General features: G+C 44.8%; 31 protein-coding genes and 1 pseudogene. 25 read left to right on the top strand and 7 right to left on the bottom strand.

Annotated features, from left to right (window positions below; translation table 11 throughout):
• The 8 genes and pseudogenes from QT979_RS12840 to QT979_RS12805 form a co-directional block, all read left to right on the top strand.
• Positions 1–163, top strand: a pseudogene (locus tag QT979_RS12840) (IS5/IS1182 family transposase); the annotation flags it as partial.
• A 56-nt stretch (positions 164–219) separates the two neighbouring features.
• A complete protein-coding gene (locus QT979_RS12835; RefSeq protein ID WP_333310339.1) occupies positions 220–705 on the top strand; it encodes a GNAT family N-acetyltransferase in 486 nt (161 codons plus the stop codon).
• 251 nt (positions 706–956) lie between these two features.
• Positions 957–1,163, top strand: a complete 207-nt coding sequence (locus QT979_RS12830; protein WP_333310335.1) for a glycogen debranching protein — start codon at positions 957–959, stop codon at positions 1,161–1,163.
• Positions 1,164–1,537: 374 nt separating this feature from the next.
• Positions 1,538–2,533, top strand: a complete 996-nt coding sequence (locus tag QT979_RS12825) for an AEC family transporter (RefSeq protein WP_333310333.1) — start codon at positions 1,538–1,540, stop codon at positions 2,531–2,533.
• Positions 2,534–2,731: 198 nt separating this feature from the next.
• Entirely contained in the window at positions 2,732–3,106 is a 375-nt protein-coding gene (locus QT979_RS12820) for a DUF433 domain-containing protein (protein ID WP_333310331.1), read from the top strand.
• 121 nt (positions 3,107–3,227) lie between these two features.
• The gene (locus QT979_RS12815; protein WP_015178899.1) at positions 3,228–3,473 is read left to right on the top strand and encodes a type II toxin-antitoxin system HicB family antitoxin; all 246 of its coding nucleotides are present in this window, start codon (positions 3,228–3,230) and stop codon (positions 3,471–3,473) included.
• Complete coding sequence (locus QT979_RS12810; protein WP_333217051.1) at positions 3,473–3,691, top strand: type II toxin-antitoxin system HicA family toxin; 219 nt, start codon at positions 3,473–3,475, stop codon at positions 3,689–3,691. Before QT979_RS12815 ends, QT979_RS12810 begins: the two co-directional genes overlap by 1 nt.
• 413 nt (positions 3,692–4,104) lie before the next feature.
• Positions 4,105–4,695, top strand: coding sequence for a calcium-binding protein (locus QT979_RS12805; protein WP_333310337.1), 591 nt, complete (start codon positions 4,105–4,107; stop codon positions 4,693–4,695).
• Between the two features lie 544 nt (positions 4,696–5,239).
• On the opposite strand, the gene QT979_RS12800 is transcribed toward QT979_RS12805, so the two are convergent.
• Entirely contained in the window at positions 5,240–5,818 is a 579-nt protein-coding gene (locus QT979_RS12800; protein WP_333211602.1) for a Uma2 family endonuclease, read from the bottom strand.
• A gap of 113 nt (positions 5,819–5,931) precedes the next feature.
• Between QT979_RS12800 and QT979_RS12795 the strand changes: the two genes are divergently transcribed.
• The 3 genes from QT979_RS12795 to QT979_RS12785 all read left to right on the top strand — a co-directional run bounded on the left by QT979_RS12795 (position 5,932) and on the right by QT979_RS12785 (position 8,111).
• A complete protein-coding gene (locus QT979_RS12795; protein ID WP_333310329.1) occupies positions 5,932–6,771 on the top strand; it encodes a Uma2 family endonuclease in 840 nt (279 codons plus the stop codon).
• A 76-nt stretch (positions 6,772–6,847) separates the two neighbouring features.
• Positions 6,848–7,261, top strand: a complete 414-nt coding sequence (locus tag QT979_RS12790; RefSeq protein WP_190657739.1) for a nuclear transport factor 2 family protein — start codon at positions 6,848–6,850, stop codon at positions 7,259–7,261.
• Between the two features lie 361 nt (positions 7,262–7,622).
• Entirely contained in the window at positions 7,623–8,111 is a 489-nt protein-coding gene (locus QT979_RS12785) for a hypothetical protein (protein WP_333310327.1), read from the top strand.
• A 123-nt stretch (positions 8,112–8,234) separates the two neighbouring features.
• Here the strand turns inward: QT979_RS12785 and QT979_RS12780 are convergent, their stop codons facing one another.
• From QT979_RS12780 to QT979_RS12770, 3 genes are all read right to left on the bottom strand, one after another.
• On the bottom strand, positions 8,235–8,903 hold the full coding sequence (locus QT979_RS12780) for a 2OG-Fe dioxygenase family protein (protein WP_333211596.1): 669 nt from the start codon (positions 8,901–8,903) through the stop codon (positions 8,235–8,237).
• 187 nt (positions 8,904–9,090) lie between these two features.
• Positions 9,091–9,855, bottom strand: coding sequence for an aldolase/citrate lyase family protein (locus QT979_RS12775; RefSeq protein ID WP_333310325.1), 765 nt, complete (start codon positions 9,853–9,855; stop codon positions 9,091–9,093).
• A 92-nt stretch (positions 9,856–9,947) separates the two neighbouring features.
• A complete protein-coding gene (locus QT979_RS12770; protein WP_333310323.1) occupies positions 9,948–10,469 on the bottom strand; it encodes a hypothetical protein in 522 nt (173 codons plus the stop codon).
• Between the two features lie 152 nt (positions 10,470–10,621).
• On the opposite strand from QT979_RS12770, the gene QT979_RS12765 reads away from it, so the two are divergent.
• From QT979_RS12765 to QT979_RS12720, 10 genes are all read left to right on the top strand, one after another.
• Positions 10,622–12,694, top strand: coding sequence for an FAD-dependent oxidoreductase (locus QT979_RS12765; protein ID WP_333310321.1), 2,073 nt, complete (start codon positions 10,622–10,624; stop codon positions 12,692–12,694).
• A gap of 292 nt (positions 12,695–12,986) precedes the next feature.
• Positions 12,987–18,803, top strand: a complete 5,817-nt coding sequence (locus QT979_RS12760) for a HAMP domain-containing protein (RefSeq protein WP_333310319.1) — start codon at positions 12,987–12,989, stop codon at positions 18,801–18,803.
• A 167-nt stretch (positions 18,804–18,970) separates the two neighbouring features.
• Positions 18,971–19,798: a protein-glutamate O-methyltransferase CheR gene (locus QT979_RS12755; protein WP_333211586.1), complete on the top strand. Its 828-nt coding sequence runs from the start codon at positions 18,971–18,973 to the stop codon at positions 19,796–19,798.
• A complete protein-coding gene (locus QT979_RS12750; protein WP_333211584.1) occupies positions 19,752–20,477 on the top strand; it encodes a chemotaxis protein CheB in 726 nt (241 codons plus the stop codon). The genes QT979_RS12755 and QT979_RS12750 overlap by 47 nt, the downstream gene beginning before the upstream one ends.
• Before the next feature lie 7 nt (positions 20,478–20,484).
• Positions 20,485–22,554 (top strand): response regulator, encoded by a 2,070-nt coding sequence (locus tag QT979_RS12745; RefSeq protein WP_333211582.1) that lies wholly within the window; start codon positions 20,485–20,487, stop codon positions 22,552–22,554.
• Between the two features lie 435 nt (positions 22,555–22,989).
• A complete protein-coding gene (gene map, locus QT979_RS12740; RefSeq protein WP_333211580.1) occupies positions 22,990–23,817 on the top strand; it encodes a type I methionyl aminopeptidase in 828 nt (275 codons plus the stop codon).
• 175 nt (positions 23,818–23,992) lie between these two features.
• Positions 23,993–24,685 (top strand): response regulator transcription factor, encoded by a 693-nt coding sequence (locus tag QT979_RS12735; protein ID WP_333080704.1) that lies wholly within the window; start codon positions 23,993–23,995, stop codon positions 24,683–24,685.
• A gap of 979 nt (positions 24,686–25,664) precedes the next feature.
• A complete protein-coding gene (locus QT979_RS12730; protein WP_333211576.1) occupies positions 25,665–26,024 on the top strand; it encodes a hypothetical protein in 360 nt (119 codons plus the stop codon).
• Between the two features lie 519 nt (positions 26,025–26,543).
• Positions 26,544–31,727, top strand: coding sequence for an nSTAND1 domain-containing NTPase (locus QT979_RS12725; RefSeq protein ID WP_333310317.1), 5,184 nt, complete (start codon positions 26,544–26,546; stop codon positions 31,725–31,727).
• A 356-nt stretch (positions 31,728–32,083) separates the two neighbouring features.
• Positions 32,084–34,360, top strand: coding sequence for an FdhF/YdeP family oxidoreductase (locus tag QT979_RS12720; RefSeq protein WP_333310315.1), 2,277 nt, complete (start codon positions 32,084–32,086; stop codon positions 34,358–34,360).
• Positions 34,361–34,518: 158 nt separating this feature from the next.
• Here QT979_RS12720 and QT979_RS12715 read toward each other — a convergent pair whose 3' ends face one another.
• A complete protein-coding gene (locus QT979_RS12715) occupies positions 34,519–35,751 on the bottom strand; it encodes a glycosyltransferase family 2 protein (protein WP_333310313.1) in 1,233 nt (410 codons plus the stop codon).
• 505 nt (positions 35,752–36,256) lie between these two features.
• Here QT979_RS12715 and QT979_RS12710 point away from each other — a divergent pair.
• A complete protein-coding gene (locus QT979_RS12710) occupies positions 36,257–36,703 on the top strand; it encodes a hypothetical protein (RefSeq protein WP_333211569.1) in 447 nt (148 codons plus the stop codon).
• Positions 36,697–39,198: a protein kinase domain-containing protein gene (locus QT979_RS12705; RefSeq protein WP_333310311.1), complete on the top strand. Its 2,502-nt coding sequence runs from the start codon at positions 36,697–36,699 to the stop codon at positions 39,196–39,198. Before QT979_RS12710 ends, QT979_RS12705 begins: the two co-directional genes overlap by 7 nt.
• A 250-nt stretch (positions 39,199–39,448) precedes the next feature.
• Here QT979_RS12705 and QT979_RS12700 read toward each other — a convergent pair whose 3' ends face one another.
• Positions 39,449–40,861: a hypothetical protein gene (locus QT979_RS12700; RefSeq protein WP_333310309.1), complete on the bottom strand. Its 1,413-nt coding sequence runs from the start codon at positions 40,859–40,861 to the stop codon at positions 39,449–39,451.
• Positions 40,862–40,937: 76 nt separating this feature from the next.
• On the opposite strand from QT979_RS12700, the gene QT979_RS12695 reads away from it, so the two are divergent.
• Positions 40,938–41,963, top strand: coding sequence for a hypothetical protein (locus QT979_RS12695; protein WP_333211562.1), 1,026 nt, complete (start codon positions 40,938–40,940; stop codon positions 41,961–41,963).
• Between the two features lie 153 nt (positions 41,964–42,116).
• Here QT979_RS12695 and QT979_RS12690 read toward each other — a convergent pair whose 3' ends face one another.
• A complete protein-coding gene (locus QT979_RS12690; protein WP_190735279.1) occupies positions 42,117–42,440 on the bottom strand; it encodes a TMEM14 family protein in 324 nt (107 codons plus the stop codon).
• Between the two features lie 125 nt (positions 42,441–42,565).
• On the opposite strand from QT979_RS12690, the gene QT979_RS12685 reads away from it, so the two are divergent.
• The gene (locus QT979_RS12685) at positions 42,566–43,870 is read left to right on the top strand and encodes an ATP-binding protein (RefSeq protein WP_333310307.1); all 1,305 of its coding nucleotides are present in this window, start codon (positions 42,566–42,568) and stop codon (positions 43,868–43,870) included.
• Positions 43,871–44,078 lie beyond the last annotated feature (208 nt).

Genomic DNA, 44,078 nt, shown 5'->3' with positions numbered 1-44,078 from the left:
AATTACTTTTTTGGTAATGAACCTTGCTACCTGGTGGCGCCGGGTTTTTTGTGTGTTTTTATGTCTATTTGGAAAAACAACACCTGTTTTTGCGTGGAAGATAATCTACAATTATAATTGGGATGAATCGATACAGAAAAAACTTATATTTAACTCGGCTTGAAGATATCGATCGCTCTTATTCTTGATGTGCGATCGATTATTCAGCAAGCCCTATTTATGTCTTCTGAGGTAATTTTGCGTCCAGCTACCCGCGCCGACGTGCCGGTGCTGTTTGATTTGATTAAAGCTTTAGCTGAGTACGAAAAATTATCTCATGCCGTTACTGGCAATGCGGTTGATTTGGAGCATCATTTGTTTGGCGATCGACCTTTTGCTGAAGCGATTTTAGCCGAGTGCGAAGGTCAAGTTGTGGGCTGGGCGCTGTTTTTTTACAATTATTCTACTTTTTTGACTCAGCCGGGAATTTATTTGGAAGATTTGTTTGTGATCCCTGAGTTTCGAGGGCGGGGAATTGGCAAGTCTTTGATAGTTTATTTAGCGCAGTTGACGGTTGAAAGGGGCTGCGGGCGTTTGGAATGGAGCGTTTTGGATTGGAATGAATTGGCGATCGGATTTTACAAGGGTATCGGTGCTGATGTGATGCCCGACTGGCGGATTTGCCGGGTTGCGGGCGAGTCTTTGGCAAATTTGGCATCGAAGTAATTCAGGCGTGTGGAACAGGCATCTTGCCTGTGTGTGGAACAAGCATCTTGCCTGTGTGTGGAACAAGCATCTTGCCTGTGTGTGGAACAGGCATCCTGCCTGTGTGTGGAACAGGCAAGATGCCTGTGTGTGGCACGCATCTTGCCTGTTAACCTAAAATGCCGCACTAGGGTTAATTAATACCTACCTACTTAATTGACAAAAATATAGGAAAATTTAGATAATAGTTAAGTTAATTGGGAGAGTAGATCGTGATTATTTGGGTAAACGAGCAAATCGATCCGTCGGGCATTCTTTATTCTTGTATTGCTTGTTGCGATGAGACTCAAGCGAAGGATTGCCACGAATCTTTTGAGAAGAATTTGACGACCGAGCAAAAACAGCAGGGCTGGGTTGCTACCTTGCGGACTGTTAGTTCTTGGGATGAGGTGCCTGTTAATGCTTTGAAATTGAATTAATGAGTGCAAGTCATTAGCAGCTTTAGTCTCGCCGTATTTCCGTTAGAGCGAAACGGCAGGAAAACGTGGGACATCTGTTCGTCCAAGGCAAGATAGATCGATCGCACATTTCTCCAATTAAAAAAGGTTTTGTGAATCTGAAGGCAAAAAGCTGCAAGCATTTGGGGCGGCCAGTCTGAGGATTTTGCCCTGGAAGGTGCGGGAATTTGGGCGGAAATTTTCGGGCTGGCACTGCTGCGAACACGCTAGGACGAAAAAGCGTGCAAGTGCGATCCTCTTCGAGGGCTCCGCTAACGACAATTCGCATTTCTTAAACGGATTTTAGCATTACTATTAATAGATAGAGGCATTTCCAATTGTCTAGTTAAATTTTTATGATTGAAACCTTATTTCACGCTTATACGCCCCTAGTTATCTGGACGGGCTTAGGACTGCTGCTGTTTCGGTACATCCCAGTTGATTTTCCCAAGCTGCTGAGCCACTTTCTTTTCTGGATTGGGATACCGCTGCAAATTCTAGTTTTAGCCCGTCAAAGCGATTTTTCGGGTGCTGTGGGATTCACGCCGGCGATCGCCATATTCGTGTTATTTCTGAGTACGAGTTTTGCTTGGCTGACTTGGGTATTATTGCGTAGGCTGAGTGCGGCCCACATCCAAAAGCCCTATTTTCAGGGCAAAAATTCTCTGGTAAATTTATTTTTATTAAATTTTAATTCCCTGAAGCGATCGAGCCAAGGCAGTTTTCTCCTAGCTGCGATGTTAGGGAATACGGGCTTTGTTGGATTAGCAATCACCCCGTCTATCATCAGCAGCGATAACAACAACTGGGCTGTATTGTACAGCGTCACTAACAATGTTATTGGAACTTATTGTTTCGGTGTATTTATTGCTAGCTATTTTGGGAACTCCGAGCAAAAAAATCACTGGTGGACTCAGATCCGGGACGTGCTGACAGTTCCCGCTCTGTGGGCATTTTTAATTGGTTTTTATACTAGAAACATTCCCCTGCCCGAAACAGTGGAATCGGGATTGCAGACTGCTGTTTGGGTGGTAATTGCCAGTGCTTTGCTGCTGGTTGGCATCCGGCTGAGGTCTATTAAGAAATGGGAAAGTTTTGAACTGGCGTTAATCCCGTCGCTGTTAAAAGTGGTAATTGTGCCGGTGCTAATCGGATTGGGTGCTAGTTATTTCGGATTGAGTGGCGATCCGAGGTTCGTGTTGGTGTTGATGTCGGGAACGCCCACAGCTCTTTCCGTGCTGATTTTAGCAGAAGTATACGAGCTCGATCGCGATTTGTTAGCTAGCAGCATCGCCATCACTTCTGTCGGTTTGCTGTTGATGCTTCCGCTGTGGTTAGCTGGGTTTAGTTGAAGTTGGGCGATCGTGTGGGGGTTCAGAAACCTGGTTTCTTTCCAAAATTTCGGTGGGAATTCCAAGATGATCGCAGAAACCCGGTTTGTTGGATTTGGATCGCGTTACTAAAACAGGAAATAAACCCAACACTAATGATTATTGCCAGACTTTTGAGAGTTGGTATAATATAGAAATCACTTCAAGGAGGTTATAGGTATGATAACCATATCCGACGAACAAACAGCTATTATCCGTACCGAAAGAGGACTGTCGATCGCAGGTACGCGCATCACCATCTACGACATCATGGACTATGTGACGGCTCAATATCCACCTAAGTTTATCAGGGGATTGTTTGACCTTACAGAGGAACAAATTAATGCGGCTTTAGCTTATATTGAGGCAAATCGCTCTGATGTTGAAGCTGAGTATCAAATAGTGCTTAAGGAAGCTGAGGAACTTCGGCTGTACTATGAAGAAAAAAATCGCGATCTGATTGCCAGAATTGCGGCACAACCACCAAGACCAGGAACGGAAGCTGCTTGGGAAAAGCTTCGAGCCGCGAAGGCAAAGCGTGAGGCAAAAGCGTGATTTTTTTGATAGATCATAATCTCAATGGACACGCCCTAATTTTGTTTGGCTCTATTGCTAATCAAGGTTGGCTTGATATCATCCCAATTCGTTTTATCACCTTAAAGGAGATTGCTTTAATATGTTAACTAAATACATCCAAGCTGCCATGAAGCAAGCTAAGTATGAAATTTTCCCTGATGATGGGACTTTCTACGGAGAAATTCCTATCTGTGAGGGAGTCTATGCAAATGCTGTAAGTCTCGAAGCTTGTCGAGAAGAATTGCAAGAGGTATTGGAAGACTGGATTTTACTTAGTCTCACCCTGAAACTTCCTTTACCTGTCCTTGATAATATCGACCTTACAGTTACCAAGGAAGTTGCCTGATGCCTCCTTTAAAACCAGTCAAACGTCGAGACTTAATTCATTATCTGAAACAACTGGGATTTGACGGCCCCTATTCGGGAAAAAGGCATCAGTTCATGGTGAAAGATAACCTTCGCATTACCATCCCCAATCCTCATCAAGGTGATATCAGTGCCAACTTTTTAGCTAAGATTTTGCGACAGGCTAAAGTTGATATTAGTGATTGGGAGAACCTCTAAAGTTGAGAGGGTTTTGTCAATTATATTAAATAAAACGATCGCCCTTCTTCTGCTACTGGGTATGGTAGGGGATGGGCGATCGCAATTTGATTATCAACAAAAGTAAGGTGTGTCACCTGCGATAATCGATCGTTTTGGTGAAAAATGGCAAGGTGACGCACTCTACTACTAAAAGACCTATTCTAAAGATGTCTTTGTTTTACTTATTGACAAAAGCATAAAAACTCGTTAGGATAACTTTTTAGGTAAAAGTTTTATTTAAACCCGCAAGATACAAGAAAAACTAACCCCAAACTTGGTGTTTTGGCATTTTACAAAAAAAGGAAACAACGACAATGACTATTATCCAAGACGGTGAGTTCAAAGGCGCTATTGTTGGAAGCAACGGCAATGACGCAATTCAATAATCTGGAATCATTTTTGGTGTCCAAGGTAACGATACCCTTTCTGGCAATGGTGGTAACGATACCATTTACGCTGGCAAAGATAACGATATCTTGTATGGTGGTGGTAGAGATAATTTTCTCCGCGGCGATCAAGGTAACGATACAATTTACGGCGGTGAAGGTAACGATACCATCTACGGTGGCAAAGGTGACGATTTCATATTTGGTGGTGAAGGTATCAACATTCTTTACGGGAGTAATGGCAGCGATACTTTCAATGTCAAAGCAGGAGATAAACTTCCAGACTACAATCCTGCAGAAGGAGATGTTTTAATCGGTAACTTTTCTGTCGAAAACGGAGTTGTTCAAGCTATAACTACTCCAACACCCACACCAAGCCCAACGCCTACTCCTACACCCGCTCCGACTCCGACTCCCACCCCAACCCCTGTGATTCCAAGACAAGATAGCGTTGCTGCTTATTCTAATGGCAGTGAAGTAATAGGAGTAGGTCGCACAGCCCCTCGTAATTCCGAGCTGGCTTCAGAATTTGGATCTGATACTTTGACTGGCTCCGGTAACAGTATACTTGTAGGCATTGCTGGAGATCCAGATTAATTTGCTGCCAACTTAAACTCGCGGTTAATAGGAGATGGCATCAAAAACTTTGGAACAGAAGATGAAATCCTTCTTCCTACGGTTCTCCAAGGTAAAACCCGAATTGTTCCTTCAACACGTGAGCCTAATGAATTTTTTGTCCAAGGAAACCAAAAAAATACTTGTTTGTTTATAACAGTCAAAACAATTTAACTGCAACAACAATATAGCAAAACCATTTGATTTGTAAACAATCGATTCAATCATCACAAGCGTTTCAGGTTGTTCTACATTCACAACTCAAATAGACTTGCTATAGGACAAGCGATTAAATACATATAGCCTCGCCTTTCTTTCGTCATCTACTAAATGTGAAAACTCATCTTGTCTCTATTTGAGAAATAAATAGGAGCTAAAATGAAAAAACTCCCTATAGAAATCAATTTATAATTAAAAGCTTGTTTGAATGCCAGCAGTTGTTGTGTTTGGTTTTCTTAAGGGGGCTTTATTTTGTCTTGTAACTTCACCTGCATCAATCAGTTTATATAGTAGCACTTCTCAACTTCTACATCGATCGCATAAAAGCATTCACCGCATCATATTGATCCGCCATCCGCGAATAAAACTCGATCGATCGCAAATCCAACTCCGGCAAAAGTTCGCTCTTACTCACCAACTCATACCCCGTAGAACGCAAGCAATAAACCGAAATTACCCCATCCTCCCAAAACCAAACCTCCTGCACTCCCACACGACGATAGATTTCCAGCGTATCAATTCCACCACTCGTCACTGTTACCTCGATCGCCAAATCTGGAACCGACTTGCGCGTACCCAAACAATAAGACTCGTCCGGTTCTTTCCGTGCACCCAACTCCTTCATCCCGATGGTTGTACTGCCGCGTCCGTAGAAACGAATGTCCTTCGTCCGCATATAAACTTCTAAAACCTGACCTAAAGTATTTTTAGGTTCTTCATGAGCATCAGATAAAGGGGCCATAATTTCTAAACACCCATCCAAATAAGTTAAGCGCGCCCCAGTGTCTGCCAAATCAGCATCCAATTTTTCCAGAGTCTCCCATGTCACGTTTGACAGGAAAGCCGCACCTGTACCCAATCCCGCTTTAGAAATTGCGACAACCATTTGACTTACCTTTTACGATCGCTTTTCCATATTAGCGAATATTAGCTAAAGTTTCAAATCAGATTGCTCTAAAATTTCGCAGTACAATTAACAATAACTGCACGGAAAAGACGATGACTGAGATAATAACTGCTACAGGTCTGCCTCCTGCATTCCCCGATCATACCCAATTGCCAGACGAAGACGGTACATTTGTGAAAAATTTTCAGGAGCATCCTCAGAGCATCATTCTGACAGATTCGATCGGGCCGGTTGTAGAGCGGCTGCATCCAGATGGACAATATGCGATCGGGCAAGATTGCGGCATTTACTGGCGAGAAACTGACCCGCCAGAGCGAGGCGCAGAAGCACCGGATTGGTTTTACGTGCCGAATGTACCCGCAACACTTGACGGTTTTCGCCGTTCTTATGTACTTTGGCGGGAACACATGGCTCCGTTCATTGCTTTAGAATTTGCTAGCGGTAATGGAGAGGAAGAGCGCGATCGTACTCCCTTGACTGTGGCCGCTGACGGTACTACCACTAAACCGGGTAAGTTTTGGGTGTACGAGAGAATTATTCGCATTCCTTACTACGGCATTTATGAAATGAGAACTGGCAATTTAGAAGTCTATCACCTGATAGATTTTGTGTATCAAAGGATGCAGCCAAACGCACGCGGTCACTATCCCATTCCTGTACTAGATGTAGAATTGGGACTGTGGCAGGGAAGCTATCAAAATCAAGAATTGCTTTGGCTGCGGTGGTGGGATTCGCAGGGAAATTTGCTGTTAACTGGCTCCGAACAAGTTGAAATTGAGCGGGCTAGAACCGAGCAAGAACGGGAAAGAGCCGAACAAGAACGGGAAAGAGCCGAACAAGAACGGGAAAGAGCCGAACAAGCAGAGCGAAAAATTACCCAGTTAGCCGATCGACTGCGAGCAATGGGAATCGATCCCGATGCTGAGAATTGATCTCAAATTCCCAAAACTCTCTCTGTAGCGCGAGCATCCCGCACCTGATATTTTATAATCACAAAAAACAAAGCTGATGGAAACTAAACCACCTCTACCGCCCTTTACGTTAGAAACGGCTAAAGCCAAAGTTCAAGCTGCTGAAGATGCCTGGAATACCCGCGATCCAGAACGAGTAGCCTTAGCTTATACGGAAGATTCTCAGTGGCGAAACCGTGCCGAATTCTTCAGCGGACGGGAAGAAATCAAGGCTTTTTTAAGACGAAAATGGGCAAAGGAATTAGATTACCGTTTAAAGAAAGAACTGTGGAGTTTTACAGATAATCGGATTTCTGTTCGATTTGAGTATGAGTGGCACGATGATTCTGGCTACTGGTATCGCGCCTATGGTAATGAACAGTGGGAATTTGCCGAAAATGGGTTAATGCGAAGACGTGAAGCTAGTATTAATGATGTTCCGATTCAAGAGTCTGAACGGAAGTTTCGATAAGATTTATCTGTGAGTTGCTAGAGGCATAAACCTGGCTTTTTAGGAAAATACGCAGGTTTGTAGTCAGGACTTGAGTCATGATTGACTAAACGCCAGAAAGACGAATAAAGTCCTCACTACTAACGAAAGGTTTGTAGTAATGACTTGAGTCATGATTAGAACTCTTGTAAAAACACAAAGCACCCACCCCAACCCTGCCCTTGAATCAGGGGAAGAAGCAAGATTATTCTTGTTGCTCCCCTGAATAAGGGGGGACTTGCTGGAGGTGAATTTGACTTTTGCAAGAACTCTAGAGAAGTTTATAGAGCATTTGCGATCGTGTAGAATCTGAAAAAACAATTTTAATGGAGTTTTGTTGCAAATGAAATTTTTGGCGATCGAAACACTAATTTTTAGTTCTATCCTTCTGTCAATCTCATCATTTTCCTCTGCTCAAAGTAATCAACAAGGCTCTACAATTCTACCCACAGGATCTTACTACGCTCAAGGAACAATGTTCAATAACTCCCGTAGAGAGATTGCACATCAAAACAATAGAATCTGCATCAAGATCGTTGATGGCCCTGCAAATCCCTACAAAGGAGTCGAATCTATCACAATTAGCAGCGTGTCTGTTGAAAATGGGAAATACTATATTGATGCAACTGGCACGGAGCTAGTATTAAAAAACAATGGAAAAGCATTCTCTGGCGACATTCGCGGTACATGGGAGTATAGAGGTATCTCCCCCGATCCCAGGAGTCAACCCATACAAGCTAAAAAAATGGCAGAATGTGTAGCGGCGCAAGGACGATATGTGCAGAAGATGGAAGGAATATCAATTTCAGGAATCGATTTTCCCAAGCATTAACCATCATTGAAATGGGGAGGGGCGCAACCAAAAGGTGATCTGTGGGATGCAGTAATGGGTAATCGAAGTAAGGTGCGCTGCGCGCACCCTACATCATTAGGTTATTCGTCCCAGACTGTATCCTCAATCGGTAAGCAAACTCGGAGAAGTCAGCACAAAGACATCCCTGGTTCCCACTCCTTCAGATTCCGGTTTAATCGGTGTAGTAAAGTGGAAAAACTCGTGGTCGTTAACTAACAGCAATTCTCCCGGTTGCAGAATTTTATTAAAAACAGGCTTCTCTTTTTTAGCCAAGTACAAATGCGTTTCCCCGCCGACAATATTAGTTCTGTCAACCGAGAAAATCCCGATAAAGTCAGTACCGTCTTGGTGAATGCCTTCCGGTGCGGGGTTGCCGAAATTGTTTGGCGAACAAGTCGTTCTGATTTGATGGATGCCGATTTCAGCTTCCGGGTGAATTTTGCAGGAATCGAAAAAAGCAAAAATCATCTGTTTGAAATTATCGAGGGCGATTAGCCGATCGTCCAATTCGGCAAATTCCCGCCTGATATCACCCACTAGCGGATTGTATGTTTTGCTTTGATACAAATAGCCGTGAGGTAGCTTAACTAACTCATTTCCGTTGACTGCAAACCGCGATAATCTTCTCGAACGATACTTACCTTTCACATACGGATCGACAGGCATATCGTCAAAAAATTCCTTGAAGCCTTCTAGCTTAATCGAGTTTACTTTTTTGAAAGTAAACATGAAGGCATAATCCAAATGAATGGATTCTAATACGGTTTTCATAGATTTTACTCCCTGAAGCCTTGCTCCCCTCCCTAATTTTGCCTGGAGGAGGTGTATGCTTCTACTCTAGCGCAGGATTTTTGTATGTGTCGTAAAAGACACTACAAAAATTGCAAAGATATCGTAAAGACGACAAGATGAATTGGGGGCTGGTTCTTCTTTTAATCCAAAATCCCCAATCTAAAATCTAAAATCGATTGACTGCTTTCACCAGCGACTGACAGGCCCGCAGGAAAACGCCAACATCGACCCCAAGTGCGACGTACTGAACGCCAGCATCAATCCACTGCTGGGCGATTTCGGGGTTTTCGGCAAAAGTACCGGCGGCTTTGCCTGCTTTGCGGATGGTTTGGACTGCCTCTTGCATCATGTCGATGACTCGGGGATCGCGGACTTGGCCGGGAATGCCGATCGACTGTGACAAATCGTAAGGCCCCAGAAAAATCACGTCCACCTCTGGCACAGTAACAATTTCTGCCAGGTTGTCGATGCCGCATTTGCCTTCGACATGAATCACAACTAAGGATTCTTCGTTGAGTCGATCGGTGATATTTGTACCTGCAGCGGTGTAAAGTCCTGCCCGCGTAGCAAAGGAAAGGCCTCGCGTGCCCAGAGGACTGTATTTAGCACTTTTGACAGCGGTTTCGGCATCGATTTTGCTTTCAATTTGAGGTACTTGAACTCCTGCACTGCCGATGTCGAGAGCTCGTTGAATTTGCGGCCCGTCGTTTTTGCGGACACGAACAATCGGTGCAATTCCGGTGCAGTCGGCGGCGCGACACAAATCTTCAGCAGCAAGCGGGTTCAGGGGGCCGTGTTCCATATCGATAACGGCGAAATCAAATCCAGCGTGACCGCAGATTTCCATGAATGCGGGATAAGCGCAGTTCATAAATAAACCGAGGACTGTTTCGCCTTGTTTAATTTTTTGTTTGAGTTGGTTTTGACGCATGGGTAATCCCGGAAAATTTAGTTTTTTTTTACTGCAAATGAAGCCCGATTGTTTTTAATAATACAGCTCAAATATGGTCGTAATCAATTACTTTATGTTAAGAAAATAGACAAGAATTTTATAGCTGCTTTTGCCTCTATTTTAAATGGAATCAAGCACAAAAGCCAGCCAAAAATAAACATTCCTAAAATTGGTAAAAATATGGCTCCCACGGATGGTTCGACTAACCAAGCAAATAAAGAAAACATTCCAATACTGCCAGTTGTCCACAGCCACAGAATCAGAAATCCTATAACTGTTGTATGTAAACTCATCCTAATCCTGATGGAACAACCGAACTGTTGATTATGTATATATCCTTGTATAATTGGGAACAATAAATGTCTGCCGATGATGATGCGATTAATTTTGAAGGTTTTGCCATCAATCGTTCCTTCATAGGGTTTCGCAGGGGGCTGACAAAAGGGTATAATTATTCTAAAAACTTTGGGAGGAGTAACAACTTCGTCCAACCTGCGTAAAACTTCCGAATAAGTTAAACTGGTGGTAATTGTTAAAGTCTCAAAAGGAATAAATAACCTAAAAAATTTGACTATCTTGAGCATAAGGTTCATCCGGCTGTTCAATAGTTGTTGCTGGTATTAATGCCTCTTCTCTAAAAAAGTTTTCCCTGACAACAGCGCGAAATACCAGTATACTGCAAAATAAACATTTAAATGGGATGAGTGTTTTTCGCGCTATGTCAAAATTAATTCCACAATCTCCGATGAAACTTCGACAGTATCTATTTTTGCTCAAAGGTCGATCGATCCTTAGCCTCACCCTCGGCATAATTTCCGCGATGGGGAGCATTTCGCCAGTATTTGCCGCACCTCCCCGCAATCCCGACACTGCTGAAACTTGCGACATTCTAGTAGCAGGCGGCGGTCTCGCAGGGGCTGCTACCGCTTACGAAGGTTTGCTGGCGGGGCGCACAGTTTGCCTCACTGAAATTACTGATTGGGTAGGCGGTCAAATTTCCTCCCAGGGAACTTCCGCACTCGATGAAAGAGATACTCAGCGATCGCTCTTATTTTACCCCCGTGGCTACCTAGAATTGCGGGAGCGGATCAAGGAACATTACGGCCGGCTAAATCCCGGAGGCTGTTGGGTTAGCTATTCGTGTTTTATGCCATACGACGGTCACAAAATTCTATTTAACATCTTGCAGGATGCCGCTAAAAAAGGCAAAGGCACGCTGAAATGGTTTCCCAATACAGTTATTAAAGAACTAGCAATTACTCCTGCTGTGGCGGGGAATGCGGTAGGGGGTCAACAAATTAAAAGTGCGATCGCCATTCAACACAAACCCGCCGCCAACACGCCACCAATCAACACCGAAACTCTTTCTCAGACGATCGAAGATGCCTATCGCTACGAAAATTCTCCGCGATTTAACAAAACTATTATTCGGTTTATTCCCAAACCACCTAACCAGTCAAATTCAAAACCTAGACCTGCTGAGTGGTATGTGGTAGATGCCACTGAAACAGGAGAATTGATCGGACTTGCGGATGTTCCCTACCGCCTCGGAATTGACCCGCGTTCCCCTCTCGAACCTTCTTCTGCCAGCCCCACCGGCGACGCTTACTGCACTCAAGGTTTTACCTACACCTTTGCGATGGAGGCAACGAAGGAACCGCAACAGCATCAAATGCCGTCTTTTTATCAACAATACGCTCCTTACTACAGCTACGAATTGCAGAGATTGGCGAGCTTTCCCTTAGTTTTCACCTACCGCCAAATCAGGAGCATGAGACCGGATGAAAAGCGACCTTCCGGCCCGAAGCAATTCCCGATTTATCCGGGGGATATTTCGATGCAAAACTGGACTTGGGGCAATGACTATCGTCCCGGTTCTGCCCAGGATAATTTAATTTATTCTCGCGAGCAGTTGGAGGCAGCAGGTCAACTGCAACCGGGGGGATGGATGGGCGGTTTGCGAACCGAAACTTTGCGAAAGGGAGAGGAAAATGCCAAAGGATTTTTCTACTGGCTGGTAACAGGAACTACTGACTCGCAGCTAGGAGAGGGAGTCAAAAAGCCTAATCCAAACAATCGTTTTTTGAGCGGGTTGGATTCGCCGATGGGGACGGTGCACGGACTTTCTAAATATCCTTATATGCGGGAGGGCCGGCGCATTATTGGGCGGCCGAGTTTCAATCAGCCTCAAGGTTTTACGGTGTGGGAAGTTGATATGTCTCGCACTGACTTTACGGCTGATTTTTACCGCCAGAATTTGTCGGAGGAAGAGTATCGCAATTTGTGGTTAGCTGTGGGTGGTTTGAATGCGCCGGCTTTGGCTGTGGGAAGTCAATCTGTTGAGGATACAAAATCGCGATCGCGCGCTACGATTTATCCTGATTCTGTGGGGATTGGTCATTATGCGATCGACTTTCACCCCTGCATGACCAACAGTCCGCCGGAAGCACCAGGAAATACCGAACGGGAAGGTACTCGCAAAGGTCAAGGGCAAGCTTATCCCTTCCAAATTCCGCTGCGGGCAATGATTCCCCAGAAAATTGACAATATGTTAGTGGCGGGTAAAAGTATTGCTGTTAGCCACACAGCGGCCGCTGCTTATCGAGTGCATTCTTTTGAATGGTCTGCCGGTGCGGCGGCGGGAGTTACGGCTGCTTTTTCCCTAGAAAAGGGGATTCTCCCTTATGAATTAGTGGACGAATTGCCGTCCCGCGAGCCCAACTTGGAAGTGTTGCAGTTGCGGTTGCAACAAAATGCCAATCCGATCGCCTTTCCGGGTACTTCTATTTTCAATAGTTCGTGGCAAAATTGGAAATAATCGCAGTTGATAATCTGTAGGGCCGGCATCCTGCCCGCCTTACAATAAAATTCACTCTGTGTGGAACAGGGTGGAACAGGCTTGCGAGCCTGTTCCTGACACCCGACAATTAACTGGTTAGCAAGAAGAGTTTGCTAACCAGTATAAAATAACCAATAACAAAATACCTGATAAACAGCAATTTGTCATCCATCTTTCGATAGAAGCAATCAGACACTGCTTTAGTCGGATAATATCAATAATCTCAAAAATATTCCCCCCTTCCCCTTCAAACTCGTCAAAGGTAACGGTCATGTCAACTGCACAGATAACAAGCGCCAATTCCAGTAATGGTTATGCCAAACAGTTACTCAGAACCTTAGTAGCTGTCAAAAAAGGGGACTTTTCAGTTCGGATGCCTATAGACCAGACCGGTCTAGCGGGGAAAATTGCTGACGAACTTAACGACATTATCGAGCTCAATGAGAGAATGGCGGCCGAACTCGATCGCATCGGCACAGTTGTCGGTAAAGAAGGCAAAATTGCCCAGCGGGCAACCATCGGCAGCGCCGAGGGGTCATGGGCAGCTAGCGTAAACTCTGTCAATACCCTAATTACAGATTTAGTGCAACCAACCTCTGAAACCGCCAGAGTAATTCGGGCCGTAGCAAAAGGGGATTTATCGCAAACTATCGCCTTAGAAATAGAAGACAGACCCCTCAAAGGAGAATTCCTCCAAACAGCGCAAATTGTTAACACAATGGTAGACCAGTTGAGTTCCTTTGCGTCGGAAGTAACGCGGGTAGCTAGGGAAGTAGGAACCGAAGGGAAATTAGGTGTGCAAGCTGAAGTTAAAGGAGTTGCGGGAACCTGGAAAGATTTAACGGATTCAGTTAACTCGATGGCGGGGAATTTAACAGCACAAGTGCGTAACATTGCCGAAGTGACAACGGCAGTGGCAAATGGCGATTTATCCAAAAAAATTACAGTAGATGTTAAAGGCGAAATTCTCGAACTGAAAAACACGATTAACATCATGGTGGATCAGTTGAGTTCCTTCGCATCTGAAGTAACGCGGGTGGCGAGAGAAGTAGGAACGGAAGGCAAATTAGGGGTGCAAGCTGAAGTGCGGGGAGTTGCAGGAACCTGGAAAGATTTAACGGATTCAGTTAATTCAATGGCTGGCAATCTTACCGCACAAGTACGGAACATTGCCGACGTGACGACGGCTGTGGCAAATGGTGACTTATCTAAAAAAATTACAGTAGATGTAAAAGGTGAAATTCTCGAACTGAAAAACACGATTAACATCATGGTAGATCAGTTAAATTCCTTCGCATCGGAAGTAACGCGGGTGGCGAGAGAAGTGGGTTCCGAAGGCAAACTCGGCGGTCAAGCAGAAGTTAAAGGAGTTGCCGGAACTTGGAAGGATTTAACGGATAGCGTTAACTTCATGGCAGGCAGTTTGACAGCACAAGTGCGGAACATCGCTGAAGTGACAACCGCTGTGGCAAAGGGCGATTTATCTAAGAAAATTACCGTAGATGTTAAAGGGGAAATTCTCGAACTCAAAAATACCGTCAACACGATGGTTGACCAGTTAAATTCCTTCGCATCGGAAGTAACCAGGGTTGCTAGGGAAGTGGGAACGGAAGGGAAGTTAGGCGTGCAAGCTGAAGTGCAGGAAGTAGCAGGAACCTGGAAAGATTTAACGGATTCAGTTAACTCAATGGCCGGGAATTTAACAGCACAAGTCCGCAACATTGCTGAGGTGACGACTGCTGTTGCTAACGGTGACTTATCTAAAAAAATTACGGTACAGGTTAAAGGCGAAATTTTAGAACTGAAAAACACCATTAACGTGATGGTGGATCAGCTTAATTCCTTTGCATCTGAAGTAACCAGGGTTGCTAGGGAAGTGGGTTCGGAAGGTAAACTAGGCGGTCAAGCGGATGTCCGAGGCGTAGCAGGAACTTGGAAGGATTTAACGGATTCAGTTAATTTTATGGCGGGTAGTTTGACAGAGCAAGTACGGAATATTGCGGCTGTTACTACTGCGGTGGCAAATGGCGACTTGTCGAAGAAAATTACTGTCGATGTTAAAGGTGAAATTTTGGAGTTAAAAAATACCGTCAACACGATGGTGGATCAGTTAAATTCCTTCGCATCGGAAGTAACCAGGGTTGCTAGGGAAGTGGGAACCGAAGGGAAATTAGGGGTGCAAGCAGAAGTTAAAGGAGTTGCTGGAACCTGGAAAGATTTAACGGATTCAGTTAACTCGATGGCGGGGAATTTAACAGCACAAGTGCGTAACATTGCCGAAGTGACAACGGCAGTGGCAAATGGCGATTTATCCAAAAAAATTACAGTAGATGTTAAAGGCGAAATTCTCGAACTGAAAAACACGATTAACATCATGGTGGATCAGTTGAGTTCCTTCGCATCTGAAGTAACGCGGGTGGCGAGAGAAGTAGGAACGGAAGGTAAATTAGGTGTACAAGCTTACGTGCGGGGTGTAGGGGGAACTTGGAAAGATTTAACCGATAATGTTAACTTGATGGCGGGTAATTTGACGGCGCAGGTGCGGAATATTGCGGAAGTGACGAAAGCGGTGGCAAATGGCGATTTGTCTAAGAAAATTACCGTTGATGTTAAAGGCGAAATTCTGGAGTTGAAAGACACTATTAACGTGATGGTGGATCAACTTAATTCCTTCGCTTCTGAGGTAACGCGGGTGGCGCGGGAGGTTGGAACTGAGGGTAAATTGGGCGGTCAAGCTGAGGTGAAAGGAGTTGCAGGAACTTGGAAAGATTTAACCGACAACGTAAACTCGATGGCGGGGAATTTGACAGCGCAAGTGCGAGGTATTGCTAAAGTTGTGACGGCGGTGGCGAATGGCGATTTGAAGCGCAAATTAATGCTGGAAGCTAAGGGAGAAATTGCAACTCTGGCAGATACGATTAATGAGATGATTGATACGCTGGCGACGTTTGCCGATCAAGTTACTACAGTGGCGCGGGAGGTGGGAATTGAAGGGAAATTGGGCGGCCAGGCAAAGGTTCCGGGCGCGGCGGGGACGTGGCGAGATTTGACGGATAACGTGAATGAATTGGCGGCGAATTTGACTACTCAACTGCGGGCGATCGCCGAAGTGGCAATTGCTGTTACCAGAGGCGATTTAACGAGGTCAATTTCCGTCGCCACGGAAGGAGAAGTTGCCATTGTTAAGGACAACATTAACCAGATGATTGCCAATCTCCGGGAGACGACGCAGAAGAATACTGAGCAAGATTGGCTGAAAACCAACCTCGCTAAGTTCACTCGAATGCTACAAGGTCAGCGAGATTTAGAAACTGTTTCTAAACTAATTCTCTCAGAATTGACGCCGCTGGTTTCTGCTCAGCATGGCGTATTCTTTATGATGGAAGCTGTGGAACACGATCCGTTTCTCAAACTGTTAAGTACCTACGCCTACCGCGAACGCAAACAGTTAGGAAATAGATTCCATTTAGGCGAAGGTTTGGTAGGACAGTGCGCCCTGGAAAAGGAACGCATACTGTTGACTGAAGTGCCGGAGAACTACATTAAAATTGGATCTGGGCTGGGAGAATCTACGCCGTTGAATGTTGTGGTTTTACCCGTACTCTTTGAGGGACAAGTGACGGCAGTAATCGAGTTAGCTTCGTTCCGGCGATTCAGCGAAATACACTTAACATTTCTCGACCAACTTACAGAAAGTATCGCCATTGTCTTAAATACAATTGCGGCGAGTATGCGAACGGAAGAGTTGCTGAAACAGTCGCAGTCTTTGGCGGAAGAGTTACAAACTCAGCAAAAGGAACTAACGGAAACTAACAAGCGTCTCGAACAACAAGCGCAGTCTCTCCGCGCATCTGAGGAACTGTTGAAGAGTCAGCAGGAAGAGTTGCAACAAACGAATGAAGAATTAGAAGAACAAGCTGAATTGCTAGCGCTGCAAAATAAGGAAGTTGAGCGGAAAAACCGAGATATTGAACAGGCGAGGGGGTTGTTGGAAGAAAGAGCGGAACAGTTGGCTCTAACTTCTAAGTATAAGTCGGAGTTTCTAGCAAATATGTCTCACGAGTTGCGAACTCCGCTGAATTCGCTGTTGATTCTCGCTCGATTGCTTTCTGACAATACTGAGGGCAATTTGACTCAGAAGCAAGTTGAATACACGCGCACAATTTACTCGGCTGGAACAGATTTGTTAGGGCTGATTAATGACATCTTGGATCTCGCTAAGATTGAATCAGGCACGATGTCAGTGGAAATTGAGCAAGTGTTGTTTACGGACTTGCGAGATCATTTGGATCGGACTTTCCGCCAAATCGCCCAAGATAAGAAGTTGAGTTTTCAATTAGAGCTTGAGTCTGGGTTGCCAAAAGGTCTCTATACTGATGCTAAACGACTGCAACAAGTTTTGAAGAATCTCCTCTCTAATGCGTTTAAGTTTACAGAACGGGGTGAGGTGAAATTGCGTGTCGAAGTAGCGCGGGCCGGGTGGAATTTAGAAATAGAAAGTTTAACGAGTTCCCCTACTGTTTTGGCTTTCTCAGTTAGCGATACCGGGATTGGGATTTCTGCTGAAAAACACCGGGTTATTTTTGAGGCTTTCCAACAAGCAGATGGTAGCACTAGCCGCAAATACGGGGGCACGGGTTTGGGTTTGTCAATTAGTAGAGAAATCGCTAATTTGTTAGGTGGAGAAATTAAATTGACAAGTAGCCCTGGTGAGGGTAGTAGGTTCACGCTTTATCTGCCACAAACTTACCAAGAATCGCGAATAATGAATGATACGGGTTCGGGAACGGGCAAGCAAACGCCTCAATTACCCCCTGCTAATTCTCCCGCACTTCCTTTGCCGAATTTCCACTTGCCGATCGCGCCTTACCCCTCACCTTTAATCTCTGATGATCGAGAAAATATTGAGACTGACGATCGCGTGCTGTTGATTATTGAAGATGATGTAAACTTCGCTCGAATTCTGCTGGATATGGCGCAGGAACAGGGTTTTAAAGGTTTGGTGGCTTTGCGGAGCGATATCGGTTTGGCGATGGCGCGAGAGTTCAAGCCAACTGCGATTATGCTGGATCTAAATTTGCCTGTGATGGATGGCTGGACAGTGCTCGATCGCTTGAAGCACGACCCAAGTACGCGCCACATTCCGGTTCACATTGTATCAGTTGAAGAAGGGCGGCAGCGCAGTTTGCAGTTAGGGGCGATCGCCTACTTACAAAAGCCTGTCAGTCGCGAAGCCTTGAGCAAAGCTTTGACTGATATTAAGGGTTTTGTCGAGCGGCCAGTGAAGAATTTGCTAGTGGTGGAAGACGACGAAACACAGCGTCTGAGCATTGTGGATTTAATCGGCAATCACGATGTTTCTACCACGGCTGTGGGGAGTGGTGCAGAGGCGCTAGCAATTTTGAAATCGGGGCATTTTGACTGCGTTGTACTGGATTTGGGACTACCAGATATGACGGGTTTTGAACTGATCGAGCAGATCAAGCAAGAGGCTACTTTGAAAAGTCTGCCGCTTATTATTTATACGGGCAAAGAGTTGACACGCTCCGAAGAAACTCAACTTAAGCGCATGGCGGAAACAATCATTGTTAAAGATGTGCGATCGCCCGAACGTTTGTTAGATGAAACAGCTTTGTTTTTGCACCGAGTGCAAGCAAATTTGCCGGAACCAAAGCGCCAAATGCTAGAGCAACTGTATCAAACAGATTCGACGCTGGCGGGCAAAACAGTCTTGATTGTTGACGACGATATGCGGAATATTTTCGCCCTCACGAGTATGCTGGAGCGCCATAAAATGAAGATTGAGTATGCTGAGAATGGCAGAGAGGGCATTGCTAAATTGCAAAATACGCCTGGCATAAATATTGTGTTGATGGACGTGATGATGCCAGAGATGGACGGTTACGAAACCATGCAAGCAATTCGTAATATGCCTCAATTTGCTTCCTTGCCAATGATTGCTCTTACTGCGAAAGCTATGAAAGGCGATCGGGAAAAATGTATCGAAGCTGGTGCGTCTGACTACATTACCAAACCTGTTGATACGGAACAGTTGCTCTCGCTGCTGCGTGTCTGGCTTTATCGATAGGAAGAAGTCATTAGTCATTAGTCATTAGTCATTAGTCATTAGTCATTAGTCATTAGTCATTAGTCATTAGTTAACAGTTAACAGTTAACAGTTAACAGTTAACAGTTAACAGTTAACAGTTAACAGTCAACAGTCAAAAATTCCCAATAACCAATTAGTCATTAAAAATGTCCGAAAGTCATGAACTTGAAACAATCGAAATTCAACTCCTACTAGAGGGAATGTTTCGCTATTACGGATTTGATTTTCGTAATTATGCTCTTGCCTCTCTCAAGCGCCGTATTAGGAACACTATTCGCTCGGAACGGCTCACCACTGTCTCTGCACTTCAGGAAAAGGTACTTCACAATCCTGCTTACCTAGATCGTTTACTGCTGGATATTTCTGTCAATGTAACGGCGATGTTTCGCGATCCCAGCTTTTACATTAGTTTCAGAAATAAAGTGGTGCCGCTGTTGCGTACTTATCCTTTTATTCGGATTTGGCACGCTGGATGTTCAACGGGCGAAGAAGTCTATTCTATGGCAATCTTGCTGCAAGAAGAAGGACTTTATGACCGTTGTCGGATTTACGCTACGGACATGAATGAATTAGTTTTGAAAACAGCCAAAACAGGGATATTTCCGCTGAAACAAATGCAAGAATATACGCAACTATACCACCAAGCGGGGGGCAAGAAAGCGTTTTCTGAGTATTACACTGCTGCCTATGAAAATGCGATTTTTCGCTCTTCACTTAAAGATAATATTGTCTTTGCTCACCACAACCTAGCAACGGATAATTCTTTTAATGAATTTAATGTTATTTTATGCCGTAATGTGATGATTTATTTCAATTCACACCTCCAAGAGCGGGTACACAAGCTTTTTTATGAGAGCCTGGGAATGTTTGGAGTTTTAGGACTAGGACATCAGGAGTCTCTGACTTTTACACCTTATGAAAAATACTATGAACCAATTGAAAGTAGTGAGAAACTCTACCGGAGAATTAAATAAGAAAAATTTTGAAATAGTGGTTGTGGGTACGTCTTTGGGAGGGCTAGAGGCTCTGACTGTGCTGCTGGCAGATTTGCCCCAAAGCTTTCCTTTGCCTGTAGTTATTGTCCAACACCGCCATAAGAGTTCTGAGAATAGGCTTACTTATTTTTTACAAAAGCAAAGCTCTCTCCAAATCACAGAGGCAAAAGACAAAGAGCCGATCGCACCTGGACGGGTTTACTTGGCTCCTGCTGACTATCACTTGCTAATAGAATCGCCCTCTGACGAGGAGTTTATCCTGTATGAAAACGACTTTACAGAATGGGGGAGCGTGGCAGTGGAGTCAATCCATAATTCAAACTCCCCAATCCGCAATCGCGGAACTCCTACGTTTGCACTATCAACTGAGGCTCCTGTCTGCTATGCGCGGCCCTCAATCGATGTGCTGTTTGAGTCTGCTGCGGATGCCTTTGGGGAGAAAGTTATCGGCATAATTTTAACGGGAGCTAATTCGGATGGTAGTAAAGGGCTGGCAAAAATTAAAGCTGAGGGAGGATTGACATTCGTGGAGGAACCGGCTTCAGCTCTATGCCCGACCATGCCAGCATCGGCGATCGCAAATGTTAAAGTAGACTGGATTTTACCCCTCTCTAAAATCGCTCCCTGTTTAGTCAATTTGCTAAGAATTAAAGATTAAAAAAATTATGAATCAGCAGTCCCCCCATCGAGTAAATGTCCTTTTAGTTGACGATCGCCCAGAAAATTTGATAGCTCTAGAAGCTATTCTCAACAGCCCCTCTTATAATCTAGTACAAGCTAGTTCGGGCGCGGAGGCTCTGAGATGTCTGCTTAATGAAGATTTTGCAGTAATTTTGCTTGATGTGCAGATGCCGGGAATGGATGGATTTGAGACAGCAACATTGATTCGCTCTAGAGATCGATCGCGAGCGACTCCGATTATTTTTATCACAGCATTCAGCAGTAATGACACCCACGTGTTTAAAGGTTATTCTCTGGGTGCGGTGGATTACCTGTTCAAACCCTTGGAACCGGAAATATTGACCTCGAAGGTGCAGGTATTTGTGGAATTGTTCCAAAAAACAGTCGAGGTGAAGCAGCAAGCAACACTGTTAGCTGCGGTTAATAGTGAACTAAGTAAAAGTGAAGAGCGGTTTCGCACTTTGTGTGCTTGTTCACCACTGGGAATTTACTTAGCTGACGTTGAAGGCCGCTGTACTTACATCAATCCCCGTTGTCAAGCGATTTGCGGGTTAACTTTGGAGGAAAGTTTAGCAGAGATTTGGAAGCGGGAAGTTCATGAAGAAGATCGCGATCGCGTAGTAGCACATTGGTTAGCTTGGATTAAAGAAGGTCACGAATATTCTAATGAGTTTCGATTAGCTGGGAGCGAAACTGTGCGTTGGATTAATGTGCAGTCGTCGCCAATGTTTTCGGATTTGGGAAAACTGATCGGTCATGTGGGTACGGTTAGAGATGTCACAGACCGCAAGCAAGCAGAGGAAGAACGCAGCAGACTAATCCGCGAACAAGTGGCGCGACAAGAAGCGGAGAGAGCTAACCAGATGAAGGATGAATTTCTAGCTATTCTCTCTCACGAACTCCGTACTCCTTTAAATGCAATTCTCGGCTGGTCTAGGCTGCTTCGTACCAAAACCTTTGACCAAGACACTATTGAGAAAGCCCTAGAAACAATTGAGCGCAATGCTAAATCTCAAGCTCAACTCATCGAAGATATTTTAGATGTTTCGCGGATTCTGCGGGGGAAACTAAATTTAAATATGCATCCGATTCGGTTGGAATCTGCGATCAAGCTGGCAATAGATTCTTTGCAGCCGCTGACCGAGGAAAAATCAATAGTCATAGAATTAACGTGCAGCCCAAATGTAGGTGAAGTTATCGGCGATTTTGATCGCTTGCAGCAAATTGTGTGGAATTTGCTGTCAAATGCGATTAAGTTTAGTCCGCAAGAGGGTAAAGTAGAGGTGCGGTTAGAGTCAGTTGGCGATGAGGCTCACATTCAGATAATTGATAGTGGCATTGGTATAGCTCCTGATTTTTTGCCTTATGTTTTCGATCGCTTCCGCCAAGCTGATAGCAGCACAACTAGGTCTTACGGGGGTTTGGGGCTGGGATTGGCGATCGTCCGTCACTTGGTGGAACAGCACGGCGGTAAGGTGCATGCAGAGAATAATCCGGGCGAAGGTGCGAAATTTACGGTGGCTTTACCTCTTGCACAAAGGAAGACCGGAGGTGCAGGGGATGATTGGTCGGAACTCAATGACGCGACAGAGACTCTCCCCACTCTGGCTAATTTGCAATTGCTGGTGGTGGATGATGACGATGACACGCGGGAGTTTTTGATTGCTTTACTCGAGGACGAAGGAGCTATGGTGCGATCGGCGACATCGGTGGCCGGGGCTCTAGCTGCACTGGAGAGTTATTGGCCCGATCTGCTGCTGAGCGACATTGGAATGCCGGGAGCAGACGGCTATGAGTTGATCGCGCGCGTGAGAGAACTGGAAGTGATCAGGGGTGGAAAGATGCCTGCGATCGCCCTGACGGCTTACGCCAGAGAGGAAGAGCGCAAGCAAGCGCTGGAAGCTGGTTTCCAGATGCACTTATCTAAACCAGTTGACATAACTAAGTTAATTGCCGCAATTGGTAACCTTACAGGAAGGCTCGGAAATCCCGCTCCAACTGATATCTTGCACCATGCTCAAGAACAGGCAAGATGCCTGTTCCACAAAGAGTAAATTTTCTTGTGGGGAGTAGGGGTTGGGCAGGAGAGGCCGTCCGTGAAGGCTGATTGACAATAGTGCTATTCGGTGATTTCCAACGGACTCGGCGGTTAAAACCGCTTTGTTGACAATCAAGCATCCAGGATACCCGCCACGTGATTCATTCCGAAAGCAGACTCAGGACCCAGAAATACAAAACCTGTATCCGATAAAGGATCCCCCGAATTTATTCGTGGGGTCAATGCTTCAATCTAAAATCTAAAATCTAAAATCTAAAATCGATTGACCCCCCAATCCCGTGCTGATTACTGAGAAAAATATTAAGCTAGCTTAAAGGACACGCGATCGACAGTTCGGAACAAGACACCCCTTTTTCCACAAAAAGCTGGATATTTGCCGTTTTTTGCTTCAACCTGCCGTCAAAGTACAAAATTACCCGCCGATCAATACATGAATATTTTTAGCAGTCTGCTTTCTAGTCCAACTCAAGCACCCCAAGTCAAAAAACAGCGTCGAGGCATTGAAATTAAGTCGGAACGCGAAATCGAAATTATGCGGCAAGCAGCAAAAATCGTTGCAACGGTACTTAAAGAAATTTCCCAAATGGTGAAACCGGGAATGACTACTGCTGATTTGGATGCTTATGCCGAAAAACGTATCCGCGAAATGGGTGCAACTCCGAGTTTTAAAGGCTATCACGGTTTCCCTGGATCGATTTGCTCTAGTATTAATAACGAAGTTGTTCACGGCATCCCCAGCGCCAAAAAGGTAATTCGGGCCGGAGATGTTCTCAAGGTAGATACGGGGGCATATTACCAAGGTTTTCACGGCGATTCTTGCATTACGATCGCAGTTGTGGAAGTGACTCCCGAATCGGCCAAATTAATCCGAGTCGCAGAAGAAGCTCTCTACAAAGGCATCGAACAAGTGAAGGCTGGAGCTTATTTGCTCGATCTGGCTGGTGCGATGGAAGATCATGTCAAAAGCAACGGTTTTAGTATCGTTGAGGAGTTTACCGGCCACGGTGTCGGACGAAATTTGCACGAGGAACCGTCGGTTTTCAATTTCCGCACCCGCGAAATGCCGAACGTGAAATTGCGAGCCGGTATGACATTGGCGATCGAACCGATTCTGAATGCTGGTTCTAAGTACACTCGGACGCTTTCTGACAAGTGGACTGCTGTAACAGTTGACAATGCTATGTCGGCTCAGTTTGAGCATACTGTGTTGGTGACAGAAACTGGCTATGAAATTTTGACTGATCGTTCCAAAGTTTAAGGGGAAAAAAAGACAATAGTTTTGAGTTTTGAGCTAAAGTTTTTATTCTGTAGGTTGGGTTGAGCGATGGCGAAACCCAACACCTTATTTAAAATGAAGATTTGGGCGGAGCGAAGTGTAGGGTTCGTTCCTCAACCCAACCTACAATATTTACACTATTAAGAAGGTAACAGAGATGTCAGCACGATTATTATTGGTAGATGATGAACCGGGCTTGCGGGAAGCAGTACAAGCTTATTTGGAAGATAGCGATTTTGCGGTTGAGGTTGCCAGTAATGCTCGCGACGGCTGGGAAATCTTGCAGCAGACTAATCCGGATTTGGTGATTTCAGACATTATGATGCCCCAGGTGGACGGTTATCAGTTTCTCAAGCAAGTGCGGGAAGATCCTCGCTATAAAGCTTTGCCGGTGGTGTTTTTGACGGCTAAGGGGATGACGAGCGATCGCATTCAAGGCTATCAAGCAGGCTGCGATGCTTATCTTTCTAAGCCCTTCGATCCCGACGAATTAGTAGCAATAGTAACCAATTTGCTAGCCCGCCGCGCGGCTGCTAAGGAGACAAGCGAAAATGCTGAAAGTCCAGATATTGCTGCTTTGACAAGCCAAATGGCGAGAATTGAGTCTTTGCTGAGTGGGCGGAGTTCGATCGCCCAAAGTCCTTCGCCGATTAAAATTGATTTGACTCCGCGAGAACAAAGTGTTTTGGATTTGGTTGCTCAAGGTTTGATGAATAAGGAAATTGCCCGCCGCTTGGAAACTAGCGTGCGTAATGTGGAAAAGTACGTCAGCCGTTTATTTAGCAAGACGGGTACTAACAGCCGTACTGAGTTGGTTCGCTTCGCTCTCGAACACGGCTTGACGAAATAGGAGTCCTCTAGACTTGGCTGGAGGCTCTGCCTCGCCGAGCTGCGTTACCAGGCTCTTCCTGGTAACGAGAATTATGCAACAACTTAGAAATGTTAAGATATAAGTATTGACACATATTCGGTGGCTGTGGTATATCACATCAGCTTGCTGGTGGCAGCGCGGGAGTGCGAAAACTGGTGTGCGAAAACTGGTGTGCGATCGAACTTCTCACACACTTTGCTTTGAGTCTGAGTTGACATTCTCACCGGGCTAAAGCCACGGTGATTCCCAAACCTCACGATTTGAGTTTCTGCTTCATCGCAACTGCCTCCACCCACAAGGAGTTTTCTGGTCTTATGTTCGCTCCACAGACTAGCCCCGCTAGCCCAGCGGTTTTTATGCGTCGAATACCTAAAAGGAATTCTTATCTGTTGTTTTGATTCCAGGGATGTTTACCATTGCCCTATCCTCTTTTCCCGGTCTACCGATTTGTCTGCGCCGCCAGTTGTACTGGACTTCGCTCGTTAGGCTGTCTGAATCCATCGTCGCGGGTGGGTCATTGACCAAACTATAGTTTAATATAAAGCCGTCCTACAACGACGGGGTTTCCACCCACCTTTCTGATGAACACTCGCAAACGCCGGGGAATTACTTAACGGGAAAACCTGACTGTTTAAGAGTTTTCACGTAGTAAATAGAAAGGCAAACAGTTGACCGGATATGCTCCGTTAAGCAAACTTGCCACAAACAGTCACAGATAAGGTTATATCCTGTGGAAAAACAAGCCACTATTAATTAATGACTCTGCTCAAAAACGGATACTTGCGAACTGCCGGAGTGTTAAGCAGCCCCCAATTTTAGACCCTAGTTAAAGCTCTCCGATTCATCTGTGGAGGAAATCTAAAATCTAAAATTTAAAATCGACTGACAGCGCTCTAAAGTGGCCGCAGAAGTTGAATGTAGAGCAGCACCAAAGTTTAGTTTATATCAGGAGGATACGATGAGGAAAATCACGGCGCGACCAACAATAAGTGCCATAGTAGCACTGCCGATCGTACTAATAGCCAATACAACTCAAGCTTTTGCCACTGATACCGGTCAGAAAATAGAGCCAATTAAGAAAGTTTCGGATTTTGGCGATGAGCTAGATTTTGATATTGGGCCACCACCAACCATCAGCATTGAAGAAAGCGAGGATTGGGATGAACCTGATTTTACAGCTACTTTAGATATGGAGATTAGTAAATTTATGACAAAAAATCTTCAAGCTGTAATTGATGAGCCGCCGCCAGTAGTTTATCTCAGTGATGCAAGGGGTCAGTCAAGCAAGGAATGCCGGATTTCAGCGATATGCGAATAACTGAATTGGATTTGGGCGATTTGGGCGATGGCTGGGAACCCCGCAAACAAAGACTCTTTTGCTGGGTAGAATTTGAGCAATTATCAAGATTTCAGTAAAATCCGGTTGATTTTGCTGGGAATATGGGAATAACAGAGTATGTATTTTTTTGGGTATGCTTTAATTGCGATCGGCTAAAATAATAAGTATGCAGGCTGAAATAAACTTAATTAATTGATAGTTCCCAGTGATGGGAAATCGCCAAAAAGGGCAGAAATAAAATTAATCATGTGATTCTTCGCTGTGATTGGCAAACGTAACAACGGGTAAAAGTAAACTTAGTTAGAGCAACCGCCAAAACGGTTAGGAATTTCTTAATTGCACTTTCCCCCTGCGGTCGATTCCTGACATCCGTTACATCCGTTAAAAAATCCGTTGCCGAACTTCCATCCGTTACATCCGTTAAAAAATCCGTTGCCGAACTTACTTTTTTCGGCAGTTGACAGCACCTATCCTGAGAATATTTTTCAAATATTAATTATGCTTAATTCGCACTGCCAGCAAGACACCGCAGCACAGCAAAACAAAAGTTCGCTGCAAACTCTCTCCCGGACTCTCTCGATGTCTCAGGGGCAATTTTCGCTGATTTTGGTACGGTGCAATTACAGTGCCATGAGAGAGGAAATTGTACGGCAATTGCGGGAGGAGTCTGGTATCGAGATTCGAGAAATTGTCCTCCCGCCATCTGTTAAAACTCTTTACACGACGATAGAAACCAAAGTTTCCTGCAGCCATCCCTCAGCTTTAATGGTGTTGGGATTGGAATCGGTAAGTGCGATCGATCAGGTGCTAATTTCTACCAACTACGTGAGGGAAGAATTTCGGAATAATTTTCCCTTTCCGGTGGTGCTGTGGGTGACAGACAAAATCTTAAAAAAACTGATTCGGTTAGTAACAGATATCGAAACTTGGACGACAAGTGTTGAATTTGTGATTGGCCCCGACGACTTGGTGGAGTTCTTAGGCAAAAGTGCCGATCGCATTTTTTCCCACATTTTAGAAAGTGGCAATTGGCGTTTAACTAATTCTGCCATTCTCGGAGCCAATTCTTTGAGTGAACTAGAGTCAGCTAGCCAAGACTTGCAAACTTGCAACATCAGGTTAGAACCCGCTATTGAAGCAAGTTTGCAATTTATTCGCGGTAGGCATGAATATGCTTGTCACCACATCCCGGCCGCCATTGAATTGTATCAAAAAAGTCTCAGTTTTTGGAAGCATCAAGTAGCGTTTATTGGGTCGAAAACACAATTTAGCGATTTGTTATTTACCGTTCACCCAGCACCAGTGTTAGAGGGAATTCTGCTATTCCACATCGGTCTTTGCTACCGCTTCCAAGCAGAACAACATCGCAGCGGCAACCGTCCTTACTGGACGGAAGCTAAGAATTATTTTCAGGAATGTATTGATGTTTTAGAACGCGCGGGGCGGCCGGATGCCGTTGGTATATTCATCAATCAACTTGGCGAAGTATTGCAGCATTTAGAAGATTGGGATGCACTCTGGAATTTAGCTATCAAAGCTCGGAGGTTACATGAAAATATGGAAAATTCAGCAGTTAATTTGGCTCAAGATTACGGCTTTTTGGCTAGAGTAGCCTTAGAGCAAAAGAACTGGCCAGGGGCGAAAGAATGGGCTTTAATCGCTCTAGACGTTCTCAACTCAAATTTAGAAGCGACGGGACAGGGAACCCATGTAAAGTCGCAGCATCTAGGCTTGTATCTGTTAATTTTAGCAGAAGCCCAGAGTCACTTGGGTGAGGTACAGGAGGCGATCGCACATTTAGAGGTTGCGCGCTCGGAAACCGAAGCGTGCTACAACCCGCAACTGTATTTGCGGGTTTTAGAAATGCTGCGATCGCTCTATTTTCAGCGGGGAGAATATCTCGAAGCATTTCAAATTAAGCAAGATTATCGAGCGGTGGAACACACCTATCGGTTCCGAGCTTTTATTGGAGCCGGAAAATTGCAGCCGCACAGAGAAGCGGTTAATTCCGTCGCCGAAACTATTGCCGGCGCTGCTACTATTGCTGACGAAATTACTGCTTCCGGTAGAGAGGAAGACCTCAACCGCTTGATATATAGAATGAACAATACCCCCGACAAACTGACAGTAATTTACGGTCAGTCTGGAGTTGGCAAAAGTTCAATAGTCACGGGAGGATTAGTACCAGCTCTCAAACAAAAAAAAATAGAAATGCGGACTGTTCTGCCCGTAGTGCTGCAAGTTTACAACAACTGGCCGCGGGAATTGACCAGACAGTTATCTGCTGGGAAAGCTGAAATATTCGATCCGGAAAATTCCGAAACATTACCAGAAACTGCTCCGGTAGATTTGACCCTAGAAACAGGTGCAGTCAAGGGAAATCTTATTTCGGGATTTCACGGTGGAGCGAGTGGGAATAATCAGGATCAAAGGGAGCAGTCACAGCCAGTAGAATTAATCATACAACAACAGGCGATCGAATACGGAAATATTCTCAAGGAGCTGCAAATAAATTCCGAACATTTAGTGACTGTTCTGATATTTGACCAATTTGAAGAATTTTTTTTCGTGTGGAAAGAGCCAGCGGAAAGGCAAATATTTTTTGATTTTTTGCGGGAATGTTTGAAAATCAAATATTTAAAAGTCGTCCTGTGTTTGCGGGAAGATTACTTACACTATTTGCTGGAATTTTCCCGACCCAAAAACCAGACAGGATTCGTTAAAAATGATATTTTAGAGGACATCCTCAGCAAAAACATTCTGTTTTATTTAGGAAATTTTTCGCTGGTCGATGCGCGATCGGTAATTCGCACTTTAACTGAGCGAGCGCAGTTTTACTTAGAACCGGAGCTGATCGAAGAATTAGTCCAAGATTTAGCTGGAGAATTAGGAGAAGTCCGCCCGATCGAACTACAACTTGTCGGCGCTCAACTGCAACAAGAGAATATTAGAACTTTAAGTCAATATCAGGAACTAGGCAACAATCCGCAACAAAAATTAGTCGAAAGGTTTCTCGAAGAAGTCATTAAAGATTGCGGCCCAGAAAATGAAGTAGCGGCGCGTCGAGTATTGTATTTGCTCACAGATGAAGAACAGATTCGTCCCCTAAAAACCCGCGCAGAATTAGCCTCTAATTTAGCGACATTTGCTGAAGCTGACAAATTAGATCTAGTTTTAGAACTGTTAGTAAACTCGGGTTTAGTTTTTCGCTGGACGGAACTGCCAGCAGAGCTTTATCAGCTCGTTCACGATTATTTAGTTAGCTTCATTCGCCAGCAGCAAGAATTAGATAAAAAGGCAGAATTTGAGGAACTGCGAAAGCAAAACCAAATTAACCGAGATGAAATTGAACAAATTCGCAAAGACAGAGAGCAAGATGCTTTGCTGTCGGAAGCTAGAGAGAAACAGCACGAAGCGGAAGCTCAACTTTACCAAACTCGGAGATGGCAATTGCGGGCAGCGGTTCTAGGACTGCTTGTGCTCGGAGGTGTTTCGGCGATGGCATTCGAGCAAGCAAAATTAGCAGAAAGCGCGCGGCAAGAAGCAGAAAGAAGTCGGACTGACGCCCTAAATTCGGCGTCGGAATCTTTAGTGATTTCTAATGAAAAAAATCAATTAGGAGTGTTGGAAAATAGTATCAAAATTGGTCGTGATTCTCTGAAAAGTACAGCGCTGCCTGTGGACACTAAAAATCAAATTGCTGAAAGACTCAGACAAGCAGTTTCCGGGGTGCAAGAACGCAACCGTTTCGAGCAGCACAGCAAGTTTGTTTTGGATGTGAGTGTAAGTCCCGACGGCAATTCAGTTGCTTCGGCAAGTGCTGACAAAACTGTTAAATTGTGGAGCAAAGGAGGTAAGTTATTAAAAACTTTCAATCACCCAGATAGCGTGACGAGTGTTAGTTTTAGTCCCGATGGGAAAACGATCGCGACTGGTTGTGCCGATCGCACAATTAGAATTTGGCAAGTAAATAACGACAAAAGTGCCATCGGCATTTTATCCGGCCACCGCGATATCGTCACCAGCGTCAGTTTCAGTCCAGACGGCAAAACCCTAGCTTCCGCCAGTCACGACAACACCGTCAAAATCTGGAACCTTGCGAACAAAAAATTGCTGCAAACCTTAACCGGACACAAAGACTGGGTACTCGGTGTCAGTTTCAGCCCCGACGGCCAAACAATAGCCTCAGCAAGTGTTGACAAAACTGTCAAACTTTGGAACAGAGAAAATAAAACCCAGAAATTTAGAATTAATCCCAAAACATTAACCAAACATTCTGACATTGTTTACAGCATTAAGTTCAGTCCAAACAGCCAAGAACTCGTCTCAGCAAGTGCCGACACCACAGCCAAAATTTGGAACCGAAACGGTGAGGAAATCAGAACTCTCAAAGGACATAACGATGAAGTTGTCAGCGCGAGTTTCAGTCGCGACGGCAAACAAATTGTCACCGGCAGTGCAGACGATACGGTGAAAGTTTGGAGTCGCAGCGGCACTTTACTCAACACTTTTCGAGGACATCAAGACGACGTAAGGGCCGTAAGTTTCAGCGGCGACGGCACTATTGCTTCCGCAAGTAAGGACAAAATAGTGAAAATTTGGAAACCGGACAGCACTCCGCTGAATAAGATTTTATCGGGACACGGAGACTGGGTTTACAAAGTCAGTTTTAGTGCTGACGGCAAAACAATTGCTTCTGCTAGCGGGGACAAAACAGTGAGACTTTGGCGCACTGACGGCAGTTTATTCAAAACCTTAGAAGATCACAAGGATTCTGTTACCTGGGTGAGCATTTCCCCTGATGATAAAACTGTTGCTTCTGCCAGCAATGACAAAACAGTGAAAGTCTGGAGTTTAGACGGCAAACTGTTAGATACTCTCAGCCACAGCGGCATTGTTAGAAGCGTGAGTTTTAGTCCAGACGGAAAGATAATTGCCGCCGCAAGTGCCGATCGCAAATTGTACCTCTGGCGCTGGAACGGTTCTAAAGCAACTTTGTTTGCAAAACTCGATCACAGCAATCCAGTAATTAGCGTTAGCTTCAGTCCCGACGGCAAAACTATTGCTACTGCTACCGCTGCTGAGGACAAGGCAAGCGGGAAGAAAAAGGCTTTTGAAATTACCGGAGAAAAGAGAGTTTACCTGTGGCAATTCAACGGTTCATCGGCGAAAATCCTGAAAACTATCGACCACGAAGACAGCGTTAAAAATGTTAGTTTTAGTCCCGACGGTAAGACTATTGCTGCTGCTTGCGCTGACAAAAAAGTTTACTTGTGGGGGTTTGATGGAAAGGTGGCGAATTTAACTGAAAAACTCGACCACAGCGATACTGTAGAAAGCGTGAGTTTTAGTCCAGACGGCAAATTGATTGCGGCGGCGAGTGGGGGAAATACTGTTAAGCTGTGGAATTTTGACGGCAAGAAGGCGCTGCTATCGAAGACTTTAGAATCGAGCGATCGCGTGTTGAGCGTTACTTTTAGTTCGGACAGCAAAACTCTGGGTTTTGCTAGTAGGGATAGGAATGTAATTCTGTTGCCTGTGGAGAATTTGGAACTGAATAATATCATTGCTCGGAGTTGCGAGTGGTTGGGAGATTATTTGCAGAATGACCCGAATGTTGCTGAGGGCGATCGACTGCTTTGTCTTGGATTTGGGAAACAGGCGTTAAATAAGAGGAAGTAAACCTGGTTTGTAGTGAGGACTTCAGTTTTCTCTATGCCTGTGAATGAGGATTAAACTCCTTACTGCGAACCTATTCTTGAATACAGATTAAAACATCTATCTGTTGAGTAGTTTTTTCTGTTGTAAATTTGCGGTAAAATTCGAGTAATAAATTTAACTCCTCTGGCGGTTCCCCGCCGAGTCAATAGAAGTAAGTCGGTCTGCGGCAGAATTGTATTGTACAGTGCGCTCAAAAAAATCGCTTTGAAAAACAACAAAATTCTTGCCTTCAAAATTTTTATTTCATTCTGCCGAATGCCTTGTGATCCGGCTGCCTTTCTTCAACTAATCCGCAATTCAAACAAAAGGTAAACCACATGGATGTCAATTCTCAAAATGTCCAACCAATCCCGCCATTCAACGAGACAAACGAGGAAACACCAGAGATAGGTGGCGGTTTGCCTGTAATAGAATATTGGGCAAAACATACATTGTCCCCGGAAGGCCCAAAACTTTGGAAAACTTTGCTGCACAAAAGTGCTTGTTTGTCCTGTTCTTGGGGCACGGGTGGGCAGAAAGGAGGTTTTACAAATGAAGAGGGCGAAAAACTTCAGCGGTGCATGAAAAGCGTCGAAGCAATCTCCGCTGAAATCAAGCCGGCTATCTCAACTCAATTTTTTGAACAGCAGAGTATTGCAGAACTACAGCAATTAACTTCAATGGAAGCCGATAGGCTGGGAAGGCTGAGTTTTCCGATGATTTTGCGGGCTGGTTCCTCTCATTACGATCGCATTTCTTGGCAAGAAGTTTATCAAATTGCCGAAGCTGCCTTTCGCAAAACCCCCGAACGAGTGGCATCCTACAGTTCTGGCCGTTCTTCCAACGAAGCCGCTTTTCTGCTGCAATTGATGATGCGGGCGATGGGTTCCAATAACTTAGCAGATTGTTCAGATCTCTGCCACGCTCCCTCGACAGTCGGGTTAAGCGAAATGTTTGCCACCCGCACGTCGTTAGTGAGTCTAGAAAACTTGAAGGAAGCAGATTGCGTCGTGCTCGCGGGCAGCAATTCTTCCTACAACCATCCCCGCTTGATGAACGAATTGATTAAAATTCGCGACAAAGGCGGTAAAATAATTGTAATCAATCCGGTGATGGAAATCGGATTAGTCAAGTTTGGTTCTCCCGCATTTCCTGTCAAGTCGCTCATCCCCGGTTCCGATATTTCCTCCCTATACTTGCAACCAATTCCCGGCAGCGATACGGCGCTCTTTGTCGGCATTCAAAAGTCTATAATTGAACAAGGTTTGCTGGACGAAAGCTATTTGCAAGCTCATACAGAAGGCTGGAAATCAGTAGTCCAGCACGCCCGCGAAACCGCTTGGGAAACTATTACTAAAACCTGCGGAGTTTCCCAAGCAGAAATTGAGGCAGCCGCCAAAATTATCGGCACATCCCAGCGGGTTGTATTCGGTTGGGCGATGGGAATTACCCAACACGGTAACGGTGTAGATAACGTTTTCAGCATTGCAAATACTGCCTTAATGACAGGAAATGTCGGCAAAGAAGGTGCAGGATTAATGCCCGTCAGAGGACACTCAAACGTCCAAGGATTTGGCTCTATGGGCGTCACTGTGAAGCTGAAAAAAGAAATTCAACAAGCTTTAGAAAAGTTATTAAATCGTCCCCTCAGTCCTGTTAAGGGTTACGAAACTCGATCGCTCATTGAAGCAGCAGATGCAGGCAAAGTCGATACGCTGATATGTCTGGGCGGTAATTTGTATGGGGCGAATCCAGATTCAACCCAGGCAAAACGCGCTTTAGCCAATGTTGAAACCGTTATCTACCTCGCAACCAAACCGAATTTAGGGCATTTTCACGGATTAGCCAAGCACAATACAATTGTGATTCCCGTCCTGAATCGCTTTGAAAACCCCCACAAAACAACGGTGGAATCGGGGAATAATTTTGTGCGTTTAAATGATGAGGGCGAAACTCATCTCCAGAATTCGGATTTGATTCCGGAAGTGCATTTTTTAACAGAATTAGCCAGTCGAATTCACGGTGATTTTCCCGTTGATTGGCGCCAACTTCAAGACACAAAATACGTTCGGCAATTGATTGCTAAAACTATTCCTGGCTATGAAAAAATAGCCACAATTGATGAAACCAAAGAGGAATTTACCATCAGCGGTCGCATTTTTACAGAACCTAAATTCCCTACAGAGTCTGGGAAAGCGAAGATGTTTGTCACGCCTTTACCTAAGCTGAAATTACCGGAAGCGAAAGAATTTGGAGTATCGGAGTCAACACAGGGTATTGTTGTGGCCTTGATGACGGGACGCAGCTATTCTCAGCATAATACTGTCGTCTACAAAATTGATGACAAATACCGGGGAATGCCGCACCGCAACTGCATTTTGATGAATCGCGCGGATGCAGAAAGCACTGGTTTTCAAGAACATCAGCGGGTTACTGTGCAGGGAAATGTGGGGAAAATGGAAAATGTCGAGGTGATTTACGGGGCGGTTCGTGAGGGTGCTGCTTTGATGTTTTATCCTGAAGTTAATGTGATTTTTCACCCGGAGATTGAAAAGCGATCGGGCACGCCTGCTTACAAGCGCGTACCTGCTTTTGTATACGCGGAAGTTCGGTAACGGATGTAACGGATGTAACGGATGTTATGATTAGCTCTGCCTTCGGTCTTCTATAACTCACATTTTCGATGATTTTTAAGAACAGGCAAGATGCCTGTTCCACAAGGAGTTAATTTTTTGTGGGGTGGGCATCTTGGCTGCCCCTATGCAAGTCTTAATTAACTCTTAATTTGCAAAGTTCTACCGCGCCAAGTCCACCCCCAACCGGTTTCGGTTTTAATCGCAGAACCGATCGCCATCGCGGCCACTAACGCACCTCCCAAACCTCCTAACCACCAGTATTTCGTCGGACATTCCGAAATCTCGGCACCCAAGCGGCGCAAAGTGTAATGCTGCCAAGTTACGATTATTACTAAGAAGGAAGAAGGAAGAAGGAAGAAGGAAGAAGGAAGAGAGAAGACGGAAGAAGAAAGAGGGAAGGCAGAAATTATTTGTTTCAGAATAATGAATAATCCTATCCACGGCATAGGATAAATAAAAAACATAATTGCAGCCATGTAAACCATCAAGCCCCAACTGCGGTTAGCGCCGAGATACAAATTCTTTGTCCAGCCTTCCCACAATGCGCTCCAAGACCGATACATCCGCACGGATGCCAAATTTGACCCGGAATAAAGCCCGAGCTTTAAACCCGCACGTTTGATGCGCCTAGCTAATTCCACATCTTCCACAATTTCGCTTGCAACTGCTTCGTGACCGCCGATTTTTTCGTAGGCCGATCGCCTAAATAGCATGAATGGGCCACCGGCAAAAGCACTGTCTGTTTTCGAGGGATCGTTGACGGCGGTAAAGTCGTAGCAAACTGCTAGGTGATTGAACATTATCGGCTGTACTAACCACTCGGCCAAACACTCACAAACCAGCGCTGGCATACAGGTGAACAAGTCTATTTTCTCGGTTTCGGCTGTGGCGATAGCGGTTTCGATCGCCCCTGGTTTGAGTCGCACGTCGGCATCGATAAATAATAAGAAGTCTCCGGTTGCTATTTGAACAGCTTGGGCGCAAGCCCAGTTTTTGCCCGCCCAATATTGGTTGGTTGGTCGCGGCTGACCTGCTAATATTTTCAGCCGGGGGTCGTTGAGATGCTGTTGCAGGGTTTGCCCGATCGCTAACGTGTCGTCTGTCGAGCGATCGTCTACAATTAAAACCTCTAAGTTGTCCACAGACAGCGGTGTACTCTCCAAAATGGCGATCGCGCAATCCCGAATATTCTCTGCCTCGTTGTATGCTGGTACGATTACCGAAACTTTAGGGAAATTTGCGGCGGACTCCGGTGAGGGTCTCGTGGAATTTCTGTCGGTTCGAGGCGCATTTTCGACCGATCGGCGCAAATTCTTAGTGTAAGCTCTACTTACAATCAGAGAAAAAATTAGCAGGGTTAACAATATCAAAGCGAACTGACCTCAAAATTTCGGTACAGGATTTGTCTCCCTAAATATTAAAAAATATTAAAACAAAAAGCTAGTCGATCGCCCGAAAAGTTATTTTGACCCCCTCGCATCCAGGATACAAGCCCCCAGATTCATCCGTGGGGTCAATCTAAAATCTAAAATCTAAAATCTAAAATCGATTGACCGAAAGCATCCGGGATACAAGCCCCCGGATTCATCCGTGGGGTCAATGCTTCAATCTAAAATCTAAAATCTAAAATCTAAAATCGATTGACCAACTCTTTTGCTATAATTTGTGAGCATCTTTCGGCTCGCCCGCAGCGAGGGGCAAGACCCCTCACCCAGACAGCGACCGAAAAGCCGAGGATAGATATCAGTTTTCAGAGGATATTGCAATGGGCGAATTTTTTACAGTCGATGTGTTTGCGAACACGATAGCGGTACTCGGCGCTTTGGGTTTTTTCTTTTTGGGATATCAAGCTTTGCAGATGTTGAAAAAATAAATATGTCAGAACTGAGATGTTACACCATTGTCAAGAACGGGCAAGATGCCCGTTCCACAAAGAATAATTTTTCTTGTGGAACAGGCATCTTGCCTGTTCCTCAACAAGTAATTGAGAATGGTGCAATATCTCAGTCAGAAGTCAGAAGTCAGAAGTCAGAAGGAAAGAAGGAAGAGGGAAGAAGGAAGAGGGAAGAAGGAAGAAGGAAAGAAAAAAGAAGGAAAGAAAGAAGAAGGAAAGAAACAACTATTCCGAATACCCAATGCCCTGTTTTGCCAATGCCCAATGTCCTGTTTTGCCAACGCCCTGTTTTGCCAATGCCCAATGCCCTGTTTTGCCAATGCCCAGGAACACCTAATTTACCTGAAAAAGGCTATACAACTGACTCAACATTGCCACTGTTTCTTGCGAAAATCAACCAAAAAAAGGCTGCGTTATTATCATGGTGAGCCAACTTTTAGATGGACGCTATCAAATCATTGAAGTCATAGAAACAGGAGAATTTGGACAAACCTATCTGGCCAAAGATATTCGCCGTCCCGGAGAACCGCAGTGCTTTGTCAAGCACCTGCGTCCCGGTACTACCGAACCAAAATTAATTAATACTACGCGCCGTCTTTTTCAAAAAGAAGCAGAAGTTCTAGAAAAGCTCGGTCAACACGACCAAATTCCTCAGCTATTCGCTTATTTTGAAGAAAATGAAGAATTTTTCTTAGTTGAATCTTTTGTTGCCGGTCACTCGCTATCAACCGAGATTGTACCGGGCAAGCCTCTAACTGAAGAAAAAATGATTCCTTTGCTGAAGGAACTGTTAGAAATTTTAGTGTTTGTACATGGGCAGGGAGTTATTCACCGAGATATTAAACCGGCAAATTTAATCCGCCGCTATTCAGACAACAAGTTAGTTTTGATTGACTTTGGCTCGGTGAAAGAAATTCACATCGCTCAAAGACAAGCGCCGGTAACTGTGCGGATTGGCACTCTGGAATATATGCCGATCGAACAATTTCAATACAACCCGCAACTCAACAGCGATATCTACGCTTTGGGAATGATTGGCATCCAAGCAATGACGGGTTTGCCGGCTTACGACTTGCCGAAACTGCGGGATTTGAAAAATTCTAATAAAGGCGAAATTGTTTGGCGGCATTTAGCCACCTGTTCCCAAGCGCTGGCCGATGTTTTGGACAATATGGTGCGCTACGATTTTCGGGAGAGATACCAGTCGGCGGCGGAAGCTTTAGCCGATTTGAGGAAAATTGGCGATCGCTCGCGGGCGCGGATTCCCAAGCTAACAATATATCGCGAAGAAGTCGATCGGCGCAGCAGCAGTCGGGGTGATATTACAGTTGTCGGTCGGAGAATATTAGATGAACTGCGCGTCAGTTTGGAATTGCTGCCAGAAGAAGCAGAGGCGATCGAAGATGAGGTATTGAACCCTTACCGGAAATACAGGGAAAAAGGCGAACGCTACGAACAATCACTGCAAGAAGCAATGCAGCAAGAATATCCCTTTTCTCTGGAAACTCGCGACGAATTAAAACGCTTGCAGCAAGTTTTAGGGCTTACCGACGAAGATGCCGCGAAAATCGAAGAATTAGTCATTCCTAAATCTTTATTTGCTAAATTGTACAAGGCGATCTCCACAGTTTTGGAGGGACACCGCAACCCCAATGGGCCACCAGCCAGCAGTGCCCCTCAACTCGAATTGCAGGCAAGTCCGGCGGTATCCTCGCAGGTAAATATGAACGGAAAAACCGATTTGTCGAGATCCAGCCCAGCAGCACTTGTCCCCAAAGAAACTCGCAAATTCAATCCTTATCTTGCCGGGGCAACAATTGCGGCTATCTTAGCTGCGATCGGCGGAATTTACGGATATCTCAAGTGGCAAGAATGGCAGCAGCGAGCCCAGCAAGAATCCCAAGAGTTCAATCAAATTGCAGCTCTTTATAAAGCCAGCAATTATGAAAGCTGCATCAGCCAAATACCAACAATTGCCAACACTTCCAGCAGCTATTCATCCGCTCAGGAGTTACAAGAACAATGCCAAGCAGGTCTGCTGTGGAAGAACGCCAAAGTCAAAAATTTCGCTCAGCATTCCGATGCCGTTGGGTCTGTTGCTTTCAGTCCAGACGGCTTAATGTTAGCCAGCGGTTCTAAAGACAAAACCATCCAAATTTGGGATTTAGCTACAGGCAAGTCGATCCGCACTTTTCCAGGAGATTCCTCCACCGTTTGGTCGGTTGCTTTTGACTCCAACGGTACGAAACTGGCGACTGGAACCGGTTTTTGGCGAGTCATGCTGTGGGATTTGAAAACAGGGCAAGTGATTCGCAGTCTCGACCACACTGCTTCTGTTTGGTCTGTCGCTCTCAGCCCCGACGGACAGCTTGTGGCTAGTGCCAGCGGAGACAAAACCACAAAGATTTCCGATGCAGCAAGTGGTCGTTTGATTCAGAGTTTTCCAGACCATACAGATTTTGTTTATTCTGTTGCTTTCACTCCAGATGGAAAAAGTTTGGTTAGCGCTTCTAAGGATAAAAAAATTACAGTGGTGGATGTCGCAACAGGGGCGTTGCTCAAAACTATAGAGGGACACGGCGACGCGGTGAGGTCGGTTGCTGTGAGCCCAGACGGCAAGACAATTGTTAGCGGTTCTTACGATGAAAGTATTAAAGTCTGGAATATCGAAACAGGAGATTTAATTCGGTCTATCCAGGGACATTCGGACGATATTGTCTCGGTTGCTATCAGCCCGGACGGGAAGTTTATTGCGAGCGGGAGCAAGGATAAAACTATTAAAGTTTGGGATTTTGCTACCGGACAATTGCTTAATACTTTGACGGGACATTCCGATGAGGTTTATGTAGTGACTTTTAGTCCCGATGGCAAAACTATTGCTAGCGGTTCTAAAGATAATACTATTAAGTTGTGGTTGAGGTAATCAGAAGGAAGTTCGGCAACGGATTATGTAACGGATGTAACGGATGTAACGGATGTAACGGATGTAAAAGATAGAAGGAAGAAGGAGAAATAGTCCTTGACGCACAGATTATACTTGTAGGGTGGGCAGTACACACCTTACTACTACAGATAGTGTAACAATTGAAAAGTTGTATCTACGAGGGAAGAAGTCAGTCAACAGTCAACAGTCAACAGTCAACAGTCAACAGTATCCATTAGTCATTGGTCATTTAATTGGTATAATTTAGCTCGTTTTTTAAGGTTTTGGGAAAGTGCCAATAAGGCGTTTCTAATTCGTCCTCAGTTGGATAATTTTCAGGCGATTTCTCTCGGATTTGAAAAAAGTGGTAGAGGTTAGCCACAGTTAAATCGGATATTTCTTGCCAATTCGAGGCAGCTAAAGCTTGATAGCCAGTAGCGATCGCCTGCTGGCTGACATAAAATTCGTATCTCCGGCGAATTTCCGGCGACACAGCGAAGGTTAGCTGGTCACGCAAGGATAGAAAGTGAGACTTTTGCTTTAAAGTTTCATAAAGGGAAGGTTCCGCAGCTAATACCGCGAATGTAGTGTACACGCTGCTTTTTAACGTCTCGGCGGTGAGTTTATCTAAACTAGCTAACTGGTGCTGCTCTTTTGGAGACAAAGTTTCCATCCAATCAACCTCATTCTGCCAAAATTCTATTACACTTAAATCATGACCTAGAATCCTAGTAACTTCAGGAAATAAAAAATCTAGTTCTGGTTCGGATTGACATCCTTTAACAACAGTTAGAAGATTTTGACAAATTTTTGATTGGAGTTCCAGGAGGCGATCGCTCACCATATCGTAGGCCCGCTGCAAGTGAAACGTGACCCCGATCGCCTGCTCGATCGCCCAAACACATTCCATTTGCCTGAGTTGTCCGGCAGAAGACAGCCCCTCCAACAAACTGGGATTATCATAAATTTTTAAAGCTTCAAACAGCATATCTCGCCCGCTATTAATTTCGGAATTCCGAAGTTTAAGATCGGGCACTGTCAGGGCTGACTGACAGCGTTTGATAGCTTTAGAAAAAATCTCGTAACCGTTAACCAGTTTCTGGCGGTGCATTTCAAAACTAGAGTCGTGAGCCACCTTGAAAATCTGCTGGATCACCTCTACTCCCCTATCTTTGAGGATGTGTCTGAGATCGATAAATCCGTCTTTAATTTTTAGCTTCTGGTGCTTTGCCTCTTCTCGGATTTTTAATACTTGGTTGAGGTTTACTGCTGACAAAACTGTGCTCGATACAGTGCCAATACCAATGACAGCAGCAGTTGCTTGGATCACTGCCAAATTAATTTTCAGAGAGTTAAGCATTCTGTATATTTTTTGAAACCCCTGATGAGTTTGAGCCACCTGCAACGGCGCCACAGTCACGTATACGGGAGCTACCAGAGGCTGTATGGGGCCACCTCCGGCTAACTGTGCGAGCAATCCTATAACTCCGCGCGAGGATAGAGTTTCACTTCTTGATTGATAAAAAATTTTTGCGATCTCCACAAACTCCCCTGTCACCGGATCTCTAGCAGCAGGGAGCAATTTTCCTGTTTTGGCACCAGGCTGTACAAGGTTGCCACTATTGAGTCGCGCCTGAGTTGCAGGGGTGAATATATAATCCATGTGGTGACTCAGTTTCCATTCAAAAAGGCAGATGTTTTGTATTGTATGCTGTTTAGGGAAACGAGGCAGAAAGGAAATGAATGAGTATCTCAAGGCATTCCAGGCTATTACCCAGTTTAGCGATCGATTGTTGGCAGACGAATATCAATCCGTGGAGATTAAACAGTCAGCTACCCAACTCAGCTTAGATGTGGAACCTTGTATTGACGAAATTAAGCAATCTGCCATCAGACTCAAAGTGTTACTTCAGGTATGTTTCAAAGATGTATCTCAGGCTGAGGATGTCTGGAATAGCAAGCCGAGAATTGCTGGAGCATCTCCTGTTGATGTCTGGGAGCAAATTGGCGAACTAAGCGGATGCGATGTGAGAATTCGCACTTTAGGAAAACATGGCAAATATGATGCTGTTGCTAAAGTTCGCAAATCTTGGAGCGACAAGGCGACCAAGCTAAAAAATCAGTGGTTTTTGTGGGATAAAAATTCTCAAGTCTTTCAAAGAGATACTATTGGTTTTTTTGAAAAAGATAATTTGCACAAAGAGTTGCGGAATGAAGTTGATTCACAGGCAGAGCGAGTGATTTTAATTATGGAGAATGAACTCAGTTTAATTTTTAAAGAATTACAATCTATTGATATAGAAAAAATTGAATTTTGTATTGAATGCTTTGACCTAAACAGTCAGTCTAAATTTAGAGAGCGACTACAATCAATAGGCGGGGAGATTGTATCGAAGTTTACGGAGCCACTGAAATATTTGCCGGGTTCTTATATGAAAAATTTTAAAGAAACGCTGAAAGAACCTGTAGAAACTCTGGTTTATAAAAGCAAAATGGGAATCAGTGTGGTCGATTTTGAAGAGTCCTGTAAAGTGATTGGGTTAATCCTGGATAATGTAATCATAGCAGTTTTTGAGGAGCGCATGAAACTGGCAATTCAAACAGTTGAAAAAGCGATTAAATTCTACAATAATTTTTTAGAGAAGCAGGCGTGGTATCAAAAAGAGACGCCGGAACAGCGATCTGCGGAAAAAATTTGGATCCAATGCCAGCGGCAGCAACTCAGGGAAGTTCAGCAGTATATTGATGCAGTCATTAGTGGTTAGTCATTAGTCATTAGTCATTAGTTATTGGTCACTGGTTATTGGTTAGTAGTTATTGGTTATTGTTTATTGGTTATTAGAACGAACAACTAACAATTAACAAATAACCACTGACCACTAAAAACAGTCAACAGTCAACAGTCAACAGTCAACTGATTATTGATATTGACCGCTGATTTCGTAAACGATCGCGCCCAAAGACGCTAAGCTAGCTAAAATTAGCATCCCGGCGGGCATGAATTTTTGAGTTTTAACAAGGCGCACAATAAAGACTATTACTAAAACAGCGGAGATGGCTGCTGCTAATGTTAAACCCCAACTTTGTCCCATAAGCTGGGCGGTGCCGGCAAAAATTAGCAGGGAACCGCTAATCAAGCCGGAAATCAGCGAGGCTTGGCTTTTGGCCTTGATATAACCCATGATGCCGCCAACCAGTGTTAAAATGCCGTAGCCGATCGCGGCTGCTGTACCTAAATTCATTTTTAATCCTCCCGATTTCACAAGTGCATCTAAATTTATACAGCGTGGCCTGCAATTAGTGTCACGAATTGTTAGAAAATTTATTAAAGCCAGTCAGGATATGTAACTGTTATACAATTGCCATTATGTCAGCCCTAACTTCTGGTGCGATCGCCCAAATCCGTTACCTCCAGCGCCAAGCAGCATCCCTGCTGCTGTATCAATCTGTTTTCAAAAGCCCTGTCGGTCAAGCCTTTCTCGATTTGCTGCAAGCCCTTCACCACAGCGAAGTCAGCGGTTTGGAATGTCAGGTAGCTTACGGGAATTGGTTCAAACTTCAGGCTGCTAAAAATTTAAGCTGGAAAGATTCTCTGATTTCCGAAATTCTCAAAGACGAAAACCCCTTTTCACGCCGAGCACAGCAAACAGATTTTGCAAGTTTGCCCCCCGCTTTGGTGGAGGCCGCCCGACATGATTTAGAAGTGCTGCAAAATATTTACGAATGCAGCAGCGAACAGTTGAGCAAGTGGGTGCGGGTAGCGGGTCAACTTGACGCAGTGCCTCCGATTTGGCATTCCGAAACTGTAGCAGAACCGGGAGATTTGCCCCTGCACGGGAAACTGGAAAAATGGTCTAGCGCTACGGAATCTTTGGCAGCTTATTACCGACAGTTTGGCACTGGTTTGTTTGCCGAATATCGCGCTTTTGCGTGGCGGGTAGGGCAGTTAGCGACTATTTCGCATCCCGATGGCATAACTTTAAAAGAGCTGGTTTGCTGCGATTGGCAGCGGGATGCTTTGGTGAAAAATACGGAGTTTTTGCTAGCAGGTTATCCGGCTTTGCACGTCTTGCTATACGGCAGCCGCGGTTCGGGCAAGTCTTCTTTGGTGAAGTCGCTATTAAATGAGTTTGGATCTCGCAATCTGCGCTTGATTGAAGTATCTAAATCGGATTTGCAAGATTTGCCGCTAATTGTCGAGCAGTTGCGGGGAGTTCCTCAAAAGTTTATTATTTTTGTGGATGACCTGTCTTTTGAGGAAGATGATGATGCTTTTAAAGCTCTGAAAGTTGTGTTGGAGGGGAATGTCACTGCTCGCTCTCAAAATGTGGTAGTTTATGCCACATCTAACCGCAGACATTTAATTCGAGAGTTTTTTGACGACAGGCCTCGCCCCCGCGACGGAGATGAAGTTCACGCTTGGGATACTGTGCAGGAAAAACTTTCATTTAGCGATCGATTTGGCTTGACTTTAACTTTTGAACCGGCCGATCAAAACACTTATTTAACAATTGTTCGGCATCTGGCAGAACTTGCTGGAATAAAACTCGCTGCCGATGATTTGGAGCACCGAGCTAAAGAATGGGCAACTCGTCGCAATGGGCGATCGGGCAGGACTGCGCGGCAGTTTGTTGATTTCCTGAAAGCAGATTTAGCCCTTTTTGACAAGTAGATTGTCGGCGCTGGCAGGGCGGATTTTACCTGAGATATGGCAAGGTAATTCAGGATCTAAATAAACCCGCCATTGCAGCGCCGAAGGGCGAAATAAAAATTCTTAATTTTTTCATAATTTTATTGATAACAACTAACTAACAAAATTTGATATAATTATCAAAATCCCCAAAGAAACCTCCAGAGCCAGAACCTATCCTGACTCCCTA

This window comes from Microcoleus sp. w2-18bC1, from assembly GCF_036700365.1.
In the GTDB taxonomy this organism is placed as follows: Bacteria; Cyanobacteriota; Cyanobacteriia; order Cyanobacteriales; family Microcoleaceae; genus Microcoleus.
The sequence above is the reverse complement of the archived record's forward strand: the minus strand, read 5'-3'. Positions and strand labels throughout refer to the sequence as shown.

Excerpts from the sequence above, each read along its gene's own strand:
- QT979_RS12835 (WP_333310339.1), top strand. The coding sequence starts at position 220 with ATGTCTTCTGAGGTAATTTTGCGTCCAGCTACCCGCGCCGACGTGCCG.
- QT979_RS12825 (WP_333310333.1), top strand. The coding sequence starts at position 1,538 with ATGATTGAAACCTTATTTCACGCTTATACGCCCCTAGTTATCTGGACG.
- QT979_RS12820 (WP_333310331.1), top strand. The coding sequence starts at position 2,732 with ATGATAACCATATCCGACGAACAAACAGCTATTATCCGTACCGAAAGA.
- QT979_RS12815 (WP_015178899.1), top strand. The coding sequence starts at position 3,228 with ATGTTAACTAAATACATCCAAGCTGCCATGAAGCAAGCTAAGTATGAA.
- QT979_RS12810 (WP_333217051.1), top strand. The coding sequence starts at position 3,473 with ATGCCTCCTTTAAAACCAGTCAAACGTCGAGACTTAATTCATTATCTG.
- QT979_RS12800 (WP_333211602.1), bottom strand. The coding sequence starts at position 5,818 with ATGGTTGTCGCAATTTCTAAAGCGGGATTGGGTACAGGTGCGGCTTTC.
- QT979_RS12795 (WP_333310329.1), top strand. The coding sequence starts at position 5,932 with ATGACTGAGATAATAACTGCTACAGGTCTGCCTCCTGCATTCCCCGAT.
- QT979_RS12790 (WP_190657739.1), top strand. The coding sequence starts at position 6,848 with ATGGAAACTAAACCACCTCTACCGCCCTTTACGTTAGAAACGGCTAAA.
- QT979_RS12785 (WP_333310327.1), top strand. The coding sequence starts at position 7,623 with ATGAAATTTTTGGCGATCGAAACACTAATTTTTAGTTCTATCCTTCTG.
- QT979_RS12780 (WP_333211596.1), bottom strand. The coding sequence starts at position 8,903 with ATGAAAACCGTATTAGAATCCATTCATTTGGATTATGCCTTCATGTTT.
- QT979_RS12775 (WP_333310325.1), bottom strand. The coding sequence starts at position 9,855 with ATGCGTCAAAACCAACTCAAACAAAAAATTAAACAAGGCGAAACAGTC.
- QT979_RS12770 (WP_333310323.1), bottom strand. The coding sequence starts at position 10,469 with ATGAACCTTATGCTCAAGATAGTCAAATTTTTTAGGTTATTTATTCCT.
- QT979_RS12765 (WP_333310321.1), top strand. The coding sequence starts at position 10,622 with ATGAAACTTCGACAGTATCTATTTTTGCTCAAAGGTCGATCGATCCTT.
- QT979_RS12760 (WP_333310319.1), top strand. The coding sequence starts at position 12,987 with ATGTCAACTGCACAGATAACAAGCGCCAATTCCAGTAATGGTTATGCC.
- QT979_RS12755 (WP_333211586.1), top strand. The coding sequence starts at position 18,971 with ATGTCCGAAAGTCATGAACTTGAAACAATCGAAATTCAACTCCTACTA.
- QT979_RS12750 (WP_333211584.1), top strand. The coding sequence starts at position 19,752 with ATGAACCAATTGAAAGTAGTGAGAAACTCTACCGGAGAATTAAATAAG.
- QT979_RS12745 (WP_333211582.1), top strand. The coding sequence starts at position 20,485 with ATGAATCAGCAGTCCCCCCATCGAGTAAATGTCCTTTTAGTTGACGAT.
- map (WP_333211580.1), top strand. The coding sequence starts at position 22,990 with ATGAATATTTTTAGCAGTCTGCTTTCTAGTCCAACTCAAGCACCCCAA.
- QT979_RS12735 (WP_333080704.1), top strand. The coding sequence starts at position 23,993 with ATGTCAGCACGATTATTATTGGTAGATGATGAACCGGGCTTGCGGGAA.
- QT979_RS12730 (WP_333211576.1), top strand. The coding sequence starts at position 25,665 with ATGAGGAAAATCACGGCGCGACCAACAATAAGTGCCATAGTAGCACTG.
- QT979_RS12725 (WP_333310317.1), top strand. The coding sequence starts at position 26,544 with ATGCTTAATTCGCACTGCCAGCAAGACACCGCAGCACAGCAAAACAAA.
- QT979_RS12720 (WP_333310315.1), top strand. The coding sequence starts at position 32,084 with ATGGATGTCAATTCTCAAAATGTCCAACCAATCCCGCCATTCAACGAG.
- QT979_RS12710 (WP_333211569.1), top strand. The coding sequence starts at position 36,257 with ATGTCAGAACTGAGATGTTACACCATTGTCAAGAACGGGCAAGATGCC.
- QT979_RS12705 (WP_333310311.1), top strand. The coding sequence starts at position 36,697 with ATGGTGAGCCAACTTTTAGATGGACGCTATCAAATCATTGAAGTCATA.
- QT979_RS12700 (WP_333310309.1), bottom strand. The coding sequence starts at position 40,861 with ATGGATTATATATTCACCCCTGCAACTCAGGCGCGACTCAATAGTGGC.
- QT979_RS12695 (WP_333211562.1), top strand. The coding sequence starts at position 40,938 with ATGAATGAGTATCTCAAGGCATTCCAGGCTATTACCCAGTTTAGCGAT.
- QT979_RS12690 (WP_190735279.1), bottom strand. The coding sequence starts at position 42,440 with ATGAATTTAGGTACAGCAGCCGCGATCGGCTACGGCATTTTAACACTG.
- QT979_RS12685 (WP_333310307.1), top strand. The coding sequence starts at position 42,566 with ATGTCAGCCCTAACTTCTGGTGCGATCGCCCAAATCCGTTACCTCCAG.